The 57,298-nt window shown below is 72.5% G+C and carries 46 protein-coding genes and 3 pseudogenes; 15 read left to right on the top strand and 34 right to left on the bottom strand.

The genetic code is table 11. The features are described from left to right. Window positions 1-25 precede the first annotated feature (25 nt). From hypE to GA0115233_RS21420, 10 genes and pseudogenes are all read right to left on the bottom strand, one after another. Entirely contained in the window at window positions 26-1,096 is a 1,071-nt protein-coding gene (gene hypE, locus GA0115233_RS21465; protein ID WP_093721894.1) for a hydrogenase expression/formation protein HypE, read from the bottom strand. After that, window positions 1,089-2,231: a hydrogenase formation protein HypD gene (hypD, locus tag GA0115233_RS21460; protein ID WP_093721893.1), complete on the bottom strand. Its 1,143-nt coding sequence runs from the start codon at window positions 2,229-2,231 to the stop codon at window positions 1,089-1,091. Before hypD ends, hypE begins: the two co-directional genes overlap by 8 nt. Beyond that, the gene (locus GA0115233_RS21455; RefSeq protein WP_093721892.1) at window positions 2,228-2,545 is read right to left on the bottom strand and encodes a HypC/HybG/HupF family hydrogenase formation chaperone; all 318 of its coding nucleotides are present in this window, start codon (window positions 2,543-2,545) and stop codon (window positions 2,228-2,230) included. The genes hypD and GA0115233_RS21455 overlap by 4 nt, the downstream gene beginning before the upstream one ends. 3 nt (window positions 2,546-2,548) lie before the next feature. After that, window positions 2,549-4,873: pseudogene (gene hypF / locus GA0115233_RS21450) on the bottom strand (carbamoyltransferase HypF). After that, a complete protein-coding gene (gene hypB, locus GA0115233_RS21445; protein WP_093721891.1) occupies window positions 4,870-5,601 on the bottom strand; it encodes a hydrogenase nickel incorporation protein HypB in 732 nt (243 codons plus the stop codon). The pseudogene hypF and the gene hypB overlap by 4 nt, the downstream one beginning before the upstream one ends. Window positions 5,602-5,656: 55 nt before the next feature. Next, on the bottom strand, window positions 5,657-6,241 hold the full coding sequence (locus GA0115233_RS21440; protein ID WP_093721890.1) for a hydrogenase maturation protease: 585 nt from the start codon (window positions 6,239-6,241) through the stop codon (window positions 5,657-5,659). Further along, entirely contained in the window at window positions 6,238-7,950 is a 1,713-nt protein-coding gene (locus GA0115233_RS21435; RefSeq protein ID WP_093721889.1) for a hydrogenase maturation protein, read from the bottom strand. The genes GA0115233_RS21440 and GA0115233_RS21435 overlap by 4 nt, the downstream gene beginning before the upstream one ends. 209 nt (window positions 7,951-8,159) lie before the next feature. After that, window positions 8,160-9,440: a PucR family transcriptional regulator gene (locus tag GA0115233_RS21430; RefSeq protein ID WP_093721888.1), complete on the bottom strand. Its 1,281-nt coding sequence runs from the start codon at window positions 9,438-9,440 to the stop codon at window positions 8,160-8,162. A gap of 225 nt (window positions 9,441-9,665) precedes the next feature. Next, window positions 9,666-11,105: pseudogene (locus GA0115233_RS21425) on the bottom strand (LuxR C-terminal-related transcriptional regulator); the annotation flags it as partial. A 129-nt stretch (window positions 11,106-11,234) separates the two neighbouring features. Beyond that, a complete protein-coding gene (locus tag GA0115233_RS21420) occupies window positions 11,235-12,137 on the bottom strand; it encodes a bis(hydroxyethyl) terephthalate hydrolase (protein ID WP_176711887.1) in 903 nt (300 codons plus the stop codon). Between the two features lie 232 nt (window positions 12,138-12,369). Here GA0115233_RS21420 and GA0115233_RS21415 point away from each other — a divergent pair, with 232 nt between their 5' ends. Then, a complete protein-coding gene (locus GA0115233_RS21415) occupies window positions 12,370-13,251 on the top strand; it encodes a Gfo/Idh/MocA family protein (RefSeq protein ID WP_093721885.1) in 882 nt (293 codons plus the stop codon). 1 nt (window position 13,252) lies between these two features. On the opposite strand, the gene GA0115233_RS21410 is transcribed toward GA0115233_RS21415, so the two are convergent. Both GA0115233_RS21410 and GA0115233_RS21405 read right to left on the bottom strand, forming a co-directional pair. Next, window positions 13,253-13,576, bottom strand: a complete 324-nt coding sequence (locus GA0115233_RS21410; protein WP_093721884.1) for a hypothetical protein — start codon at window positions 13,574-13,576, stop codon at window positions 13,253-13,255. Window positions 13,577-13,643: 67 nt separating this feature from the next. Beyond that, entirely contained in the window at window positions 13,644-14,543 is a 900-nt protein-coding gene (locus GA0115233_RS21405; RefSeq protein WP_093721883.1) for a GNAT family N-acetyltransferase, read from the bottom strand. A 234-nt stretch (window positions 14,544-14,777) separates the two neighbouring features. Here GA0115233_RS21405 and GA0115233_RS21400 point away from each other — a divergent pair, with 234 nt between their 5' ends. Continuing rightward, window positions 14,778-15,203 (top strand): OsmC family protein, encoded by a 426-nt coding sequence (locus GA0115233_RS21400; protein WP_093721882.1) that lies wholly within the window; start codon window positions 14,778-14,780, stop codon window positions 15,201-15,203. A gap of 47 nt (window positions 15,204-15,250) precedes the next feature. After that, window positions 15,251-16,177, top strand: coding sequence for a GNAT family N-acetyltransferase (locus tag GA0115233_RS21395; RefSeq protein ID WP_093721881.1), 927 nt, complete (start codon window positions 15,251-15,253; stop codon window positions 16,175-16,177). A 3-nt stretch (window positions 16,178-16,180) separates the two neighbouring features. Here GA0115233_RS21395 and GA0115233_RS21390 read toward each other — a convergent pair whose 3' ends face one another. Next, window positions 16,181-16,942, bottom strand: coding sequence for a hypothetical protein (locus GA0115233_RS21390; protein WP_093721880.1), 762 nt, complete (start codon window positions 16,940-16,942; stop codon window positions 16,181-16,183). A gap of 254 nt (window positions 16,943-17,196) precedes the next feature. Here GA0115233_RS21390 and GA0115233_RS21385 point away from each other — a divergent pair, with 254 nt between their 5' ends. After that, on the top strand, window positions 17,197-18,390 hold the full coding sequence (locus GA0115233_RS21385) for a glycoside hydrolase family 64 protein (protein WP_093721879.1): 1,194 nt from the start codon (window positions 17,197-17,199) through the stop codon (window positions 18,388-18,390). Here the strand turns inward: GA0115233_RS21385 and GA0115233_RS21380 are convergent. Then, the gene (locus GA0115233_RS21380; RefSeq protein ID WP_093721878.1) at window positions 18,371-20,641 is read right to left on the bottom strand and encodes an MMPL family transporter; all 2,271 of its coding nucleotides are present in this window, start codon (window positions 20,639-20,641) and stop codon (window positions 18,371-18,373) included. The two genes, GA0115233_RS21385 and GA0115233_RS21380, sit on opposite strands and share 20 nt — an antisense overlap. Window positions 20,642-20,826: 185 nt before the next feature. Between GA0115233_RS21380 and GA0115233_RS21375 the strand changes: the two genes are divergently transcribed. Then, complete coding sequence (locus tag GA0115233_RS21375; protein WP_093721905.1) at window positions 20,827-21,030, top strand: hypothetical protein; 204 nt, start codon at window positions 20,827-20,829, stop codon at window positions 21,028-21,030. Window positions 21,031-21,046: 16 nt separating this feature from the next. Here the strand turns inward: GA0115233_RS21375 and GA0115233_RS21370 are convergent, their stop codons facing one another. Continuing rightward, window positions 21,047-22,177 (bottom strand): sulfite oxidase, encoded by a 1,131-nt coding sequence (locus tag GA0115233_RS21370; protein ID WP_093721877.1) that lies wholly within the window; start codon window positions 22,175-22,177, stop codon window positions 21,047-21,049. A 135-nt stretch (window positions 22,178-22,312) separates the two neighbouring features. Between GA0115233_RS21370 and sthA the strand changes: the two genes are divergently transcribed. Beyond that, window positions 22,313-23,716, top strand: coding sequence for a Si-specific NAD(P)(+) transhydrogenase (sthA, locus tag GA0115233_RS21365; RefSeq protein WP_093721876.1), 1,404 nt, complete (start codon window positions 22,313-22,315; stop codon window positions 23,714-23,716). A 118-nt stretch (window positions 23,717-23,834) separates the two neighbouring features. On the opposite strand, the pseudogene GA0115233_RS21360 reads toward sthA, so the two are convergent. The 4 genes and pseudogenes from GA0115233_RS21360 to GA0115233_RS21345 form a co-directional block, all read right to left on the bottom strand. Next, window positions 23,835-24,089, bottom strand: a pseudogene (locus GA0115233_RS21360) (hypothetical protein); the annotation flags it as partial. Window positions 24,090-24,186: 97 nt separating this feature from the next. Beyond that, complete coding sequence (gene prcB / locus GA0115233_RS21355; protein ID WP_093721875.1) at window positions 24,187-25,041, bottom strand: proteasome subunit beta; 855 nt, start codon at window positions 25,039-25,041, stop codon at window positions 24,187-24,189. 151 nt (window positions 25,042-25,192) lie between these two features. After that, entirely contained in the window at window positions 25,193-26,152 is a 960-nt protein-coding gene (locus GA0115233_RS21350; RefSeq protein ID WP_093721874.1) for a lysylphosphatidylglycerol synthase domain-containing protein, read from the bottom strand. Further along, entirely contained in the window at window positions 26,149-27,636 is a 1,488-nt protein-coding gene (locus GA0115233_RS21345) for a hypothetical protein (protein ID WP_093721873.1), read from the bottom strand. The genes GA0115233_RS21350 and GA0115233_RS21345 overlap by 4 nt, the downstream gene beginning before the upstream one ends. A gap of 186 nt (window positions 27,637-27,822) precedes the next feature. Between GA0115233_RS21345 and GA0115233_RS21340 the strand changes: the two genes are divergently transcribed. The 3 genes from GA0115233_RS21340 to GA0115233_RS21330 all read left to right on the top strand — a co-directional run bounded on the left by GA0115233_RS21340 (window position 27,823) and on the right by GA0115233_RS21330 (window position 29,326). Next, on the top strand, window positions 27,823-28,476 hold the full coding sequence (locus tag GA0115233_RS21340) for a nucleoside/nucleotide kinase family protein (RefSeq protein ID WP_093721872.1): 654 nt from the start codon (window positions 27,823-27,825) through the stop codon (window positions 28,474-28,476). A gap of 95 nt (window positions 28,477-28,571) precedes the next feature. Next, entirely contained in the window at window positions 28,572-29,015 is a 444-nt protein-coding gene (locus tag GA0115233_RS21335; protein WP_176711886.1) for a DUF6325 family protein, read from the top strand. A gap of 17 nt (window positions 29,016-29,032) precedes the next feature. Continuing rightward, window positions 29,033-29,326: an SHOCT domain-containing protein gene (locus GA0115233_RS21330; protein WP_093721871.1), complete on the top strand. Its 294-nt coding sequence runs from the start codon at window positions 29,033-29,035 to the stop codon at window positions 29,324-29,326. On the opposite strand, the gene GA0115233_RS21325 is transcribed toward GA0115233_RS21330, so the two are convergent. The 5 genes from GA0115233_RS21325 to GA0115233_RS21305 all read right to left on the bottom strand — a co-directional run bounded on the left by GA0115233_RS21325 (window position 29,277) and on the right by GA0115233_RS21305 (window position 35,797). Then, complete coding sequence (locus GA0115233_RS21325; protein WP_093721870.1) at window positions 29,277-31,145, bottom strand: hypothetical protein; 1,869 nt, start codon at window positions 31,143-31,145, stop codon at window positions 29,277-29,279. The two genes, GA0115233_RS21330 and GA0115233_RS21325, sit on opposite strands and share 50 nt — an antisense overlap. Window positions 31,146-31,152: 7 nt before the next feature. Beyond that, a complete protein-coding gene (locus GA0115233_RS21320) occupies window positions 31,153-32,031 on the bottom strand; it encodes a carbohydrate ABC transporter permease (protein WP_093721869.1) in 879 nt (292 codons plus the stop codon). Between the two features lie 24 nt (window positions 32,032-32,055). Next, the gene (locus GA0115233_RS21315; protein ID WP_093721868.1) at window positions 32,056-33,039 is read right to left on the bottom strand and encodes a carbohydrate ABC transporter permease; all 984 of its coding nucleotides are present in this window, start codon (window positions 33,037-33,039) and stop codon (window positions 32,056-32,058) included. Window positions 33,040-33,083: 44 nt separating this feature from the next. After that, window positions 33,084-34,415: an ABC transporter substrate-binding protein gene (locus GA0115233_RS21310; protein ID WP_093721867.1), complete on the bottom strand. Its 1,332-nt coding sequence runs from the start codon at window positions 34,413-34,415 to the stop codon at window positions 33,084-33,086. A 266-nt stretch (window positions 34,416-34,681) separates the two neighbouring features. Further along, a complete protein-coding gene (locus GA0115233_RS21305; RefSeq protein WP_093721866.1) occupies window positions 34,682-35,797 on the bottom strand; it encodes an ROK family protein in 1,116 nt (371 codons plus the stop codon). Window positions 35,798-36,019: 222 nt separating this feature from the next. Here GA0115233_RS21305 and GA0115233_RS21300 point away from each other — a divergent pair, with 222 nt between their 5' ends. From GA0115233_RS21300 to GA0115233_RS21280, 5 genes are all read left to right on the top strand, one after another. Continuing rightward, on the top strand, window positions 36,020-36,928 hold the full coding sequence (locus GA0115233_RS21300; RefSeq protein WP_093721865.1) for an N-acetylglucosamine kinase: 909 nt from the start codon (window positions 36,020-36,022) through the stop codon (window positions 36,926-36,928). 69 nt (window positions 36,929-36,997) lie between these two features. Next, window positions 36,998-38,929 (top strand): phosphatase PAP2 family protein, encoded by a 1,932-nt coding sequence (locus GA0115233_RS21295; protein WP_093721864.1) that lies wholly within the window; start codon window positions 36,998-37,000, stop codon window positions 38,927-38,929. Window positions 38,930-39,024: 95 nt separating this feature from the next. Continuing rightward, window positions 39,025-40,698: a phospholipid carrier-dependent glycosyltransferase gene (locus GA0115233_RS21290; protein ID WP_093721902.1), complete on the top strand. Its 1,674-nt coding sequence runs from the start codon at window positions 39,025-39,027 to the stop codon at window positions 40,696-40,698. Window positions 40,699-40,827: 129 nt separating this feature from the next. Then, window positions 40,828-41,751: a MurR/RpiR family transcriptional regulator gene (locus tag GA0115233_RS21285; RefSeq protein WP_093721863.1), complete on the top strand. Its 924-nt coding sequence runs from the start codon at window positions 40,828-40,830 to the stop codon at window positions 41,749-41,751. 435 nt (window positions 41,752-42,186) lie between these two features. Then, entirely contained in the window at window positions 42,187-42,555 is a 369-nt protein-coding gene (locus tag GA0115233_RS21280; RefSeq protein ID WP_093721862.1) for a hypothetical protein, read from the top strand. 301 nt (window positions 42,556-42,856) lie between these two features. Here GA0115233_RS21280 and GA0115233_RS21275 read toward each other — a convergent pair whose 3' ends face one another. Further along, window positions 42,857-43,504, bottom strand: coding sequence for a peptidoglycan-binding protein (locus GA0115233_RS21275; protein WP_093721861.1), 648 nt, complete (start codon window positions 43,502-43,504; stop codon window positions 42,857-42,859). Between the two features lie 165 nt (window positions 43,505-43,669). Here GA0115233_RS21275 and GA0115233_RS21270 point away from each other — a divergent pair, with 165 nt between their 5' ends. Next, on the top strand, window positions 43,670-46,105 hold the full coding sequence (locus tag GA0115233_RS21270; protein WP_093721860.1) for a polysaccharide lyase 8 family protein: 2,436 nt from the start codon (window positions 43,670-43,672) through the stop codon (window positions 46,103-46,105). Here the strand turns inward: GA0115233_RS21270 and GA0115233_RS21265 are convergent. The 9 genes from GA0115233_RS21265 to GA0115233_RS21225 all read right to left on the bottom strand — a co-directional run bounded on the left by GA0115233_RS21265 (window position 46,092) and on the right by GA0115233_RS21225 (window position 57,248). Then, the gene (locus GA0115233_RS21265; protein ID WP_093721859.1) at window positions 46,092-46,922 is read right to left on the bottom strand and encodes a hypothetical protein; all 831 of its coding nucleotides are present in this window, start codon (window positions 46,920-46,922) and stop codon (window positions 46,092-46,094) included. The two genes, GA0115233_RS21270 and GA0115233_RS21265, sit on opposite strands and share 14 nt — an antisense overlap. Window positions 46,923-46,996: 74 nt before the next feature. Next, the gene (locus GA0115233_RS21260; RefSeq protein ID WP_093721858.1) at window positions 46,997-48,466 is read right to left on the bottom strand and encodes an HAD-IA family hydrolase; all 1,470 of its coding nucleotides are present in this window, start codon (window positions 48,464-48,466) and stop codon (window positions 46,997-46,999) included. A gap of 25 nt (window positions 48,467-48,491) precedes the next feature. Next, the gene (locus GA0115233_RS21255; RefSeq protein WP_093721857.1) at window positions 48,492-49,529 is read right to left on the bottom strand and encodes a hydroxyacid dehydrogenase; all 1,038 of its coding nucleotides are present in this window, start codon (window positions 49,527-49,529) and stop codon (window positions 48,492-48,494) included. Between the two features lie 2 nt (window positions 49,530-49,531). Next, the gene (locus tag GA0115233_RS21250; protein ID WP_093721856.1) at window positions 49,532-50,455 is read right to left on the bottom strand and encodes a carbohydrate ABC transporter permease; all 924 of its coding nucleotides are present in this window, start codon (window positions 50,453-50,455) and stop codon (window positions 49,532-49,534) included. Beyond that, window positions 50,452-51,420, bottom strand: a complete 969-nt coding sequence (locus GA0115233_RS21245; protein WP_255310291.1) for a carbohydrate ABC transporter permease — start codon at window positions 51,418-51,420, stop codon at window positions 50,452-50,454. Before GA0115233_RS21245 ends, GA0115233_RS21250 begins: the two co-directional genes overlap by 4 nt. A gap of 147 nt (window positions 51,421-51,567) precedes the next feature. Then, on the bottom strand, window positions 51,568-52,878 hold the full coding sequence (locus tag GA0115233_RS21240; RefSeq protein WP_093721855.1) for an ABC transporter substrate-binding protein: 1,311 nt from the start codon (window positions 52,876-52,878) through the stop codon (window positions 51,568-51,570). 125 nt (window positions 52,879-53,003) lie between these two features. Continuing rightward, complete coding sequence (locus GA0115233_RS21235) at window positions 53,004-54,095, bottom strand: substrate-binding domain-containing protein (protein ID WP_093721854.1); 1,092 nt, start codon at window positions 54,093-54,095, stop codon at window positions 53,004-53,006. 193 nt (window positions 54,096-54,288) lie between these two features. Continuing rightward, complete coding sequence (locus GA0115233_RS21230) at window positions 54,289-54,771, bottom strand: hypothetical protein (RefSeq protein WP_093721853.1); 483 nt, start codon at window positions 54,769-54,771, stop codon at window positions 54,289-54,291. Continuing rightward, complete coding sequence (locus tag GA0115233_RS21225; RefSeq protein WP_093721852.1) at window positions 54,768-57,248, bottom strand: molybdopterin oxidoreductase family protein; 2,481 nt, start codon at window positions 57,246-57,248, stop codon at window positions 54,768-54,770. The genes GA0115233_RS21230 and GA0115233_RS21225 overlap by 4 nt, the downstream gene beginning before the upstream one ends. Window positions 57,249-57,298: the final 50 nt, after the last annotated feature.

Here is a 57,298-nt window from a genome sequence, read left to right as displayed (position 1 = left end):
TGCGGGGACCGCTGTCACATGCGGGTCAGCAGATGCGCGGCAACTGCTCCCCCAGCGGCAGGTCCACCACCCGGGTCCCGCCGAGGCCGGTCGCGACCACGACCATGCCGGGGTGCTCGGCGACGCACTCCCCGATCACCGCGGCACCGGAGCCCTGCGGGTGGGCGCGCATCGCCGCGAGGACCTCCTCGGCCGCCGACGGGGGCACGAAGGCGACCAGCCGCCCCTCGTTCGCCACGTACAGCGGGTCCAGTCCGAGGAAGCCGCAGGCGTTGGCGACCGCGTCGGGCACCGGGATCGACCGCTCCGACAGTCTCACGCCCGTGCCCGAGGCGCGGGCGATCTCGTTCAGGGAGGCCCCCAGACCGCCCCGGGTGGGGTCGCGCAGAACGTGGATGTCGGGGGTGACCGCCAGCATCGCCGCCACCAGGTCCGCCAGCGGCGCGGTGTCGCTGGCGATCTCGACGCCGAACTCCAGCCCCTCCCGCACACTCATCACGGCCACGCCGTGCAGGCCGATCGGTCCGCTGACGATGACCACATCACCGGGCCGGGCGCGCTGGGGCCGGATGTCCACCCCGGCGGGAACCAGCCCCACACCGGAGGTGGTGACGTAGACGCCGTCCCCGTGCCCGGACTCGACCACCTTGGTGTCGCCTGTGGCGACGACGACCCCCGCCGCCTCGGCCGCCGCCCCCATGGCGCGCGCGACCTTCTCGACAACGGCCAGCTCCACGCCCTCCTCCAGGACAAAGGCGGCGGACAGGTACGCGGGCCTGGCGCCGCTCATCGCCAGGTCGTTGACGGTGCCGTTGACCGCGAGGTCCCCCAGGCCGCCGCCGGGGAAGAACAGCGGCCGTACGACGTAGGAGTCGGTGGAGAAGGCGAGCCGGGCCCCGCCGAGGTCGAGGACGGCGGAGTCGGTGAGCGCGGCGAGGGTGGCGTTGCCGTAGGCGGGGGCGAAGACCTGCTCGATCAGCTCGGCGGACAGGGCGCCGCCCCCGCCGTGGCCCATGACCACGACGGGCTGGTCGCGCAGGGGGGCGGGGCAGGTCCAGTCGGCGGGGTCGACCGTCGGTTCGGCGAGTTCAGACAACGGGGTTCATCTCCTCGGGGACGGCCCCGCCGGCCTGTACCGCCGGGGCGTTCATCCGGCGGTACAGGTAGTAGGCGGCGCAGGCGCCCTCGCTGGAGACCATGGTGGCGCCGAGCGGGGTGCGCGGGGTGCAGGTGGTGCCGAAGGCGGGGCACTCGGTGGGCTTGATGAGGCCTTGCAGCACCTCGCCGCTGCGGCACTCGGCGGGCTCCTCGGTGCGGATGCCGGTGACGTCGAAGCGGTGCTCGGCGTCGTAGTCCCGGAATGCCTCGGTCAGCCGCCAGCCGCTGCGCGGGATCGGGCCGATGCCGCGCCAGTTGCGGTCGGTGACCTCGAAGACCTCCTCGATCATCCGGACGGCGGCCGGGTTGCCCTCCTCGCGCACGGCACGCGGGTAGGCGTTCTCCACCCGGTGCTCCCCCAGCTCCAGTTGGCGCACCGCCCGCCGGATCCCCTCCAGGATGTCCAGCGGTTCGAAGCCGGTGGCCACGATCGGCACCCCGAACCGTTCGGCCAGCTCCGGGTACTCGGCCGTGCCCATCACGCTGCACACATGACCGGCGGCCAGGAAGCCCTGCACCCGGCAGGCGGGGGCGGTCATGATGGCCTCGATCGCGGGTGGGACGCGGACGTGGGAGACCAGCAGGCTGAAGTTGGTCAGGCCCAGTCGGCGGGCCTGGTGGACGGCCATGGCGTTGGCGGGGGCGGTGGTCTCGAAGCCGATGGCGAAGAAGACCACCTCCCGGTCCGGGTTGCGGCGGGCCAGCTCCAGCGCGTCCAGCGGCGAGTAGACGACGCGTACGTCACCGCCCTCGCCCTTGACGCGGAACAGGTCGCGGTCGGTGCCGGGGACGCGGAGCATGTCACCGAAGGAGCAGAAGATCACGCCGGGGCGGGCGGCGATCTCCAGAGCCTTGTCGATGACGTCGAGCGGGGTGACACAGACCGGGCAGCCGGGTCCGTGGATCAACTCGATTTCTTCGGGCAGCAGTTGGTCGATGCCGTGCCGGATGATGGAGTGGGTCTGCCCGCCGCACACCTCCATCAGGGCCCAGGGGCGGGTGGTGACGGCGCGGATCTCGTCCAGCAGGACGCGTGCCAGGTCGGGGTCGTTGAACTCGTCGATGTACTTCACCGGACCTCGCCCCCTCGGGTTTCCTCGGTGACCGCGGCGACACCCGCGTCGCGGGCGGCCTGTTCCCAGGCGTCGCCGAACTCCTCCTCCAGCAGCCCCAGTTCCTCGAAGAGCTTCAGCGAGGCCAGCGCCGACTCCTCGTCCAGGCGCTGGAGCGCGAAACCGACGTGCACGATGACGTACTCACCGACCTTGACGTCGCGGACGTAGTCCAGACACGCCTGCTTCTGGACGCCGCCGAAGTCGATCATTCCGGTGAGCGGATCGGCTGTGCTGTCAATGGCCACGACCTTGCCGGGCACGGCAAGACACATGGGTCACTCCTTTCCTCGTGGGTGTGCCGCGACCGCCAGCTGGCCGAGGGCCAACCCGCCGTCGTTGGGCGGGACTTCGCCGTGCCGGAGCACCGTGAAGCCGTCACCGGCCAGCAGCGCCGCGCACTCCGCCTCCAGGAGCGCGTTGGCGAAGACGCCGCCGGTCAGGGCGACGGTCGTGAGGCCGGTGGCGCCGCGGGCGCTGCGGCAGGCGTCCTGGACGGCGCGTGCGACCCCGCGGTGGAAGCGGGCGGCGATCAGCGGCGCCGGGGTGCCGGCACGCAGGTCGTCGACGACCGAGCCGAGCAGCGGGGCCGGGTCCAGCCCTCGGGGGCCGATGGCGAAGGCGTACGCCGCGCTCTCCGCTCCCCAGGCGGAGGCGGCGGCGGCCTCCAGCTCCAGGGCGGCCTGGGCCTCGTACCCCGCACGGTGGCAGACGCCCGCCAGGGAGGCGACGGCGTCGAAGAGGCGGCCCATGCTGGAGGTCGGTACGCAGGCCACCTCACGCTCCAACTGTCTTTCCAGCAGTGCCAGTTCCTGCGGGGTGCAGGCTGCGACGCTGGGCAGGTCCGGGTCCGGGGGCAGGCCCGCGGCCCACAGCCGGGCCAGTGCCAGGCGGCAGGGGTTGGCCACGCCGGCGTCGCCGCCGGGGAGGGGGCCGGGAGCAGGTGGGTGAAGCGCCGGAAGCCGGTGTAGTCGGCGAGCAGGACCTCGCCGCCCCAGACGGTGCCGTCGTCGCCGTAGCCGGTGCCGTCGAAGGCGACGCCGATCACGGGGGTGGTGCCGTCCAGGCCGTGCTCGGCCATGGCGGAGGCGATGTGGGCGTGGTGGTGCTGGACCAGCACCGGCGTGCGGTCCGGCAGTTCGGCGGCTCGGCGGTGGGCCCAGCGGGCCGAGTGGTAGCCGGGGTGCCGGTCGGCGGCGACCCGCTCGGGGTGCACGCCGGTCAGGCGCCGCAGGTGGGACTCGGCGCGCCGCGCGGCATCCAGGGTGGTCAGCTCCCCCATGTCGCCGATGTGCGGGCCGAACCAGGCCAGATCGCCCTCGCCGAGGCAGAGCGCGTTCTTCAGGTCGCCGCCCACGGCGAGCGTGGGGCGCACGGTGAAGGGGAGACGCAGGGGCCGGGGTACGTAGCCGCGGGAGCGGCGCAGGACCTGCTCGGTGCCGTCCGCGCGGACCCGCAGCAGGGAGTCGTCGCAGGGCGAGGCGATGGGGCGGTCGTGGACGAGCCAGGCGTCGGCCAGTCCGGCCAGCCGGGTCAGGGCCTCGGCGTCGTCGGTGACGATGGGTTCCCCGGAGCGGTTGCCGCTGGTCATGACCAGGGCGCGCGGGCCGGGCGGATCGCCGGGCAGCCCGAACAGCAGGGTGTGCACGGGGGTGTAGGGCAGCAGCACGCCGAGGTGCGGGCTGCCCGGGCAGACGCCGGGGGCCAGGCGGGAGGGCGGGGCGGAGCAGGACGATCGGGCGCCGGGGGCCGGTGAGTGCGGCGCGCTCGGCGTCGGAGACCTCGGCGAGCCGCTCCACGTCGGCGAGTTCGGCGCACATCACCGCGAAGGGCTTGCCGCCCCGCTCCTTGCGGGCGCGCAGGGTGCCGACGGCGCGCGCGTTCTCCGCGTCGCAGGCCAGGTGGTAGCCGCCGAGCCCTTTGACCGCGAGGATCCGCCCGTCGGCCAGCGCGACTCGGGCCGCCGCGAGGGCGTCGGCGTCTTGGGCGGGCTCGATGCCAGTGCCGGGGGCGGGGACCAGGCTCAGCCGGGGCCCGCAGTCGGGGCAGGCGACGGGCTGGGCGTGGAAGCGGCGGTCACTGGGGTCGCCGTACTCACGGGCACAGCGGGGGCACATGGGGAAGCCGGACATCGTCGTGGCCGCGCGGTCGTACGGCATGCCGGTGGCGATGGTGAAACGCGGCCCGCAGTGGGTGCAGGTGACGAAGGGGTGGCGGTGTCGGGGGTCGGCCGGGTCGGCCAGTTCGCGCAGGCAGTCGGCGCAGGTGGCGGTGTCGGGCGGGAGTTGGGTGCGGCCCGTGGAGCGCTCGGTGGTGCGGATCGTGAAGGCGCCGTCGGAGCCCTTGACGGGGACGTCCTCCACACCGAGGGCGGTGACGACGGCCAGCGGCGGCGGCTCGGCGGTCAGGAGGTCGCAGAAGCGGCTCACGCCGTCCGGGGTTCCCTCCACCTCGATGAGCACGCCGTAGTCGGTGTTGCTCACGAAGCCGGACAGCGTCAGGTCGGTGGCCAGGCGGTGCACGTAGGGGCGGAAGCCGACGCCCTGCACGGTGCCCCGTACGACGACGCGGCGGCGTACCGCCCCGGTGGTGGTCGCCGTCACGAGACGTGGTCGGCGGTGAGGCCCGGGTGCGGGTGGGGTGCGAGGGGCGGCCGGTGGACCGGGGCTCCGTCGCGTACGGCGAGCACGCGCTCCAGGACGGTGTCGACGCCTTCGCCGGTGCGCGCGCACGACCGTACGATCTCCACGCCCGGGTTGACCCGCTGGACGTGGGACTCGAAGGCCGCCGCGTCGAAGTCGGCGGGTTCGGCCAGGTCGGTCTTGGTGAGCACGACCAGATGGGCGGAGCCGAAGGCGGTGGGGTACTTCAGCGGCTTGTCGGCGCCCTCGGTCACGGCCATGAGGGCGATCCGCAGGCTCTCGCCGAGGTCGTAGGAGGCCGGGCAGACGAGGTTGCCGACGTTCTCGACGAAGAGCACAGAGGTGTCCGCGGGCAGCCAGTCCTCCACGTGGCCGCGCAGTTGTCGCGCCTCCAGGTGGCACAGGCCGTCGGTGAGCAGCTGTTTCACCGGGGCGCCGGAGCGGGCCAGCCGGGTGGCGTCGTTCTCGGTGGCGAGGTCGGCGGTGAGGGCGGCCACCGGGATGCCCCGTTCCACCGCGCGGGCCAGGACCCGGCCGAGCAGTTCGGTCTTGCCGCTGCCCGGGCTGGACAGCAGGTTGACCACGCTCACCCCGCGCAGGGCGAGGTCCCCGCGGAGGCGCGCGGCCAGGCCGTCGTTCTTCGCCAGGATCGCCTGGGTGGCGTGGGTGACGTCCTCGGACTCGCACATGGGCGGGGGCTCCTCACGATGGACACACGGATGAACCGGGACAAAGGCGTCCCGGTCACCGATCCTCGACGCCTCCGCTCGGCGAAGCGGCGAGCCCGGCCGCTGAGTCGTGGGTGGATTCCTCCGGGCGGCTCAACCGGGGGGTGGCCGCCGGGTCGGCGAGCAGGGCCGGGACCACGGTGTGCAGGGCGTCCACGGCCCGATCGACCGCGTCGGCCACCGGTGCGCTGATGCCGGGGAGGATGTCCTCGTCGCCGCGCGGGCGTTCCTGGGGTTCGCAGGCGAGGACCAGGACGCGCGGCAGCGGTCCGTGACCGAGGTGGGCGGCCAGGGCCAGCACCTTCGCCGGGTCCATGCCGTGGGCCTCGGGCGGGGCGGCGGGGCCGGGGCCGTCCGGGAGGTCCGGTTCGATGACGGAGAGGGTGCCGGGCGGATGGCCCCGTTCGGCCGCGTCGACCAGGACGGCGACGTCGTAGCCCTCCAGGAGTTCGTAGGCCAGGTCAAGGCCGCGGATGCCGAAGTCCCGGGCCCGCACACCGGGCGGCAGGGGACGGCGCTCCAGGGCGCGCAGGACCTCGGGGCCGAAGGCGTCGTCGCCGAGGAAGATGTTGCCGACCCCCGCCACCAGCAGCCGGGTCACAGCGCGCCGCCGCTCAGGGGCCGGGCCGAGCCGCCGGGCTGCTTGCGTACGAACGCGGACCGCAGGGCGTGGTACGGCGCCGTCGGGTCGAAGAACACGGCGCGCATCCGGGCGAGTTCGGCGCGCGGGTAGTCGGCGAGCGGGCGGCGTTCCTCGTCCGCCTTCCGTGCCGCGGCCTTCGCGGCGATGCGCCGGGCGAGGTCCGGGTGCCCGGCGAGGGCGGTGGCCCGGCGCTCGGTCTCGGCGGTGAACTCGTGCGGCGCGACGGGTACGAGCCGGTCCACCAGGCCGATACCGGCCGCGGTGGCGGCGCTCACGGGGAGCGCCTCGCCGGTCAGCCGCCGTGCCGTCTCCGCTCCGACGCGGCGCGGCAGCGAGTACGTCCAGAACTCCGAGCCGTACAGGCCCATCCGGCGGTAGTGCGGGTTGAGGACGGCGCCCCTGCGGCACCACACCTCGTCGGCGGCGAGCGCGAGCATCAGGCCGCCCGCCGCCGCGTTGCCGCCGAGGGCGGCCACCACCAGCCGGTCGGTGGTGCGCAGGACCGCCTCCACCAGGTCGTCCATGGCGTGGAGGTTGGCCCAGGACTCGCCGGCCGGGTCGGAGGCGGCCTCGATGACGTTCAGGTGGATGCCGTTGGAGAAGAAGTCCCGCGCACCGCCGAGGACGAGGACGGAGGTGGGGCGGCCGAGCGCGTACCGGTAGGCGGCGAGGAGTCTGCGGCACTGCTCGGTGCTCATCGCCCCGGACGGGAAGGAGAAGCTCAGGAAGCCGGTGTCGCCGAGTTGCCGGTAGCGGATGTCGGTCCAGGTGCGGCGGTCGGGCGGCAGTTCGAGCGGGGCGGGGTCGTCGGGCAGGCGGTCGCGCGCCGGGGTGCCGGCGGTGAAGGCGGCGAGCACGTCGGCCGCCGGGCGGCGGAAGGGCGCGGGGTCACCGGAGTTCTTGCGGGGGCGCAGCTCCGGGATCCACACCGCGCCGTCGCGGGTGGCCCGGCAGACGGCGCCCGCGCGGGTGGCGAGCAGGTCGCCGGGGCGGCCGCGCAGCCGGTCCTCGGGGTGGCCGCCGTGCAGGAACACCTCGCGGCCGAGGAGTCCGTCCAGGACACCGGGCTGCGAGTCGCCGCCGCGCAGCTTGCGCAGCACCACGTCGGTGTTGTCCCTCTCCCAGTCGATCCGCCGCCGCTCCTGACGGAAGGCGTCCCGCCACACCACGGGGATCCCGGGATCGCTCTGCGGACGCGGCTTGAACGACCCCTCGGCGTAACGCCGTACGGCGGTCCGGACGGCCGCCAGGGCCGCGTCGGCGACCTCGCCCCGGTACAGGTCGCTCTTGCCGACCGGCGGCACCGGGAAGGTCTCGCTCGCCCAGACCGGGCCCGCGTCCATCGCGGCCTCGGCCTGGAGGACGGTCACTCCCCACTGCGGGGCCTGCTCGGCGATCGCCCAGTCCAGGGCGGACGGTCCCCGGTCGCCGGGCGGCCCCGGGTGCACGACGAGGCAGGTGTACTCCCGCCATACGTCCTCCGGGAGCGCGCTCTTCAGCATCGGGGCGAGGATCAGCTCCGGGCACAGCTCGCGGGCCGCGGCGCGCACCGCGTCGGGGCCGTGGGAGGCGAGGACGACGTCCACTCGGTGCCCCAGGTCGGACAGTTCGGCGTGCACCCGCTGGGACAGGCTGTTGAACGCGCTGGCGACAAGCAAGATGTCCATGAGGCGCGATGCTCGCCGCTTTCCCGGGGGCAGGGAAGAATCCTTACGGCGTTTCGCCGGGGTCTGACCGGTCCTTGCTCCATCCGGATCGTTTTTGGGTCACATGTGCCTGAATCCTTCTCCTCTCATCGGCGCCCGAATCCTTCTCCCCTCATCGAAGCCTGAATCGTTCCCGCCTCATCGAAGCCTGACCTCATCGGTACGTACCGCTAACCGCGCAGCAGCCGCCGTGCCGTCAGGGCCAGGCTGATCTCCACCACGTCCAGCGGGCGGGCCAGCGAGCGGCCGGTGAGCTGCTCGCAGCGCCTGAGGCGGTTGAGGACCGTGTTGCGGTGGCAGTACAGGCGCTCGCCCGCGCGCTGGGCGGAGCCGTCGCAGGACAGCCAGGCGGACAGGGTGTCCAGCAGGACGTCCCGGTCGGCCGGTTCCAGCCGCAGAAGCGGCCCGAGCACCTGGTCGGCGAGTGCCGCGCCGAGTTCGGGGCAGGAGACGACGAGGGCCTCGGGCAGATGCTCGGTCAGCCGGACCGTGCCGCCGGCCGGGGGGCACATGCTCAGCGCGAGGTCGGCCATGCGGCGGGCGTCGCCGACGGCGGCCAGGCCCGTCACCACGTTGCCGATGCCGGCCTTGACGCCCGGGACGGTCGGCTGCAGGCCCGCCAGCGGGTCGCCGTCGCCCTCCGGGTCGTCGTCGCCGACCAGGACGATGCCGTGGTCCACTTCCCCTCCTGACCCTCCTGAGTGCCAGTGCACACGGGTGCCGGGCGGTACGGCGACGGCGCGGGCGCCCGCGGGCCGTCCGCCGGTGACCGCGACGACCACGTACCGGCCGTGTTCCGGCAGGCCGAGACCCTCGGCGGTCTCGGGCAGGTCGGCGATACGGCTGGTGCCGTCGAGGAGCGCGGCGGCCAGCAGCCGTACCCGGTTCTCCCGCCGCCAGGCCAGTTGCCGCTCGGTCTGCCGGTAGGCGTCGGCCACGAGGGTGCAGTGCTCGTCGACGAAGTTCCACATGTCGGTGGCCACATGGACCAGGAGCCGTACGTCCTCGGGCGCCGTGCGGGAGGTCTCCTCCACCAGCCGCTGCCAGACCAGGGAGCCGCCCAGCCGGAAGGCGTGCAGCAGGGCGTCCAGCGGCAGCCCCTGCTCGGCGCGGCGCACCCCGATCTGCCACGAGCAGCGCCGGGCCGCGTCCCGGGTGCCGCGCGGGTCGATCAGCGACCGCACGCTGTGCCGCAGGGAGCGGTGGACCTCCTGCCAGGTACCGGCGTAGTCGGTCTCCAGGGCGGTGCGGTAGGCGGCCTCCTGGTCCCGGACGAGGGCCACCAGCCGGTCGGTGAGATCCGGCAGGCCGTCGAGCAGGGTCCGGGCGGCCCGGTGCAGCACCCGCAGGGCGTCGGCGTCGATCAGCGACCGCCTGAGCCCGGTCCGCGGCTGCGGAACGGGCACCGGTCCGGTGCGGATCGTCGCGTGGGTCCGTACGGCAGGATGCATCGCGGTCCTCCCACAACCTCGGCCTCCCGGCGCTGCGCCCGTGCCGGGAGACACAGTGGTGTCCGGTCGCCCGCGTCGCCCGTACGGCGGCGGCGGCCGCCCGACTCGTCCTGCCCCGCAGGATGACATACCGTCCGGTCGGTCCCTAGGGTTCTGCACCGCTCTTTTTCCTCCGGGCCCGCTCAGACGATCCCCTCCGCCCCGCCCGGCGGCGCATGCCGCGGCTCACCGGCCGCCCTGCCGCTGCACCATCCGGGCCAGCTCCATCCGGGACCGCACGCCCAGCGCGGCGAAGACATTGCGCAGGTGGTAGTCGACGGTGCGGGTACTCACCGCCAGGCGCAGCGCGACCTCCCGGTTGGTGGCGCCCTCGGCGACATGGCGGGCGATCCGCAGCTGCTGCGGAGTGAGCCGCGCCAGTTCCCCGGCGCCGTCCTCCCGCCCTGCGGTCCCGTGCGCCCGCAGTTCCCCGCGCGCCTGGTCCGCCCACGCGTGTGCCCCGCACCGCTCGAACCCGACCAGCGCCGCCCCGAGCCTGGTCCGGGCCTCCCGCAGCCGCCGTCGGCGCCGCAGCCATCTGCCGTGCAGCAGTTCGGTGCGGGCCCGCTCGAAGTCGCCTCCTTCGGCGTCGTGCCGGTCCAACGCCTGCCGGTACAGCTCGTCGGCGCGGTCACCGGGGGCGAGCAGCGCGTGGCAGCGGGCGAGCTGGGCGGGCGCGTGCGGGTCGGCGCCGAAGGCCGCCCAGCGGGCGAAGTCCGGTACGACGGCCCGCGCGTCCTCGGGCCGCCCGGCGAGCACGGCGGCCTCCACGAAGCAGGGCACGGCCAGCATCCACACGGCGAAGTGACCGCGCCGCACTCCGGGCAGGACCAGTGGGCCGAGCCGGTCGGCGGCGTCCAGGGGGCGTCCGCAGGCCAGGTCGGTGCGGGCCAGGGCCCACTGCGCGAGCGTGGCCGCCTGGGCGAGGCCGTGCCGGCGGGCCGTGGCGAGCGCGGCCGTCGCATGGGCCTCGACGGTGGCCCGCTCGCCGGTGACGGACGCGGCGAGGGCCAGCATCGCGGTGTGGTGGGCGACGGTGTTGCGGCGTCCGGCCCGGTGCGCGGCGCGTACTCCGTCCTCGGCGTGGGTGCGGGCCTGGGCGTGGCGTCCCGCGCGCAGTTCGGCGTAGGCGAGGTACTCCAGGGCCCGCGACCTCAGCGCGGCGGAGTCCAGATCGCGGGCGGCGGCCAGGGCGCGGGCCCCTGCCCGGCGGGCGACCGCGACATCGCCGAGCAGGAGGGCCGCCGCGGCGGACCGCAGCAGGTGCTCGGGCCGGTCGCCGGGGTGGGCGAGGACCCGGCGCAGGGGTTCCACCGCGTGTTCGGGGCGCTGTTCCAGCAGGGCGCGCATGCCGCGGCGGTAGTCCCCGGTGGCACCGGGGCGGTCCGCGTCCGGTCCGGTGCCACCGGGACGGTCCGCGTCCGGTCCGCCGAGCGCCGCGAGACATCCGGTCAGGTCTCCCGCGGCCCAGGCGGCGTCGGCGGCGGCGAGCCGGGCGGCCTCGGCCTGCTCCGGCTCCTCGGCGGCCAGCAGGGCGGCCGCCCACAGCAGGGTCTCCCGGGCGTCGTCGACCGGGCCGTCACCCAACTGTTCGCGCCCACGCGCCAGTTCGGCCCGTCCTCGGTCCGCCCGTGTGCTCGTGTCACCGGTCATTCCCGCGAGACTACTGACCCGTCAGTAAAGCCGCCCGGCCGGCGCGGGACGGCTGTGCCGCCGCCCAGGGTTTCCGGGCGGCGGCCGTGCGGGGTCACAACGTCAGCCGGTGTGCGGGCAGTTGCCCCGGTACTCCTCGATGGTGGCGCTCGGCCGGGGCAGCGGGCAGAGGAACTGCTCGTAGCGGGTGTCGTTGTCGATGAACCGCTTGAGCCAGGAGATGCTGTACTTCGCGATCGTCGTGTTCGACGAGTTGGGCGTGAAGTGGGTGGCGCCGTTGAGCTCCAGATAGGCCCGGTCCAGTCCGGACGGCAGGCTGCTGTAGAAGGGCTCGGAGTGCGTGGCGACCGGGGCGATGGTGTCGCCGTCGGCGCCGATGACCAGGGTGGGGGTGCGCAGTTCGGGCCAGGTCTTGTCCGTGTTCCACGGGGTCAGCGGGATCGCCGCCTGGAGCGCGGGCCGGGACTTCGCGGCCTCCAGGCTGCCGCCCCCGCCCATGGAGTGGCCCATGACGCCGAGCCGACTGCTGTCGACCCGTCCGCGCACCGAGCTGCGCTGGGTCAAGTAGTCGAGCGCGGCGAGCAGTTGACGGCCCCGGGAGTCGGGCTGGTCGAGGGTGGTGAGGGTGTCGATGGTGAACACCACGAAGCCCTGGGAGGCCAGGCGCGGGCCCAGCCAGGAGATCGAGGACTCGTAGGCGGTGAAGCCGGGTGAGATCGCCACCGCGCCGAAGGTGCCGTCGCCGGTGGTGGTCGGGTAGTAGATGGTGCCCCCGCCGAAGCCGGTGACCAGGAGTGAGGAGACCGAGGTCTGGGAGACGGCGTAGGGGCCGCGGGCCGCCTCGATGCTGCTGGTGGTGGGTGCGGGGCCGCGCTCGTAGGGGTTGTCCGCCGCGTGGGCGCCGGGACCGGTCAGGCCGGCGAGGCCGAGGAGGGCGGCGAGGGCCGCGGCGGCTCCCGCGAGCCGGCCGGCCCTTCGGGACCGCGTGTGGGGGTGGACCTGCACGACGAGTCGTCCTCTCTGTCGTGGCGCACGGGCGGCGCGGGGACACCGCGCCGCCGGGCACCTCCGGTGGTTGGCGGTGCCACTGTGGGGGCGTGGTCCGGGCCCGGGGACCGGCAAAGTCACCGGTCTCGTGGAGCGGTCGCGGGCGCGCCGGGGCCCGGGTTGCCCGGGCCCGGGGTCGGTGTGAAACGCTCGATCGACAACCGTGACGGCAGCGTGGAGAGGCGACGGTATGCGCATCGGACTGCTCGGCACCGGCCCGTGGGCGCAGATGGCCCACGCCCCGGCCCTCGAACAGCATCCCGAGGTGGACTTCGTCGGCGTGTGGGGCCGCCGCGCGGACGCGGCGAAGGAACTCGCCGGACGGCACGGCGCCCGGGCCTACGACGACATCGACGCCCTGCTCGCCGAGGTGGACGCGGTCGCCGTGGCGCTGCCGCCGTCGGTGCAGGCGGAGCTTGCGGTACGGGCCGCGCGCGCCGGTTGCCATCTGCTGCTGGACAAGCCGCTGGCGACGACGGTGGAGCAGGGGCGGGCGGTGGCCGGGGCCGCCGCGGACGCCGGGGTGGCGTCGGTGGTGTTCTTCACCACCCGGTTCCTGCCGGAGACCGAGGAGTGGATCACCGAACAGGCCGCGGCGGGAGGCTGGTTCACGGCCCACGCGCAGTGGCTGGGCTCGGTGTTCAGCGGCGGCGACAGCCCGTTCGCGAACTCGCCGTGGCGGCGGGAGAAGGGCGCGCTGTGGGACGTGGGCCCGCACGCCCTGTCGGTGCTGCTGCCGGTGCTCGGTGAGGTGCGGCGGGTGGCCGCCGCCGCGCCCGGCCCCCGGGACACCGCGCATCTGGTCCTGGAGCACACCGACGGCGCGTCCAGCACGCTGACGCTGAGCCTGACCGCCCCGGCCGAGGCCGCCGGGACCGCCGTGGAACTGCGCGGCGAGCACGGCGTGACCCGGTTGCCGACCGCCGCGCCGGGTGTCGTACCGGCGTTCCAGCGGGCGGCGGACGCCCTGATCACCGCCGTGCGCACGGGGCGTCCGCATCCGTGCGACGCGGCGTTCGCACTGCGGGTCACCGAGATCCTCGCCGAGGCAGAAGGTCTGCTGGAGGGCTGAATCAGTCCTCGAAGGGTTCGTCGCTCCACCGGAACCAGGCCCGGTCGCCGTCGATGTGCAGCAGGAACTCGGCGACCGGCCCGTCCGGTGAGGAGAGGGAGACCCGGCGCTCGATCTCCGCGTACACCGCCTCCCACTCCTCCACGTGCGCGTCGATCCCGTCCAGCAGGGCGAGTTCGCGTGCGAACAACTCACGTACGGAGGCATAGCCGGGCCCGGGGGTGAAGTGCCCGTGCAGCCAGGGGAAGTCGGCCTCCTCGATGCGGATCTCCCCCACCGGCCCGTCCGCGCCGCGGACCTGCCACACCTCTCCCTGGAACCCCACCGTGCCTCCGTACGCCGTCACCGCCAGTGCCCGGTCAGCATCGCACCCGGCACTGACAGTGGCCGCCCTACGCGGTCACGCCCGGGATGTGGAAGTCGATCCGCTCGCGGACCACGGGGTGATTGGCCTTGGCGAAGTTCGCGGCCATCGGGAAGTTGCCCTGGTCGGTGGCGCCGCCGATGAACTCCTCGCCCCGCTCGGCGAGGAAGCGGGTGCACTCCACGAGCAGGTCGTAGGCGTAGCCGCGGCCGCGGTGCTCCGGCACGACGCCGATGAAGCCGATGACGGCCGAGCTCTGGTTGCGGGCCGGGATGTGGATGCCCACCAGGTCGCCCTCGGGCGTGCGCGCGAGCTGCCACCACTCGCGCGGGGAGGGGCACCAGTGGAAGAAGTCCAGCTCCTCCTGGGCGGCCTGGTCGAGCCCGCCCTGCTCGATCGCCTTGAGGGCGTGGGCGTCGAGGGTGACGGAGTGGATGCGGCGCAGCGCGTCGAAGAAGACCGCGTCGTCGGGCTCCCCCTCGAAGACGAGGCGTCCGGGGCGTTCGGGGAGCCCGCAGTCGGGGGTCCAGCGGTAGATGTAGCGCTCCACCAGGGTTTCGTAGCCCGCGGCGCGGGCGGCGGCGAAGCAGGCCTCGGCGGCGGCGCGGACGTCGGGCTTCTCGCGCCAGCCGGCGGGCAGGTTGAACTCCAGCTCGACCTGCCAGGGGGCGGAGCGCAGGAGTTCGGCGCCCGCTTCCTCCTCCCCCTCGGCGACGTCGAACCAGTTGACGAGCATCGGCTCGGTGGCGTCGGGGCCGCCCCACCAGGCGCCGCGCGCGACGACCTCGCCGCCGCGCAGGGCCACGCGCTTCCAGTCGGGGCGGTGCACAGTGGTGCGGTGTGCTTCGGCGGCGCCCAGCGGGTCGGGCAGGGCGTCGAAGAGATGGGCGTCGCTCTCGTCGAGCGTACGGATGACCAGATCGGTCATGGGTGGATTCCTCCGGGATCGAGCTGCGTGGAGCGCTCCCGGTCGGATCACACGAAGCACGCCGGGACAGCGGTGAGGGGAGCGCTGGAAATGGTGAACTGCACGGCACTCGCCTCCTTCCGTCGTCTCAAGGCGTGATGATCACACCGTAGGGGATCTTCCGCGAACGCGTCCAGGGCTTTTCCACCAGGTGCGTTGACGGTGCCGCGGCCGGGCGGAGGCTAGGGTCGGCTCATGACCGACTCCACCTTGCGCTCCGTCTCCGTCGAGCGCACCGCCACCGGACACTTCACCGCGGTCAACGCGCGCGGTGACCGACTCGCATTCGGCACCGCGGGCGACGGGTTCACCCCGGTCGAGCTGCTGCTCGCGGCGATCGGCGGCTGCACCATGGCCGACGTCGACGTCGCCACCGGCCGGCACGCCGAACCGGACCGCTTCACCGTCACGGTGACCGGCCACAAGATCAGCGACGAGGACGGCAACCGGATGACCGACCTGGAGGTCACCTTCTCCGTCGCCTTCCCGGAGGGCGCGGGCGGCGACCGGGCCCGGGCCATCCTGCCCCGTGCGATCAAGTCCTCGCACGACCGGCTCTGCACGGTCAGCCGCACGGTGGAGGCGGGTACGCCGGTGCGGACGGTCGTCGCCGACGCCTGAGCGATAACCATTTGCGAGGGGCGCCGGGGTCACCCGACCCTGACCCCATGTCCTACGTCATACGCCCCGCCCGGCTCTCCGACGCGCCCGCCGTCACCGAACTGCTGAACCAGGTCGACATCTTCGAGACCGGCCGCCCGGAGACCGATCCGACCTCCGTCGAGGCCGACCTCAAGCACCCCGAGGTCGACCTCGCGCGGGACTCCTGGCTGGCCTTCGACGGGGACCGGCTGGTGGCCTACGCGCTGGTGTGGGACGAGTCGGGCGGCGAGCGCCTGGACGCCGACCACTATGTGCTGCCCGACCACCAGGAGGCCGGGCAGCGACTGTTCACGGAACTGGAGGCGCGCGCCCTGGCCAAGGCGCGGGAGAACGGCGCGTCCCGGGCCGTGGTCCACCTCCATCTGCACACCGAGCCCACCCTGGACACCGGGCTGATCCGTGAGCGCGGCTGGTCCGTCGTACGCCGCTACCACGTGCTGGACCGCCCCGTGGACCCCGCCGTCGACCGTGCCCCGGAGCCTCCGGCCGGAGTACGGCTGCGGGCGTGTGCCGACGAGGCGGACCGCAGGCGCGTCCACACGCTGTACCAGGCCACGTTCGCCGACCACTTCGACTTCCAGCCGCGTCCCTACGAGCAGTGGCTGCACGACGTGGACGCCGAGACGCTGGACTGGTCCCTGGTGTGGATCGCGAGCACCGAGGAGCAGGGCGACGCGGGCTTCCTCATGTCCCGCAACGACCGTGAGTCCATGGGCTGGATCCGCAGCATCGGCGTCCTGCGGGAGGCCCGCGCCCGGGGACTCGGGGGCCTGCTGCTGCGGCACGCCTTCGCCGCGTACGCCGCTCTCGGCCGGGACACCGTGGGTCTCGGCGTGGACACCGGCAACACCACGGGCGCGCCCGGCCTGTACGCGCGCAACGGCATGACACTCCGGTACGCGGTGGACACCTGGGAGACGGTGCTGAGCTGAGGCTCAGTAGGCGCGGACGGGGTAGTGCGGGTCCTCCCAGCGGGCGGGGCCGCTGAGGCCGATCAGGCGGACGCGGTGCTGGAGTTCCGCGGAGGCTCCACAGGCGCGCAGGCGGGCCGGTGCGTACCGGGCGAGCCAGGTGGACAGCTCGGTGCGCAGGGTGTCCTCGTCGTCGTGCCAGGTACTGAAGGGCAGGGCGTCGCCGAGCAGTTCGTACTCCCAGACTTCGACGGTCAGCGCCAAGTGCCGGTCGGCGACGGGGTGCTGGTGCGTCTCCCAGACGTCCAGCCACGGGGTGAAGGTGCCGGCCGCCTCCGCGCAGAGGGCCAGCAGTTCGTGCGCCGGCACGGCGGGGTCCGGGTCCAGGAGGGTGCGGGACCACCAGGCGTGCAGGAACTCCCATACCGCGTCGCTCTGTTGCCTCGGCCACTGGGTCCACTCGCCGCGCATGAAGGAGGTGCCCACCATTTCGAAGCCGAACAGGGGCTCCACCCGTCCGGCGACCAGCTCCCGCCCGAACTGCGGCAGGATCCGCCGCAGCACGGCACCGTGGTCGTCCCAGTCGGGGGCGTCCCAGGTGCGCCGGAGCAGGTCGGGATCCAGCTCCACATCGGGGATCTTCAGCAGTGCCAGCTCCTCCTCGTCGCCCCAGTGACAGGTGCACTGGGTCTCGTCGCTCCGGGCGGTCATGCCGCGGAACGTGACCGTCAGCGCGTCCAGGGCGCGGTCGAGGCGGAGTTGGGCGGATATGGCGTCGGGGGTCATGGTGCGACCACCTCACGGGACTCCGGGCGGCTTCCGCCGGCCGAAGATCGCGACTCTACCTCCTTGGCGCACTGCTGTACACCTTCCTTAAGAGCCCCTTAGTTCGCCCTTAAATCATGGCCGGATGCGACCGAAGGCTCGATTTCCGTGGGGGACCCGATCATCCTGAGAGCGCTCTCAGATGCGGCCGGCCGTGGGCTTGCTCACCGGGCCCACGGTCGGCCGACCCCACACGCACTACTGGAGTCCCCCACATGGCACCTCGTCACCAGCGTCAACTCGGCCGCCGCAAACTGCTCTTCGCCCTCGGCGGCGCCGCCGTCGCCGCGCCCGCCGTGGCCGCTCTGGCTCCCCACGCGCTCGCGGACAGGAGCAAGGCGGCGGCCGGGAGTCTGCCGCTGACGATCGTCAACAACTCCGGCTCGTTCGGCAACGGCAGCGTCCACGTCTACGTCGTCGGCAACCAGGACGGCCGCCAGGTCCGGCTCACCCCCGACGGCACGCTCGCGCCGATCTCCCTGTCGGACAACGGCCCGGACGGCTTCACCGACTACGCCATCAGCCTCTCGGGCAGCGGCGAGACCCGGCTGTCGCTGCCGTTCATGTCCGGGCGGATCTACGTGGCGCTCGGCGAGAAGCTGAGGTTCAAGGCGGTCGCCGACGGCAACGGCAACCCCGCCCTGCAGTTCCCGGCGGGCTGGGTGACCTCGGACCCCAACTTCAAGGTGCTGCACGACTGCGCCGAGTTCACCTACAACTCCGCCGGCATGTTCTGCAACACCACCATGGTCGACATGTTCAGCGTGCCGCTGAGCATCCGGCTGACCGGCGAACGCGACCAGACCACGGGCACCCTGCGCAAGGGCGGCCGGGCGTCCGTCTTCGCGGCCGTACGGGAGCAGGAGGAGTTCGCGAAGCTGGTGGTGGACGACACCCGGGTGCTGGCGCCCGGGCACGGGCTGGACGCCGGGCTGTTCCCGAAGGAGTATCTGGCGCCGTACATCGACGAGGTGTGGAGCACCTACACCGGACGCGATCTGGTCGTGAAGACCAACGCGGGCGAGTTCACCGGCCGCGTACGCGGTGACCGGCTGAGCTTCTCCGGGCCCGCCGAGGTGTCCTTCGCCCGGCCCTCGACCCGGGACGTGCTGTTCTGCGACGGCACGCTCGCCGCGCCGAACGACGGCACCACCGGCCCGGTGGCCGCGATCCTCGGCGCCGGGTTCAACCGCTCCACGCTGATCTCGCACCCGTCCCAGCCGACCACCGAACCGGACGAGTTCTACAAGAACGCCCTCACCAACCACTACTCCGCCGCCGTGCACGCGGCGACCGAGGACGGCCGGGCGTACGGCTTCGCCTTCGACGACGTCGCCGACTTCGCCTCCTTCATCCAGGACACCGCGCCGACCGGGATACGGCTGACGCTCACGCCTTTCGAGGACTGACGGCCGTCGCCGGCTGCTCGTGCTCCCCCTCCGCGTCGATGTGCGGAAGGATCCTGTCCAGCCATCGGGGTGTCCACCACGCGTGCGGACCCAGCAGGGTCATGACCGCGGGGACCATGAGCAGCCGGACCACGGTCGCGTCGATCAACACGCTCACCGCGAGGCCCAGTCCGAGCATCTTGACCACGATGTTGTCGCTGATGATGAAGGCGGCGAAGACGCTCACCATGATCAGCGCGGCACATGTGATCACCCGGGCGGTGATCTCCAGCGCGTGCGCCACCGACGCCTTCGCGTCCTTGGTGCGCAGCCACGCCTCGTGGACGCGGGAGAGGAGGAAGATCTCGTAGTCCATGCTCAGCCCGAAGATGATCGCGAACATCATCATCGGCACATAGCTCTCGATCGGCACCTTGCCGTTGACGCCCAGCGCGGGCCCTCCCCAGCCCCACTGGAAGACGGCGACGACGACGCCGTAGGAGGCGGCGATCGACAGGACGTTGAGGACGGCCGCCTTCACCGCGACGAGCAGGCCGCGGAAGACGGCCAGGATGATCAGGAAGGCCAGCGCGACGACCACCGCGATGATCAGCGGCAGCCGTTCGGCCACCAGGTCGCGGAAGTCGACCTGGGCCGCGGTGGTGCCGGTGACATAGCCCTTGGCGTCGGTGCCGGAGACCGCGTCGGGCAGGGTGTCGTCGACCAGCCGGTTGGTCAGGTCGGTGGTGCTGGCGTCCTGCGGGGACGTCTTGGAGTAGACGGTGGAGATCAGGACGTCCCCGTCCTGAGTGGTCGTGAGCGGGGTGGCGAAGGCGGCCCCGGAGACGTCGCCGAGGCTCTTCTGCACCTTCGAGGAGAGGTCGGAGCGCTGGGACTGCGGTACCTCGGTCTGGTCCACGACAACGGTGAGCGGACCGTTGGAACCGGGGCCGAAGGCGTCGGTCATCAGGTCGTAGGCGCGCCGGTCGGTGAAGGAGGTGGGGTCGGCCCCGTCACCGATGTGACCGAGCTGCATGGAGAAGACCGGGATGGCGAGGACGGCGACGGTGACGAGACCGGCGCTGAGGTAGGTCAGCGGGCGCCGGGCGACGCGCTGGGCGTAGCGGTGCCAGGTGCCGTGCGGGGTGGCGCCCGGTTCGGCGTCGGTCTCGGCGACCGGTTTGCGCACCCGGTAGCGGTCGATGCGCTTGCCGATCAGCCCGAGCAGGGCGGGGACCAGGGTCAGGGCGCCCAGGACCGCGGAGACCACGGTCACCGCGGCGGCGAGGCCGAGTTTGCTGATGAAGGACACCCCGGACGCGGACAGGCCCGCCAGCGCGACGATCACCGTGCAGCCGGAGACCAGGACGGCCCGCCCGCTGGTGGCGGCAGCCTGTCCGGCAGCGGCGACCGGGTCGGCGCCGTCCATGAGGTTCTGCCGGTGACGGGTGATCAGGAACAGTGCGTAGTCGATACCGACGCCGATACCGATCATCGTGGCCAGGGTCGGGGAGACGGTGGCGAAGGTGAACGCGGCGGCGAGCAGGCCCAGGATGGCCAGGCCTCCGATCACACTGATCAGCGCGGTGACCAGGGGGAGCACGGCGGCGATCACACTGCCGAAACCGATCAGCAGGACCACGATCGCCACCCCGAAGCCGATCGCTTCGCTCACCCGGTCGTCCGGCGCGGGCCGGGCCAGTTCGCCGAGCGGGCCGCCGTACTCGACCTCGGCACCGGCCGAGCGCAGGGGCTGCACCGCGTCGTCGACGCCGTCGAGGTAGCTGTCCCCGAGGGTTGAGGGCTGCACATTGAAGCGGACGGTGATGTAGGCGGTCTTGCCGTCGGTGGACACAGGTCCGAAGTCGGGCTGGCCGCTCTTGGGCGGGGGCGCGCTGAGCGGGTTCTGGACCGACAGGACGTGCGGCAGCTTGCCCAGGTCACTGACGGTGGTGGACATCTGCGAGTCCAGCGACGTCAGGGATTTCTGCGCGTCGTGCACCACGATCTGGCTGCTGTAGCCCCCGGCCTGCGGATCGTGCTTCTTGAGCACGTCCTGGCCCTTCTGGGACTGCGACTGGGAGAGCGTGAAGTTGTCGGAGTACTCGCCGCCGTTGAGATGGTTCAGCGTCTGGAGGGCGGCGAGCGCCACCAGCCAGGCGACGATGACGATCACGAAGTGGCGTGCGCAGCCCTCCCCGAGCCTGCGCAACAGCCCCTTGCGAGGCGTCTTCCCGCCCTGTTCCCCCTGGTTGACGCTGGCCTCTGGCATGGCCCTGGTCTTTTCTGTCCGGCCCGAGACGTGACAGTTCCCATTAGACGACGCCGCGATCAACGCGGCACTTTCAGTTCGGGCCGCTCCGTGCGCCCGCCCGCGGAAGCCCCCTCCGGATGCACGCCGGGCCGAGGCGTTGAATGGTGATAGGAAGCGATCCGGATCCGACGAGGAGCAAGATGATGCCGACGTCACAGCCCGCGTCCGGGCCGTCCGAGGAGCGCGCCACTCCGGACGACCTGCTCCACACCCGCACCGGCACCGAGGTGTCGCCGGAGGACCTGGTCCTTGCCTCGGGCAAGGACATCACCCCGCGCAGTCTGGAATGGGCCAAGCGGAAGCTGGAGGCGGAGGGACCCGCGGCCCTCGACAAGATGCTCCCCTGAGCGGCCGGACCGCCGCTCACCCGTTGTCCGCCGGGTCCGGGCACACCACCCGGACCCGCTGGACCTGGTTGTTGGCGAATCCGCCGCGGTTCCAGCGCGCCGTGAGGGGCTGGGTGTGCCCTTCGGCGTCGGTGGCCCGCGCGCTCAGCACATGCTCACCCGGTGTCGCGGTCCACGGTGACCGCCAGCGCCGCCACGCCCACGGATGTCCGCCGTCGGGCGCCAGTTCCGCCTGCCGCCAGGTGCGCCCGTCGTCGGCGCTGACCTCGACCCGGGTCACCGGCGCGTGCCCCGACCAGGCGCGGCCCTCCAGGGTCAGCGGTCCCGGCGCGACCACGCGGGTGCGGGACATGAAGTCCGGGAAGCCGGGCGGCACGAGCAGCGCCCTGGGCAGGATCCGGGTGACGGGCTCCCCCGCCTCCTCGGGCTGCTGCCGGAGGCGGTAGGCGACGGTCTGCTGGAACCCGGTGAACGGCTCGTCGACGACCGTGATCTCCCGCAGCCACTTCACCTGGGCCATGCCGTACCAGCCGGGGACCACCAGGCGCAGCGGCCGGCCGTGCTGCGGGGCCAGCGGGGCGCCGTTCATCGCGTGGACGACGAGGACGTCCGGCTCGTCGCCGAGGGCCACGTCCAGGGGCAGGGCGCGCCGGTAGTCCTGTTCGACTCCCCGCTCCACGCCGTGGTCGGCGCCGGTGAAGACGACCTCGGCCGCGTCGCCCGCCACCCCGGCCCGCTCCAGCAGCAGCCGCAGGGGTACGCCGGTCCACTCGGCGGTGCCGACGGCCTCGACCAGCCAGGGCTGGCTGACCGGGCGGGGGCTGAGCAGGGCCCGGCCGTTGCCCGCGCACTCCAGCGTGACCCGCGTGGTGACCTGGGGGAACGCCCGCAGGTCGGCGAGGTCCAGGCGGAGCGGGCGGCGGACGCGGCCGTTCAGGGTGAGCTGCCAGGAGGAGGTGTCGGGGACGTACGGGATGTCGTAGTGGGTCAGGACGTAGTGCAGGCCGGGCGGGGTGAGGTCGTAGCGCAGGGCCTCCAGCGGCAGGCCGTGGTTCCGTGTGGCGAGCGCCAGTTCGTCCCGGCCGATGGCCTCGTCGGACACGGGTGGCCGGGCGGGTCCGCCGGCGTCACCCAGTCGTGCGCCCATAGCCGCATTGTCCCGCCGCGCGAGGCCGAACGCCCTGTCGAGGGCGGCTCTTGATCAACCGGCCGTCCGGCCGGGCGGGTTCGGATTGCGGTCCGCCCTTCCGGAAACGGTCTTGGAGCTGCCAGACTCCGGAGGATGCCCGACTTCGACATGCTCGTCCTCGGATCCGGACCGGGCGGCCAGAAGGCCGCCATCGCCGCGGCCAAACTGGGCCGCCGGGTCGCCGTCATCGACCGCCCCGACATGGTGGGCGGGGTCTCCATCCACACCGGCACCATCCCGTCCAAGACCCTGCGCGAGGCGGTGCTGTACCTCACCGGTCTCACCCAACGCGACCTGTACGGCCAGAGTTACCGCGTCAAGGAGGACATCACCGTCGCCGACCTGATCTCGCGCACCCAGCACGTGGTGGGCCGCGAGGTCGACGTCATCCGCAGCCAGCTCTCCCGCAACCAGGTCGCCCTGTACGCCGGGACCGGACGGTTCGTGGACGACCACACCGTCGCCGTGCGCGAGGTCACCGGACAGGAACGGCTGCTGACCGCCGAGCACATCGTGATCGCCACCGGCACCCGGCCCGCGCGGCCCTCCAGCGTGGAGTTCGACGGGCGGACGATCATGGACTCGGACAATGTGCTCACCCTGGAGCGGGTGCCGCGTTCGATGGTCATCGTCGGCGCGGGGGTCATCGGCATGGAGTACGCCTCCATGTTCGCCGCGCTCGGCAGCCGGGTCACGGTGGTGGAGAAGCGTGCCGGGATGCTCGACATGTGCGACGTCGAGATCGTGGAGTCCCTCAAGTACCACCTGCGGGACCTGGCGGTGACGTTCCGGTTCGGGGAGACCGTCGCGGCGGTCGAGCGGCATCCGCGGGGCACGGTGACCGTGCTGGAGAGCGGCAAGAAGATCCCGGCCGACGCGGTGATGTACTCGGCGGGGCGGCAGGGCCTGACCGACGAACTCGATCTGGACAAGGCCGGGTTGTCCGCCGACCCGCGCGGCCGGATCTCGGTCGACGAGCACTACCGCACCGAGGTGCCGCACATCTACGCGGTGGGCGATGTGATCGGCTTCCCGGCCCTGGCCGCGACCTCCATGGAGCAGGGCCGCACGGCGGCGTACCACGCCTTCGGGGAGCCGGTCGGCCGGATGCACCACCTCCAGCCGATCGGTATCTACACCATCCCGGAGATCAGCTTCGTCGGCCGTACCGAGGACCAGCTCACCGAGGAGCGGGTGCCGTTCGAGGTGGGCATCTCCCGCTACCGGGAGCTGGCCCGCGGGCAGATCATCGGTGACTCGCACGGCATGCTGAAGCTGCTGGTGTCGACCGAGGACCGCACCCTGCTCGGCGTGCACTGCTTCGGCTCGGGCGCGACCGAGCTGATCCACATCGGCCAGTCGGTGATGGGGTGCGGGGGAACGGTCGACTATCTCGTCGACGCGGTGTTCAACTACCCGACGCTCGCGGAGTCCTACAAGGTGGCCGCGCTGGACGCCACCAACCGGCTCCGCCAGGTGGACCGGATGACCGACTAGCGGGCCGTGCCCGGTGAAGGGGACCGCCTCGCCCCGGTCAGGCGGTTCCCTCGCCCACGATGTGGACGGCGGCCTCCTCGGCGGATCCGGTCTCGTCCTCCTCGACGGCGCCCGATCCCTCCGGGGCCTCCCGGGCGAGCCGTTCGTCCAGGCTCTCGCCCTGGTGCTGCTCGGCGGCGGTCGTGCCGTACTCGGTGACGCCGAGGGGATGCTCGGGCGGGGAGTAGCCCGCGTCGAGGACATCGTCGTAGGACGGTTCACCGACGGTGTTCTCGGGGTCGAGGGGCGTGGCGTCCTCCTGCTCCTCGTTGCCGCCGGTGGGTTGGTAGGTGTCGTCCGCCATCGGCTCGGGGGTGCTGGGGTCCGGGGCCATCACGGTCTCCCTCGTCTCCGGGCGCGGCCGGTCCGCCGCCTCACGCACCGCGTTTCCCGTTCCGCGCCGGTCAACCACCCGACCGGGTACGCCCAGGTCAAGGGGTGGCGACGGGGCCGTCCGGGCGGTCGCGGCGGGCCTCGACCAGCTCCCGGCTCAGCTGCTCGGTCTCGGCCTCGGAGAGCCGCTCGAAGCCGTCCTCGGTGATGACGGAGACGATCGGGAAGATCCGGCGGCCGAGGTCCGGGCCGCCGGTGGCGGAGTCGTCGTCGGCGGCGTCGTAGAGCGCCTGGAGCGCGGCGAGGGCCGCCTCGCGGCGGGACATGCCCCGGTGGAACAGCTTCTTCAACGCGCCGCGGGCATACGGGGACCCGGACCCCTCGGCGTAGAAGTCCGTCTTCTCGTACAGGCCTCCGCCGATGTCGAAGGCGAAGATGCGGCCCCGTTCGCCCTCGGGCCGGGCCGGGTCGTAGCCGGTGAGCAGCGGGACGACCGCCAGGCCCTGCATGGCCTGGCCGAGGTTCTCGCGGATCATGCTCGCCAGGCGGCGGGCCTTGGCGCCGAGGGTCATCGGGACGCCCTCGATCTTCTCGAAGTGGGTCAGCTCCACCTGGTACAGCTTCACCATGTCCACGGCGAGGCCGACGGTTCCGGCGAAGGCGACGGCGGTGTAGTCATCGGCCGGGTGCACCTTCTCCAGGTCGCGCTGGGCGATGAGGTTTCCCATGGTGGCCCGGCGGTCCCCGGCGATGAGCACGCCGTCCCGGAAGGTGAGGGCGAGCACGGTGGTGCCGTGCGGCACCCGGTCCGGGTCGGCGAGCATGCCGGCCGGCAGGACGCGGCGCGTGCTGAGCAGGTCCGGCCGGTGGGCCGCGAGGAACTCCGTGAATGAGGAGGACCCCGGTGTGAAGAACTCCTCGCCCAGTCGCCCACCGTACTCGTCCTGCGTCATGGCCCTCCCCCTCGTCCGCCGTCCGACACCCGAAGTCCTACCAGACGCGGGGACACGGGAAACTCCGTTCGGATCACAGAGCCGCGCGCCGGACCGGCCGTCCCCGGCAGCGTCACAGCGCCTTGCGCCGGACCGGCCGTCCCCGGCAGCGTCACAGCGCCTTGCGCCGGATCAGCACTCCCAGCACCAGCAACCCGGGCACCAGAGGCAGCCACACCGTCAGCAGCCGGTATCCGAGCACCGCCGAGGCCGCCGACGCGGCGGGCGCCCCCGACGCGGCCAGGGCCAGGGCGAGGGCCGCGTCCAGGGAGCCCAGGCCGCCCGGGGTGGGCAGCAGGGCGGCGGCACTGCTGGCGGCCAGGTAGAGCAGGGCGACCTTCAGCGGGGGCAGGGGCAGGGCGACGGCCTGGGTGACGGCGACGAGGACCAGGCAGTGCAGTGCGACGAAGGCGAGCGAACCGCCCCACAGGGCCGCCGCCCGCAGCGGCCGGGTGTGCACGGCGCGCAGGTCGGCGAGGGCGGTGCGGCAGACCCCGCGGCACCGCTGCCGCAGCGGCCCGGCGAGCAGCGCGGTCACCGTCGCCACGGCGAGTGCGGTGAGCAGCACGGCGGTCGGTCCGGGTGCGTGGCGCGGGAGGTCGAGGACGCCGGGGCAGGCGACGGCGAGGCAGGCGATGAGGACCGCGCGGACCAGGACTCCGGCGGTGCCCTTGGCCGCGACCGCGGTGGCCGCGCGGGCCGCCGGAAGGCCGCAGCGCATCAGGAACCGCAGGTTCACCACGCCCGCGCCGAGTCCGACGGGCAGGACGTGGTTGGCGGCGGAGGCGGCGAACTGGGCGGCGACGAGCCGCCCTCGGGGCAGCCGTTCGGGCACCGCGCCCTGCTGGGCGAGCGACGCGCACAGCCAGGTGCCGATCGCCGCCGTGCCCGCCAGCAGCAGCCGGCCCTGGTCGGCGACGGCGAGCCGGACGGCGCCGGACTCCAGCACCGGCCAGTGCCGCCGGGCCAGCCACCCGGCGGCGACGAGGACGGCGACGGCGAGGGCGGTGTGCCAGTAGGCGCCCCGTCTTCGGGTGGGGGTGGGGGTGGCGACGAATTGCCCGGGCGTCATGCGGCCCCGCCGTCGCGCGGGGCGGGCGCGATACGGACGTCCATGTTGTCGAGGCGGTGCAGTGGCCAGTCGCGCGCGTAGGAGGGCGGCGCGGCGCCGGGCACGCTGAGTACGGCGACCGGTTCCCGGCGGGCGGTGCGCAGGATCTCCGCGCGTGTGGTGTTGGCGTTGTTGCCCCGGACGGCGCCCGAGGCGCAGCCCGCGTAGTAGGCGACCGGGATCGCCTCGTGACCGGTGAGCAGACAGGGCGGGCGGACGCCGAGGGAGCGCATCGTCGCGACGTTGCGGGCCCAGGAGCCGTGGTGGGCGACGGTGCGGTCGACCATGCGGTCCAGGACGGCGTACTGCACGGCGAGATGTCCGGCCAGCGCGACCGCGAGCACGCCGGTGGCGAGCGGCCGCCACCGTCCGGCCGGGGTCCTGACCAGGTGCCGCAGCCCGTCGGCGATCGGCACGGCGAGCAGCGCGTAGGCGGGGGTCAGGAAGCGGGGGGCCGCGTAGCCGATGAGGAACAGGTACGGGAAGGCGGCCGTGGCGGCGCAGGCCAGCGGGATCAGGGTGCGGGCGGTGCGCCGGGCGCGTACCGCGACGGCCAGCCCGAGCAGCGCCAGCAGCGGGAGCGTGAACCACCACACCATCAGCACCGGCTCGGGCATGGATCCGGTGCACGGCCGGCACAGGGTCCGCCCGGCCATGCTGCGCATCTGGTCGTCGACGGCGATGTTCCAGCCCAGCCCGCCCTGCACGCGCGACGCCTCGTTGAGCCTCTCGCGCAGCCCGCCGTAGGAGGTGTACGCCTCCACGACCCAGGGGAGGGCTCCGGCCAGCAGGCCCGCCGAGGTGACGAGGCCGAGCCGCCAGTGCCGTCCAGCGAGAGCGACGGCCAGCAGGGGCAGGGCGACGTACACGGCGTCCGTCGGGCGCATCAGCGCCATGAGGGCGGCGCCGAGGGCCGTGCCCCACAGGGCCCGCCGGTCCAGGCGGGCGCGCAGGAAGCAGCCGACCGTGAGCAGGGCGCCGAGGGCGACCCAGAGGTTGGGCATGGCCTGCGGGCCGTAGTAGAGGGTCACCCACAGGGTGGCGAACAGGGCTCCTCCCCCGGCCAGTACCAAGGTCGGGAACAGGCCCCGCCAGGCGCGCAGGGCGAGGAAGAGGGCGAGGCCGGAGAGGACGGCGAGGAAGACGCGCAGCAGGCCGGTGGAGGACGACCAGAGCGTCACCGGTGCCACGAGCAGGGAGATCCCGCGGGCGCGCGGCGCGCTGAAGAAGGCGGCCGGGGCCCGGTCGCTCACCTGGCTGACGTAGACCGTCTCGTCCCAGCCGAGCCCCATGTCCGGCCGTACGAGCAGCAGTTGCGCGGCGGTGAAGGCGCCCGCGACCAGGGCGAGCGGCGTGTTCCCGCGCATCAGGCCGGACCTTGCCGGGGCGGCCGCCGCATCGTGCCGCCCCGCGCCTACGAGCGTGGCGTTCGTGCCGTGGGACATCGTCCACCCCTGCCTGGAAGGTCCACCCGTGCCCGGAAACGGATAAAACAGGGACAAACTAACGTGGTTCGGAGAAGGGCGCAGTGTCGTGTTCGGCCACCTGCCTGACGGGCGGCGCACCGGTGCCCGCACGGCTTCCCCGCAGGCCCGGAACATGCGGGCGCGGCCGGATGAAAGACTCTGGCCGTGCCCCGGACATTCGACGACCTCCTGGCCCGTGCCCGCGCCCTCACCGCCTCGGGACAGCGCGCGCTCCTCGGCATCGCGGGCAGCCCGGGCGCGGGCAAGTCCACCCTCGCCGAGCAGCTGGTACGGGAGCTGAACGCGGACGGCTGGCCCTTCGCCGCCCACGTCCCCATGGACGGCTTCCACCTGGCCGACGCCGAGCTGGACCGGCTGGGCCGCCGCGACCGCAAGGGTGCCCCGGACACCTTCGACGCGGCCGGGTACGCGGCGCTGCTGCGCCGGCTGCGCGAGGAGCCGGACGGGGAGGTGGTCTACGCGCCGGGCTTCGAACGGGAGCTGGAGCAGCCCCTCGCGGGCGCGATCCCGGTGCCCCCGGCGGCCCGCCTGGTGGTGACCGAGGGCAACTATCTGCTGCTGGACACGGGCGCCTGGGCGCGGGTACGGGCCGCGCTGGACGAGGTGTGGTTCTGCGAGCTGCCGGAGGAGGAACGGATCCGTCGCCTGGTCGCCCGGCACGAGCAGTTCGGCAAGAGCCCCGAGGCGGCGCTGGCCTGGTCGCTCGGCACGGACCAGCGCAACGCCGATCTGGTGGCCGCCACCCGCGGGCGCGCCGATCTCGTCGTCCCGGCGACGGCCGTGCCGCGGCCCGTGTGACCTCCCCCGGCCGAAGTGCGTCGATCCCGGGCCGGTGCTGCAATTGAGTCGAGGGGGCGTCACGGGGGGCATACGTGAGCACCGGGAGTGGCACCGTGAGCGACGAACTCGAAGACGTGGGCCCGATCGACTACCTGGTCGTCGAGTTCCCCGGCAACCGGATGACGGGTGAGAACTTCCCGCTCCTGGTCGACCTGGTGGACCGCGGCATCATCCGGATCCTGGATCTGATGTTCGTCCGCAAGGAGGAGGACGGCACGGTCAGCGGTATGGAGATCGCCGACCTCACCGGGGACGGCGCGCTGGATCTGGCCGTCTTCGAGGGCGCCTCGTCCGGGCTTCTCGGCCAGGACGACCTGGAGGAGGCGGCGAGCGCGCTGCAGCCGGGCAGCAGCGCGGGCATCCTCGTCTACGAGAACCGGTGGGCCGCGCCCTTCGCCGCCGCCCTGCGCCGCAGCGGCGCCCAGCTCGTCGCCTCGGGACGGATCCCGGTGCCCGCCCTGGTCGCGGCCCTCGACGCGACCGAAGACGCCTCCTGAACCGAAAGGGATCAGTCATGCCAGGTCTTCTCCGCGGAATGGCGCGCACCGCCGTGGTGGCCGGAACGGCGACCGCGGTCTCCAACCGGGTCAGCCGCCGCCAGGCGGGACGCTGGGCGGCACAGGAAGCCCAGTACGCCGAACCGCCCGCTCCCCCGCCGGCCTCGTACGCCGCACCGGCCGCGCCCCCGGCGGCCCCCGACATGACCGACAAGATCGAGCAGCTCAAGCAGCTCGGCGACCTCAAGGCGCAGGGCGTGCTCAGCGAGGCGGAGTTCGAGGAGCAGAAGCGCCGGGTGCTGGAGGCGTGAGCGTCAGCTCCGGTTCCCCGGCGGCGTCGCCCGCCGGGTCGCCGAGCAGCGCCGTGAACTCCGGTGTGCGTACGGTCAGTCCGGCTTCCGTCCGCTCGAAGCGGACGGTGAGCGGGCCGGTTCCGCCGTAGCGCACCGCGAACACGTGCAGACCGGTGGGCGCGTCGGGCGCGGGTTCGGCCTCCAGGGCGCTGGAGGCGAGCAGATGGCTCCAGCCCTCGTCGGGGCTGCCGTAGCCGCGCGGGTCCGCAGCGAGGGCGAAGGCCGCCTGTTCCTGGGTGCGTTCGGCGCGGGTGTCGAAGTGGTCCGGAGTGTCGGACTCGGGGTGGGTCAGCCGGAGTCCGCCCGCCGCCGTCACCCGGTGGGCGGCGGTCCTGCGTACGCGGTCGCCGTCGTCGGCCGCGTACGGGAACCCGGCGAGCAGGTACGGCTCACCGGGCAGGCGTTCCACGGCCACGGTCAGCCACAGACAGGTGCCGTCCGTGACGTACAGCGAGCGCACCTGGCGCAGCACATGGTCGCGGCCGACGACCGGCTTGGTGACGAGCTTCGCCGCCAGGCCCGCGGTGCGGGCGTCGCGCACCCGGACCACGCCCATGGGGCGGCACAGCAGGAAGCCGTCGACGACCGGGCCGATACCGTGCTGGCGGCCGACCGCCGCGGGCAGGTAGTAGGTCCCGGCCGCCTCGATCAGTGACGGGGTCATCCGGCTGTCGAAGGCCACCGAGACGCCGTCCGCGCGCAGTTGGTGCCGGTGGGCCGCCCGGGAGGGGGCGCGGTGCCAGGGCGTGGTGTCCTGGATCTGCCACACCAGCATGAACGCGAAGTGCCCGTCGATCCCGCCGTCCGGCTTCACCGCGTACCGGCCCCAGCGGCTGTCCCCCCGGTAGCGCCCCAGGTCCGCGCCGACGCGCCTGCCGAAGTAGCGCAGGCCCAGGACCGCCTCGAAGCCGGAGTGCTGTTCGCTGTAGCGCGGGCCGCCGATGTCGAAGCCGCCCGCGGTCAGCCGGGCGTCGAGGTAGCGGGCGAGGGTATCGCCGTCCTCGGCGAAGACCGGCTCGCCGCTGACCCGGTGGGCCTGCGCGAGGAAGGACAGGGAGATCGGGCCGTAGTTGTTGTCGTACGCGCCGCCGTGCTCGGGGGGCAGCAGCGCGCCCCGGTCGCGGACCCGGTGGGCGCGGATCTCCTCCTCGTACAGGCGCAGCGCCCGGCCGCGCACCTCCGCGGCGCGCCCGCCGTCCAGGTGCCCGGCGAGCATGAGGCCGCCGACGACGGCGCCGATGGCCTGGTTGCCGGCCTCCTGCGGGTTGAAGAAGGTCGCCTCCGTCAGCCACCGCCAGTAGCCGTGGCCCAGCTCGACGAGTTCGGTGCGCAGGGCGTCGTCGAGCAGGTCCTCGGCGGTGTCGAGGACGTTGACGAGCTGGAGCAGCGCCCACACCGTGCTCGGCCAGTCGCCGATCGGGTGCGCGCCGGGCTCCAGGACGTAACGGGCGTACGGGAGGCCCGAGTCGCGCACCTTGAGGTTGGGGTAGCCGGGGTTGTCCTCGGTGTACACGCGCTCGCGCAGGTGGAAGCGGACGCCGCGCAGTACCGGCTCCGGCAGCCGGGGGTCCTTGGTGCGCCGGTGTGCGAGGGCCAGCAGGGAGGTGACGCCGAGCGAGGTGTCGCCGATGTCGTCGAGGGCGTCGGGGTGTTCGAGGCTGCCCTCGGGGGTGAGGCGGGCCAGGGCCTGCTCGGTGATGTCGCCGAGGACCTCGTCGTAGGCCTCGGGAGTGTCCGGCAGGTCGTGCAGCGGGCCGCGCTGGTGCGGAAGGAACATACGGTGCTCAGCCCTTCATGCCCGAGGTCGCCATGCCCTCGACCAGCCGCTTCTGGAAGATCAGGAAGCAGATGAGGGTGGGCAGCAGGGCGAGGGTCGACATCGCGAACATGGCGCCGTAGGAGGAGCCGCTGGTCTGGTCGAGGAACAGGGTGAGACCGAGGGGCACGGTGAACTTCTCGTTCTGCTGGAGGTAGACGAGCTGGTGCAGGAAGTCGTCGTAGGTCCAGATGAAGGTGAAGATCGTGGTGGTGATCAGGGCCGGCTTCATCAGCGGCAGGATGATCTTCCAGTAGATCTGCAGGGGGTTGGCGCCGTCCATCATCGCCGCCTGGTCCAGCTCGCGCGGGATGGAGCGGATGAACTGGACCATCAGGAAGATGAAGAAGGCGTCCACCGCGAGGAACTTCGGCACGATCAGCGGCAGATAGGTGTTGATCCAGGTCAGGTTGTAGAAGATCGTGTACTGCGGGATCAGCACCGCCTGGGTGGGCAGCATCAGCGTGCCGAGCATCAGGCCGAACCAGATCTTCTTGCCGCGGAACTCGAAGCGGGCGAAGGCGTAGGCGGCCAGCGAGCAGGAGATGACGTTTCCGATCACCGCGCCGATCGTGACGATCAGCGAGTTGGTGATGTAGAGGGAGAAGGAGTTGCCGGAGCCGCTCCAGCCCTCGGAGTAGTTCTCCGGGCGCAGTTCGTTGGGGATCAGGCCGGGGTGGGTGAAGATCTCGGTGTCGGGCTTGAGCGAACTGCTCAGCATCCACAGCAGCGGGTAGAGCATCACGACGGCCACCCCGATCAGCAGGGTGTGCGTGAAGATGCGGCGCGGGCCGGTCAGCGAACGCAGGCGGGCCAGCGGCGAGGCGTTGGGTGTGATGGCGGACATGGGGTTGCAGGCTCCTCGCTCGGCTCAGTCGTCGTAGTGGACCCAGTAGCGGCCGGCGATGAAGTTGACCGCCGTGAATCCCGCGATGACCAGGAACAGCACCCAGGCCAGCGCCGAGGCGTAGCCCATCTGGAGGTCGGTGAAGCCCTTCTTGTAGAGGTAGAGGGAGTACAGCATGGTCGAGTTGAGCGGTCCGCCCGAGCCGTTGCTGATCACGAACGCGGGGGTGAACGTCTTGAACGCGTCGATGATCTGGAGGACCACGTTGAAGAAGACGATCGGGGTGAGCAGCGGCAGGGTGATCCGGAAGAAGCGGGTGACCGGGCTCGCGCCGTCGATCGCGGCGGCCTCGTAGACGTCCTTGGGCAGTTGCTTCAGTCCGGCCAGGAAGATCACCATCGGGGTGCCGAACTGCCAGACGGCCAGCAGGACCAGGGTGTAGAGGGCGGTGTCGGGGCTGGAGATCCAGTCCTGGCCCTCGATGCCGAACCAGGCGAGGAAGTCGTTGAACAGCCCGTCACCGCCGAAGACCTGCCGCCACACGATGGCGATGGCGACGGCACCGCCGAGCAGGGACGGCAGATAGAAGGCGGCCCGGTACAGGCCGATGCCCTTCAGATCCCGGTTGAGCAGCATCGCCACGGCGAGCGCGAGCGCCAGCTTCAGCGGCACCGACACCACGACGTAGACCAGCGTGGCGTGCACCGAATCCCAGAAGACCGGGTCGTCGGTGAACATCCGCTCGTAGTTGTCGGTGCCGGTCCACTGAGCCGGGGTGAGCAGGTCGAAGTCGGTGAAGGACAGGTACAGCGAGTCCAGCATCGGGTAGATCGTCAGCCCGAACAGGCCGACGAACCAGGGGGCCAGGAAGAGGTACGGCCACCATCCCCCGCCCCGCCGTCTGGCGAGGCGGCGGCGCATGCGGTCGCGTTCCCGCCGGTCGGACGGGGTCGACGGAACCGACGGTTCCGATGCGACCGCATCGGTCTTCGCAGTGGTCGTACTCATGTCTCCCTGGCCCTCTCCGGGTGTCTGTGCTGCGCGGTGCGGGCTCAGCCGCCCAGAATGCCCGCCGCCTGGTCGAAGAACTCACCGAGCTGCGCCTTGATCGACTTCTTTCCGAAGGCGATCGCGAGGTTCGACTGGAACAGCAGGTCCCAGATCTGGTCGGCGCCCTGCGGCGGAGCCGGCGGGGTGGGCAGGGCGTCACTCGCCGCGGAGACCCGCTTGGAGATGTAGTCGGCCATCTCCATGTTGAGCTTGTCCGTCTCGCTCAGGCCCGAGGCGATCAGGTCGCGGGCCTTCTCGGTCGGCGGGATGCCGCGGAAGAGCTGCATCGCCTTGATGGCGGTCTCGTCCTGGGCGAAGAACGACATGATCTTCACCGAGTCGCCGACCCGCTTGCTGGACTTGGTGGCGCTCAGCAGCACTCCACCGTTGACGTAGTTGCCCTCGCGGGCACCGGACCAGTCGCCCTGCGGGCTGGGCAGGAAGTCCAGCTGCGCGTCGGTGACCGAGCCGCCGGCGCCGTAGACGCCGATGTCGAAGGTGAACAGGGCCTTGCCGATGACGACCGCGTTCTTGGTGAGGTCGTTGTGCGCGGCGGAGGTGATCGCCGGGGGCGGGCAGGCGTTCAGCTTGCGCATCTCGGCCCAGTACTCCCACCACCGCTGGAGGGTCTCGGGGCTGAAGCCGACGTTCTTGCCGTCCTCGGAGAAGAAGGTCTCGCCGTGCTCGCGGGCGTAGATCTCGAACGCCTGCAGGGAGCCGCCGCCGACGTCGTCGACGCCGTGGATCTTGCCACCGCTCTTCTTGTAGACGTCCTGGGAGATCTTCCTCAGGTCGGCCCAGGTCCACTCGCGGTCGGGGAGCTTCAGCCCGAGGTCCTCCAGGCCGGAGCGGTTGACGGTGAGCTGGTTGACGCCGATGCCGGAGGGCACGCCGTAGAGCTTGCCGTCGACGGTGCCCGCGGCGAGCAGCGTCTTGGAGAAGCCGGTGAGGTCGAGCGACTTGCCGACATAGGAGTCGAGCGGGGCGAGGACGCCCTTGCGGGCGTACTGCGCGACCAGCGCGGTGTCCATCTGCAGCAGGTCGGGGGCGCTGCCGCCGGCGATGTTGGTGTTGAACTTGTCGAAGTATCCGTCGTACCCGGAGTAGGTCTCCCGGATCTTGACCTTGGGGTTGTCCTTCTGGAAGGAGGCCAGCGCCTTCTTGTAGGCGGCGTGCCGGTCGTCGCTGCCCCACCACGTCATGGTGAGCTCGCTGCTGGTGCTGCCGGCTCCGGTGCCGCCGCCGCAGGCGCTCAGGGCGCCGCCGAGGCCGCCGACGACGGCGAGGCCGCTCGCGGTGCGGAAAAGGGTTCTGCGCGAGATCTGGTGACCCACCGGGTCCTCCCTGGATGTGCGTGACGGATCGCCCGCCGGTACAGGCGGCTCGGGATCCTCGTGGATGGCGCGTTCCGGTGCCGCGACCTCGCCCGGTCGCGCGGCCCTGACGGGCGGGGTGCACGGCGTTCGTCCCTGCCGTGTCCGGACGAGCACGCCCTCGTCCGGAGCGCCGTACGCGGTACGGCGCGGTGCCCCGCCCTGAACCGGGTCCCGCCGGTTCAGAAAGCGCTTGTCCGGACATTGGCAGAAGCGGCCGGAGTCCGTCAATGCCTGCCCGTGCCGACGCCGGTCACGGTTTGGATTCCGCGGGCCACCGCGAGCCGGGTCGCCCCGACGACGGTGCCGCTGTCCCCGAGGGCGCTGCTGACGACCTCGGTGGGCCAGCTCAGCTCGGCGAGCGCGGTCCGGACACCGGGCAGGAGCTGCGGGTTCGCGCCGACGGCGCCGCCCAGCACGATCAGGCCCGGGTCCAGGACGGCGGAGACCGCGGCGGCCAGCCGTCCGATGTCGGCGGCGTGCCGCCCGACCATGGCGAGGGCGGTGGCGTGCCCCTCGCCGGCCAGCGCGAACAGCCGCTCGGCGGTGCGCGGGCAGGGCCCGTCGCCGTCCCGCCACGCCTCGGCCGTACGCCGCAGCAGCGACCGCACGCCGATGTGCTCCTCCAGCGCCTCGCGGCGCGGCTCGCGGGACTCGTCCCACGGGAAGGGCAGCCGCGCGACCTCACCGGCGGCGCCGTTCGCGCCGCGCAGCACCCGGCCGCCGATGACCACACCGAGACCGATGCCGACGCCGATGCGCAGGTAGCCGAAGGTGTCCCGGCCGCGGGCCGCGCCTTGGTGCAGTTCGGCGAGGGCGGCGCAGTTGACGTTGTTCTCCAGGTGCACGGGAACGCCCGGGGGCAGCGCCACGGCCACCTGGTCGTAGACCGGTCCGGCCTTGGCGGTGGCGGGCCGCATCCGGGTGCCGTCGCGGGTGGTGACATCGCCGACGGCGACCACGATGGTGCGCAGCGGGGCGTCGGCGGGCAGTTCGGACAGCACCGCGCGTACGGTCCCGGCGGCCTCGGCGCGGGTGCCGTCGCCCTCGGCGAGCAGGGTGCCGTCGAGGGCGCAGCCGCGCACCCGGGTGCGGTCCGGGCCGAGGTCCACGGCGAGGACGGCGCCGGCGGCGGGGCCGAGCCGGTAGACGGCGGCGGAGCGGCCGATCGCGCCGGCCGCGGTGCCGGAGTGGGCGGCGAGTCCGGCCGCCTCCAACTCGGCGACGGCGGAGGACACGGTCGGTTTCGACAGTCCCGCGTCCGCCGCGAGCCGGGGGCGGGTGGCGGTGCTCGCCCCGGCCAGCACGGCGAACACCGCACGCGCGCTCTCGCTCAGGTCCATGGTCTCCCCAGATCGTGCTGTGGCCGTCCGGTCTCGGTGCGGCGCTTGACGCACCCTACTTCGTTAGTTAACTTCCTAACGAACTCCGGCGGTACTCGCCTGCCGCACCCCTTCGAAGCCCGTCCCGGGGCTTCCCGACCGACTTCCCCTGTCCAGGCGCGGTTCGCCCGCCGTCGCAGACAACAGCACCCCTGCTACGACTGCAACGACGAAAGAGATCCCGTGCAGGACTCTTCTCTCCTGTCCCCGCTCGTGGTCGGTATCGACGTGGGCGGCACCAAGACGCATCTGCGCGCGGTCGCGGGCGCGGACCTTGTCGCCGACCGGGTCCGGGCGAGCACCGGCTGGCGGCCGCACGACCCGGTGGCCGCGGCCGACTGGCTCGCCACACTGATCGCCGACGCCCTGCCGACGGGCGCACGCCCGGGCGCCGTGGCGGTCGGCGGACACGCCTGCGAGACCCCACGCCAGTGCGCCTGGATCATGTATGCGCTCCAACTCCACCTCGACGCTCCCGTGTTGGTGGTCGGCGACGCCGAACTCCTCGTCCCGGCCGCCGGTCTGGAAAAGGGCGTCGGTCTGGTCGCGGGCACCGGCTCGGTCGCCGTCGGGCGGCTGCCCGACGGCAGCCCGCTCCAGGTCGGCGGCTGGGGCGCGGTCCTCGGCGACGAGGGCGGCGCGGCCGGGCTCGTCCGGGAGGCCGTACGGGCCGTCTGGGCGGCGCACGACCGCGGGGAGACCCCGGACGCGCTGGCCGAGGGGCTGACGACCGCGTTCGAGGTGGCCGAAGTGCCCGCGCTGGGTGCCGCGTTGGAGTCCGCCGAGGATGTCTCCGCCGACTGGGGCAGCCGCGCGCCGGTGGTGTTCGCGGCGGCCGAGGCCGGTTCCGCGCTCGCCCGTTCCGTGATCGCCGAGGGCGGCCGGTCGCTGGCCGGACTCGTACGGCGACTCGCCGTGCGCGGCGCCGCGGTGGACGACGTGGTGGTCGCGGGCGGCACGATCCTGTCCCAACCCGCGCTGTACGACGCCTTCGTGACCGCGCTCGCCGATTCCGTTCCCGGGGCACGGCCGACGCGGCTCACCGTTCCGCCGGTGCAGGGGGCGACAGCCCTTGCCCATTCGCTCCTTTGATCTCTGAGGCTCCGTCACTTCCGTTTCCTCTCCCGGCCCTTGGGCCGAGGACTCCAGAGAGGCAGTCGCATGCCGTCCACCGCCGGGCCCCGGCCCCTCGCACCGGTCCGTGAAGCCGCCCTGAACAGAAGGGGGTTCCTCAGGACGTCCCTGGGCGCCTCGGCCGGGGTGCTGGCCGCGCCCACCTTCGTGACCTGGCTCGCCGCCGCGGACGCCAAGGCCGCCGTCGCGCTCCCCGCGTTCGTCGACGACTACCGCAGCAACATCGCCGCGAACCTCACCCCCGAGACCAACGCCGTGGTCCGCATCCTGGGCGGCTTCGCCGAGGTGTGGAAGACCGGCGACGCCTGGAACACCGGCACCCCGCTGCTGCCCGAGGTGCTGCGCGCCAACGTCCGGCACTGTGTGCGCGTCACCACGGCGCGCACGGACGAGCAGGCGAAGGAGGCGTTCGTCGTCGACCGGCAGCACCAGAGCTACGCCATGATCGCGGGCCTGGGTCCGCTGGCCGAGCTGTACCGCACCGGCGCCAAGGCGGTCACCTCGATCACCAGTGCCCCCGACGGCACCCCGCCCGGCCGGATCAGCGACGCCCTCCCCGCCGACGCCCCGGCCGGGTCGGCGCTCGGCGCGGGTTCGCACAGCTCGGAGCTGGGCAAGGTGGCCGAGCTGGTGGACACCGTGCGCGGCCCGTTCGCGTCCGGCAACCCGGCCAAGTTCGCCCACCAGTACCCGCGTCCGTGGCGGCTCAACGCCGCCAGCGAGGTCGTCGACACCGGCCGCACGGACGAACTCGGCTATCCGGTCTACGAGTCCGAGGTCGTCGTCGCCCCGCAGTTGCTGCGCCAGCGCGGCACCGACCCGGCCGAGGACGGCGGTTTCCCCAGCGGGCACACCAACGCCCTGCACCTGGCCGGTCTGGCGTACGCCTACGCCGTACCGGAGCGGTTCCAGGAACTGGTCACCCACGCCTTCGCGCTGGCCGACACCCGGATCGTGGCCGGCATGCACTCCCCCGTCGACGTCGTCTCCGGACGCGTCATGGCCACCGCGCTCACGGCAGCCGCCCTCTGCGACCCGGCCAACGCCGAGCTCAAGGCCGCCGCCCGCGCCCAGGCGCTCGCGTACTTCCGGGAGCGGACCGGCACGGAGGACCTGTACGCCTACGCCCACTCGGCCGGCCCCGGCACCGACCCGTACGCCGACCGGGAGGCCAACGCCCGCTCCGTGCGCCCTCGGCTGACGTACATCCTCCCCCGGCGCGGCCGCGACGTGCCGCTGACCGTGCCCAAGGGCGCGGAGGTGCTGCTGGAGACGCGGCTGCCGTACCTGGACGCGGCGCAGCGGCGCGCGGTGCTGCGCAGCACGGCGCTGCCGGCCGGGTACGTCCTGCTGGACGGGTTCGAGCAGTGGGGACGGCTGAACCTGTTCGCGGCGGCGGACGGCTACGGCGCCTTCGACTCCGCGGTGACGGTCACCATGGACGCGGCGGCGGGCGGCTTCCACGCGGCCGACAGCTGGCGCAACGACATCGGCGGTCGGGGCTCGCTGACCAAGCGGGGCACCGGGACGCTCACCCTGACGGGGAGCAACCGCTACTCGGGCGGGACCGTGGTGGAGGGCGGTGTGCTGGTCGCGGGGTCCCGGGACGCGCTGGGCCGCGGTGATGTGCGGGTGGCGGGCCCGGGGACGCTGCGGGTGGCCTCGGCGGCGCGGGTCTCGGGCTCCTACGCGCAGGACTCCGGCACGCTGGAGGCGACGCTGAGCGCCGGGTGCGGGCCGGTGCTGCGGGTGGAGCGGCGGGCGCGGCTGGAGCGGGGCAGTGCGCTGGTGCTGCGGCTGGACGCCGAGCGGCCGCCCGCCGAGGGCAGTACGGTGCCGGTGCTGCGCGCGTCGGCGCTGCGCGGCCAGTTCGACCGGATCGAGCTGAACTCCGAGCGACTGCGGGCCGTACCCGTCTACACGGCGGACGGTCTGTCGGTACGACTCCGGAGGCGGTGACACCGCTTGGGGCGGGAGCTGGTGCACAGTAGGCGCATGACGCGCCGCGGCACCCCTCCCGCCTCCGCGCGGCCGGTGGCGACAAAGGGCGGATGATGGCAAGCGAACTGGACACCCGCCCCTCCGCCCCGGCCGGCGAGCGCGCGCGGGCAAGGCGGCTCCCGGCCTGGCTCGTGCCGCTGCTGGCCGTCCTGCTGCTCGCGCAGATGGCCGTGGCGATGGTGACGACCGCGGTCCGGCAGACGCCCACCATCGACGAACCCGTGTACGTGGGGACGGCCGCCGTCTACCTCCACGAGCACAGCCTGCGCCTCAACCCCGAGCATCCGCCGCTGGGCAAGCTGGTGGTGGCGGCCGGGGTGGCGCTCGCCGATCCGCGCTACGACGCCGCGTTCGAGGGCGATCAGGGCGAGGTGGGGCGGCATCTGCTCTACGAGTCGGGCAACGACCCCTGGCGGCTGATGCTGTTCGCACGGCTGCCGGTGATCGTGCTGACGCTGCTGTTCGGGCTGGTCGTCCTCGTCTTCGCCCGCGAACTGGCCGGTGCGGTGGCGGGGTTGACCGCGCTGGCACTGTACTGCTTCTCCCCCGATCTGATCGCGCACGGCTCGCTGGCCACGCTGGACGTGCCGGCGGCGGGCTTCGTGCTGACGGCGGTGTGGCTGCTGTGGCGGGCCCGGCTGCGGCCACGGCCGTATGTCGCGCTCGCCGGGGTGGCGCTCGGGGCGGCACTGGCCACGAAGATGAGCACGCTGCCCGCGGTGCCGGTGCTGATGGGGCTGGCGGCGGTGTCGGTGTGGCACGCCACCGGCGGTGCCGGCCGGCGGATCGCGGCGCGGCGGGCGCTGGCGGGTGCGGCCGTCGTGGCGGTGATCGCGGTCGCCGTCGTCTGGGTCACGTATCTGATGGTCGATCCGCGGCTGCGGTGGGACCCGGAGCAGCCGGTGCCGGTGGTGCGCGGACTGCGGGGGGCGGCCGTGCAGCTGATGCCGTTCCCGGAGGCGTACCGGGACGGGATGCGGATCCAGTTCGCCTTCGAGAACCACCCCTGGCAGGGCTTTCTGTTCGGGCGCCTGTACACCGGTTCGCTCTGGTACTACCTCCCGGCCGCGCTGCTGGTGAAGACCCCGCTCGGCATGCTGGCGCTGTGGGTCGCGGGTGCCGTGGCGGTCGTGGCGGTGCGGCGGCTGCGGCCCGCGGCGCCCTATCTCCTGGTGCCGGCGGGCCTGCTGCTGGCGGTGGCCATGCAGGGCTCGCGGGACTTCGGGACGCGGTACGCGGTGTTCGTGCCGATGTTCCTGGCGGTGGCCGCGGGGTGCGTGGCGGGCCTGCGCGGGGGTCGGCTGCGCGGGGGCCCGGTGTGGGTCGCGGCGGCGCTCGTGGGGTTCGTGGCCGTCAGTTCGCTACGGACGTTTCCCTACTATCTGCCGTACTCCAACGAAGCGTTCGGCGGTCCCGCGAAGACGCATCTGCGTCTCCACGACGCGGCCGTGGACTGGGGTCAGGACCTCGGCGCGCTCGCGGACCGGCTGGAGGAGGAGCGGTACCGGGGCGAGCGGGTGTGGCTCGTCTACAAGGGCAGCGGGGTGCCGTCGTACTACGGCATCGAGGCCGCCGACCCCCGGAAGGTGCCCGCCGGTGAGGTGCGCGGACTGCTGGTGGTGTCGGACAGTGCGGCGGCCAAGGCGACCGGCCGACTGGCCGAGTTGATCGACAGCAGTCGTCCGATCGATACAGTCGGACACTCGATCACGATCTACCGGCGCTGATCGGCGATCATCACCGGTGAGCGTTGTGATCCCTCACGCGCCGGCCGTCGATCTGCTCACAGTCAAGCCCTGGTCAACACGGTGTGTGGGCTATGTTGAAGCACTGTGGAAGACAAAGGAGGAGCCCCGGTGCCATCGCCGCAGCAGGCACGCGCACAGGCATCCGCGATCACCTCGGGCAAGACCGCTCCGGAAGCGGAGGCGTCCCCGACTTCCCAGCTCCGCGTGCTCTTCGACGACGGTCCCCATCTGTCCCCGGGGCAGCGCCGTATCGCCCAGTACCTGATCGAGAACATCACCGAGGCAGCCTTCCTGTCGATCACCGACCTCGCCGAGCGGGTGGGCGTCAGCCAGCCCTCGGTGACCCGGTTCGCCGCCGCGGTCGGCTTCACCGGCTACCCGGCGCTGCGGGAGAAGCTCCAGGCCATCGCGCTGGGCGCGCTCGCCGGGGGCCCGGGCACCGAGGAGAACAGCAGCAACGAACTCCAGGCCGCCGTGGACGCGGAGATCGAGAACCTGGAGAACCTGCGGCGCGACTTCGGCGACCCGGACCAGGTGATCGCGGTGGGCCGCGAACTGTCCCGGTCGACCCCGCTGACCATCCTGGGCCTGCGCATCTCGGCGTCGCTCGCCGAGTACTTCGCCTACGCCGCCCGCCGTATCCACCCCGACGTCCGTCTGGTGACCCGGGGCGGCAGCGTCGCCTACGACGCGCTGCTGCAGTCACGGGAGGCGGGCGGCACCTGGGTGCTGGCGTTCTCGATGCCGCGGCACGCCCAGGAGACGCTGACCGCGGTGCGGGTGGCGCGCAGCGCGGGGCTGCGGATCGCGCTCGTCACTGATCTGGCGCTCGGTCCGGTGGCCGACGCGGCCGACTACGTCTTCGCCACCGGCACGGGCTCCCGGCTCGTCTTCGACTCCTACGCGGCACCGGGCGTGATGGCCGCGGCACTCCTCCAGGCCATGACCGACGCGGACCCCGAGCGGACCCAGGCCCGGCTGGAGGAGTACGAGCAGATCTCCGACCAGCACCAGTTCTTCCTGCGGGACTGACCCGCACCCTCCGCGATTCCTACTCGCGGGTATTCACGGCACCCTACTCACGGGTATCCCACCCGTCCTGACCGGCACTTTTCTTGCGGGGACACCTCCCGCCCCCTCCGCCAAACCGGACCACAGGGGCAGCATCCGGCTTTTTTCGAGCATGAATGTTTTCATACGTCTTGCAAAGCGGACGGCATATATAAATACTTCTCCACGCCGCACCAGCCCGCGGCAACAGACGGTCCGCTCGCGCACGTCACCCCATCCGTCGTGCGCAATCCGTCAGCCCGTGGGCTCCGCGACGGGCACCCTCAGCCGCCGTCTCCTACCCGCGTCGGCGCCCAGGGTGCTCGGCCGGGCGGCCCCGGTCATCCCCTAGGCCGGGGCCGCCCCGACCTCGTCGGACCACCCATCACGACGCCGCAATCCCCGGAAGCGAGCACCATGACGACACTGACGACCACGCGCACCCCCGCCGACTGGCCCTGCCAGGTCAAGCTGCCCGGCAGCTACGACTGGGAGCGGTCGGCTGCGAAGTGGCTGCGCGAACTGGTGCCGGCCCGCTACGCCAGCTACCCCGCCCTGATCCGCCACCCCGTCCTGCTCGCCCGTCATGCCCAGCTCCAGGTCCAGCAGGAGATCCGCGTCGCCCGTACGGCGCTGCAGACCGCCCGTGCGGACCTGCCCGCGCTCGGCATGCCCGAGTCGGTCATCGAGCACACGATCAAGCTCTACGCGGCGGAGGTCATGCAGCTGCAGCACATCGCGCGCAGCGTGCGGGCGGTGTCGCAGGCACTGATCGAGCGCCGCTGACGCCTCCGGCGGCCGCCAAGGGGCCCACGGTCCCGCTCAACGGGCGGCTGCGGGCGGATCGAGCCACCGTGGCCCCTGGCCTCAGTCGTCGTGGCGGTGCAGCCAGTACCAGGTGACGCCCGCGGCCAGGGCCAGGAGGTAGACGGTGGGCAGGAGGAGGCCCACGGCGCGGGAGCCGTTCATGGGCGGCCCTTCGGGTAGGAGCGGGCCGGCCGCCGGGTTCGCGGCCGGGCGCCCATGGTGATACCCCGTCACACAGGGTGTGCGCCGCTTTCCGCACCTCTTGCCCTGTGTTCGAGGCTCAGCCGCCCGCCGGGGCCGTGCGGGACTCCAGCGCCGCGCGGGTGTCGTCCCCGTAGACGCCGGTCTCGTCGCCGCTGATGCCGTACCAGAGCTGGAAGCGCGCCACCGCCTCCCGGAGCGTGGCGTCGTAGAGACCGCTGGTGGAGCCGGCGGTGTAGACATCGGGGACGCTCGACAGGCGTCTCTGGAGCTCGGCGACCTCGGGTCCGCTGTCGCCCTCGCGCAGCGTGCCGGGGCCGTCGGGGTCGGGGGCGTCGGCGTCGGGAGCGCCGACGCCCCCGTCCGAGGACGGCGGGGCGGTCGCCGGTGGCGGTGTGGCCGCCGCGCCGTCCGGGCTTCGGTCGCCGCCCTGCGGTACGAGGAGCGCGGCGGCGCCGAAGCCGATCAGGGCCGCGGTGACGACGGCGCCCGCGACGGCGAACCGGGGCAGGGCGCCTCCGTCGCGGACCGGACCACGGGGATCCTCCGCCGGGACGGGGGGCAGTTCCTGGGTGTCGGCCTCCGAGCCGCTGGGCGGGACGGACGGCTCCACGGACTCGTAGCCGTCGGAGTCCCCCGCGGGCTCGCGGAACAGGTCGGCGAGGGCGTCGGTGCGGCGTGGACGCAGGACCCGGGCCGGTTCGAGGGGTGGGCCGTTTTTCTCCACGGTCGGTTTCCTTCCGTCCCGTACGCGAGGGCGACTTCACTCCGCCGAGTGATACGGCCCTGCCACCCCCGCTGTTCACCCACCCCTTGACCACTAAACGCTCAATACAATCATTTTGGTTGAAACCATTGAGCGTTTGATCGGTGGCTGCTAGAAACCGCCGACATGACGACTCGTTGGTCACGTCGCGGTTTTCTGACCGCGAGCACCGCGTCCGCACTCGCCCTGCCCCTCCCCGTCCCGGCAGGGGGCACCGCTGCCGCCGCCGCGGAGGCGGACGAGTTCGCGACCCTGCGCGCCAAGTGGCGCACCCTGGTCCTCGGCGAGGGGTTCAGCCCCACCGCCGAACCCTTCAAGAGCCGGCTCGCCGAACTGGGCAGCACCGCGAACGAGTTGCGCCACGCCATGGCGCCGGCCCCCGGATCCCTGTGGCCGGACCTGGTCTACGCCGACCCCGAACCCGACACCGACCAGGAGTCGTACGGCTACTCCGGCAACCTGCACGCCAGTTACGGCCGACTCCATACGCTCGCGCTGGCGTACAGCCGGCCCGGCACCGGTCTGACCGGCAGCAGCACGCTCCGAACGGCCATTCTGACCGGCCTCGATCACCTGTACACCGATGTGTACAACGAGAACCGCGCCCGCTACGGCAACTGGTACAGCTGGCAGATCGGCGCCCCGCAGGCCCTGCTCGACGTGTGCGTGCTGATGTACGACTCGCTGACCGCCACGCAGATCGCCCACTACTGTGCGGCGGTCGACCACTTCGTGCCCGATTCGGCGGTCGCCGCCTACACCGGCACCAGTACCGGCGCCAACCGCGTCGACCTGTGCCGGGTGCTGGCGCTGCGCGGCATCGTCGGCGGCAGCGCCGCGAAAGTGGCGCTCGCCCGGGACGCCCTCTCCCCTGTCTTCCCGTACGTCACCAGCGGGGACGGGCTCTACAGCGACGGCTCGTTCATCCAGCACACCACCGTGCCGTACACCGGTTCCTACGGCTCGGTGCTGCTCGGCGGTCTCGGGATGCTGTTCGCGCTGCTCAACGGGTCGACCTGGGCGGTCACGGACCCCCAGCGGCAGATCGTGTTCGACGCGGTGGAGAAGGCCTGGGCCCCCTTCCTCTACAACGGCCTGGTCATGGACTCCGTCTCCGGCCGTGCCGTCAGCCGGGGCCTGTCCGCCACGGACGCCAAGCAGATCCAGCAGGACGACCATCTGCGCGGCCATCCGGTCCTCGCCTCGATCGTCCTGCTCGGACAGGGGGCGAGCACAGCCGAGAACGCGCGCTGGCGCGGACTGGTGAAGGGCTGGCTCCAGCGCGACTACTACAGCCCGGCCATGAACGACCCGGCACTTCCGGTGCCGCAACTGTCCCGGCTGAAGTCGGTCCTGGACGACACGGCCGTCACCCCGGCCGCCGAGCCGAACGGCCACCGGCTCTTCCCCAACATGGCCCGCGCCACCCACCGCAAGCCGGGCTGGGCGGCCTCCCTGAGCATGGCCGACCGCAGGGTCACGCACTACGAGACCGGCAACGGCGAGAACCTGCGCGGCTGGCACACCGGTTCAGGGATGCTCTACTGGTGGGGCGACACCTTCGCCAACGGCCAGTACAGCGACGCCTTCTGGCCCACCGTCGACCCCTGCCGGCTGCCCGGTACCACCGCCTCCCGCAAGGTCCTCGCCGACGCGGCCGGCGGCGACTGGGGCGCCTCCCTGCCCGACGTGAACTGGGTCGGCGGCGCCACCGACGGACAGCGCGCGGCGATCGGCCAGTACCTGAAGGGGCTCCAGTCCACGCTGCTGGCGAAGAAGTCGTGGTTCTTCCTCGACGACACGGTGGTCTGCCTCGGCGCGGGCATCCGCTGCACCGACGGCACGAAGGTCGAGACGACCGTCGACAACCGCAATCTCGGCCCCGTCGGCAACGCCCCCTTCACCGCGGACGGCATCGTCAAGCCGCTCGCCCACCCCTGGTCGGAGACGCTCACCGGTGCCCGCTGGGCCCACATCGGCGGCCACGCCGGGTACGTCTTCCCCGGCGGCGCGACCGTCAAGGCTCTGCGCGAGGCCCGCGACGGCCGCTGGCGGGACATCAACCGGGGCGGCTCCACCACCGTCCTGAACCGCAAGTACCTGACGCTCTACGTCGACCACGGCACCGACCCGACCGCCGCGACCTACGCCTACCTCCTCATGCCGGGCGCGACGGCCGCCCAGACGCAGGCGCGGGCCGACGCCACGGACTGGCTGACGGTCCTCGCCAACACCAATGACCAGCAGGGCGTGGCCGTGCCCTCGCTCGGCTTCACCGGGGTCAACTTCTGGTTCGGCGGCACCGTGGGCGACCTGGTCGCGAGCGACCCGTGCTGTGTGATGGTGCAGGAGCGCGGCGACGGCACGGCCGTGGTCTGTGTCAGCGATCCGATGCGCATGCGGACGGGGCTGACGCTCACCTGGAACCGCGCGGTCACCTCGGTGACCTCCAAGCCGGCCACGGTGACCTCGGCGACGACCGGTGCCTCGCTGCGGCTCACCTTCGGTGACCTGCGCGGCACGGCGGGCGCCACCCAGCGTGTGACCGTCAGGCTCGGCTGAACATCCCGTGCAGGGATGCCTTCATCGCCTCGACGAAGGCATCCCTGCACGGGGTGTCGACGGCGTCCAGGGACAGGTACGGGTTGAGGTCCTCCAGCTCCACCAGCAGCAGCTCGCCGCCGGGGGCGCGGCAGGCGTCGACGCGCTGGATGCCGTGGCCGATGGCGTTCCAGTCGACGAACCGGCGGGCGAACTCCAGGTCCGCGCCAGTGGGTTCGTAGGGCTTCAGCTCCCAGCGGCGGTCCGGGTCCGGGGCGTACAGGGCGTACTGGAAGTGCTCGTCGACGAAGTAGAAGGAGACCTCGTAGGCGAAGTCCACGCACGGCTGGACGAGGACGCTGCCGTCGGCCAGCTCGCGGGCCCCCTCCCGGGTGACGATCTGCAGTCCTATCGAGTCGGCGCCGAGCTTGGGCTTGACGACGTACCGCTCCGTCTCCGGGAGCAGGCCGAGGTCCTCGGGCCGGTCCACGGTCGGGATGACCGGGAAGCCCTCGGCCGTCAGGTCGAGCAGATACTGCTTGCCCGCCATGTCACCCCGCCCGGTCAGCTCGTTGTAGACGAGCGCCCCCGTCCCGGTCGCGCGGGCGCGGAAGGCGTCGTAGTCCTCCTGGTACGCCAGGACCGGGCCGCTGTTGCGGACGACGACCGCGTCGAAGCCGGCCATGAGCGCGACCGCGTCCCGGGGGTGGCACAGGGCGAGGTCGAAGTCCTCGCGGAGGGCGGCGGTGAGCCGGATGTCCTCGTCGCAGTAGCGGCGCCCGCGGGCCGGATAGGCCAGGTCGGTGACGTAGAGCAGGCTGCGGCGGGCGGTCGGCATACGGGCTCCTCGGGGCGGGCGGGAGCCGATCGTACGCAGACCGCCCGACACCGAACAAATGTCGGGTTACGGCGTCACAGGCCGGCCGCCCACAGCTCCCGCCTGCTGATTCCCGCCAGGCCCCGGCGGACCGTGCGCCGGGGGCCGGGTTCGACGGTCGCGTAGGAGGGGACGGCGAGGACGCGGCAGCCCGCGGCCTCGGCGGCGGCGATGCCCGTCGGCGAGTCCTCCACGACGAGGCAGGCGGCGGGGTCGACGCCGAGGGACCGGGCGGCGGCCAGGTAGGGGTCGGAGGCGGGTTTGCCGCGCGGGGTCTCGCCCTCGGCCACCGTCGTACGGAACCGGTCGGCGCCGAGGGTCTTCAGGACCGCGTCCACGACCGGCCGGGAGGAGGCGGAGACCAGGGCGGCCGGGATGCCCCACTCGTCGAGGCGGTCGAGCAGGTCGAGGGCGCCGGGGAGCGGGGTGGCCTCGCGCTGGACGGCGGTGAGGAAGCGGGCTTCCAGGTCGGCGGCCAGGGTCCGCTCGTCCGCGCCGGTCAGGGTGTGCAGCCGGGACGCGGTGTCGGCGACGGAGCGGCCGAGCGCCTGGAACAGGTCGTCGGGTTCGATGCCGGGGGCGACCTCGCGGACGGTGCGCAGCCACAGCGACTCGGTGTCGACGAGGGTGCCGTCCATGTCGAACAGCACGGCGTGCGGGGCCGCCGCGAACGGGGTGCCGTCGAGGGTCCAGTGCCGGTCGGGGTGGCGGCCGAGCGCGGCGAACACCTGGGCGGCCACATCGACGTGCCTGAGCGGCCGGGGCGGGGCGCCGATGCCCGGTCCCGCCGCCGCCAGCCACGCCGTGCGCTCCTCCGCCGTGCGGCCGCCGTGGCCGCCCGCGTCGACGTGGCCGTGGTCGGTGACGACCAGCACGGTCCAGTCCTCGTCGGCGTACGAGGGCCGGGAGCGGACGGCGTCCAGCAGGCGGCCGAGGCGGGCGTCGGCGTTCAGGATCGCGGCCTCGTACGCCTCGCCGCAGCCGAGGACGTGCGCGGTCTCGTCGGCCGCGCCCAGGTAGACGAAGGAGGCGGCGGTGTGGTCGGCGGAGTCGGCGAGCAGGCGTAGGGCGGCCTCGGTGATCTGCTCGTCGCAGTGCTCCCAGGCGGCCGGGGTGTCCTCGGTGGGCGAGATGTACACCGAGCGGGAGGGCGCGGCGAACAGGGGTCCGCCGCCGCGGGCCTGCATCAGGGGCTCCCAGCCCGCGGCGACGAAGGTGCGGCGGCCGTCCTTGACGGCGAGCCTGGTCGCGAAGTCGGGGAAGGCGGACAGGCGGTGGCCGGTGAAGTTGTTGCTCCACACGCCGTGCCGGTCGGCCGTGACCCCGGTGACGATCGTCGCCCAGCACGGGCCCGACATGGTGGGCGTGCGGTCGTCGACCTCCACGGGAACCAGGAAGCCCTCGGTGGCCAGGGCGTCGAGGTGCGGAGTGGTGAGCCGGTCGAGGGTGTCCAGACGTACGCCGTCGATGCCGACGACGAGGACGCGGCGGGCCGGGTCGGGCATGAAGGTCCCTTCCTGTGGCGGGAGTTCAGGCGGAGCGGATCAGTTCGTCGGGGGCGATCCCGTGGGCGAGGGGCAGGCCCTGGGCGTAGCGGGCGACCTCGTCGACCGCCCAGTCGGTCATCCGGGCCAGCTCGTTGCCGAGGGAGCCCGCGATGTGCGGGGTGAGCAGCACGTTGGGGAGGGTGTAGAGGGGTGAGTCGGCCGGGGGGACCTCGGGGTCGGTGACGTCGAGGACGGCGTGCAGGCGGCCGGTGACCAGGTGGGCGACGAGGGCGTCGGTGTCCACGAGATCACCGCGGGAGGTGTTGATGAGCGTGGCGCCCTCCTTCATCAGTGCGAGTCTGCGACTGTCGAACATGTGGTGGGTCTCGGGGAGTTGGGGGGCGTGGATGGACACCACGTCGCTGCGGCTGGCCAGTTCGTCGAGGTCGACCGGTTCGACGCCGAGCGCGCCGGCCTGGTGTGCGTCCACATAAGGGTCGTACAGGAGGACGTGGAGGTCGAAGGGGCGCAGTAGTTCGATGACCCGGCGGCCGATCCGGGAGGCGCCGATGATGCCGATGGTTCGACGGTAGTTGCCGTGGCCGGTGTAGTACGGCAGGACGTCGGGGCTGGTGCGCAGGTCGGCGTAGTGGCGGGCGGCGTCCAGGACGCGTTTGCCGGAGAGGAGAACGGCGGCGAGGGTGAACTCGGCGACGGGCAGGGCGTTGGCGGCCGCGGCGGAGGAGACGGTGATGCCGCGGCGCCAGACGGCATCGGTGACATGGTGTTTCACGGAGCCAGCGGCGTGCACGACCGCGCGCAGCCGGGGCATCGTGCGCAGCGCCTCCTCGGTGAGCAGGGGGGCACCCCAGTGGGTGAACAGGACTTCGGCGGAGGCGAGTTCGCGCGGGTCCGCCCGGTCGAGATCGGAGACGGCCGTTGTCGTGTCGACGCGGGCGACGGTGTGCAGCCGGGTCAGGGCGTTCTCGGCGAGGAGCTGCCGGTGGATCTGCGGGCCCATGGCGAGGACGGTGCGCGGGCGGGGGGTGGTGTTCAGGGGGGTGCCTTCCGGTGCGGGCATCGTCACTTCACCGCGCCCGCGGTCAGCCCGGAGCGCCAGAAGCGCTGGAGGCAGACGAAGGCGGCGACGAGCGGGACGACGGCGACGAGGGAGCCGGTGATGACGAGCGAGTAGAACTCGGGCTGCTGCTGGGTGACGCTGTTCCACATGAACAGGCCGAGGTTGACCGGGTAGAGCTGTTCGTCGTTGAGCATGACCAGGGCGCCGAAGAAATTGTTCCAACTGGCGGTGAACGAGAACAGGAAGATGGTCATGAAGCCCGGCGCGAGCATGGGCAGGCCGATACGGGCGAAGGTGCGCAGTTCGCCGGCGCCGTCGACACGGGCCGCCTCCAGGACCTCGCCGGGGACATAGCCCTCGGAGAAGACCCGGGCGAGGTAGACACCGAAGGGGTTGACCAGGGCGGGCAGCAGCAGGGCCCAGTAGGTGTTGACGACGCCCGCCTTGGTGGCGAGCAGGTACATCGGGAGCTGGATGACGGTGGTGGGGACGAGGACGCCGCCCAGGACCAGGCCGAACAGCTTCTCCTTGGCGCGGAACTCGTACTTGTCGAAGGCGTACCCGGTGGCCACGCACAGCAGGGTGGAGGCGGCGGAGCCGATGACGGAGTACAGGATGCTGTTGCCGAACCAGCGCAGGTAGATGCCGTCGTGGTAGGTGAGGACGCGTTCGAGGTTGGCGAGCAGGTGGAAGTCGCCGAAGGCGAAGCCGGAGGTGGCGAACAGGTCGCGGTGGTTCTTGGTGGCGGCAATGAGCAGCCAGCTGATCGGCATCAGGGTGTAGAAGGCGGCGACGAGCAGGAGTCCGTTGACGACGCCTCTGGAGAGCAGGGTGCCGGCGGCGGTACGGCGGGGCTTGCCGGTGGGTCTGCGCGTGGCCGTGGGCCTAGCGGCGGGCGATTCGGTGTGCTGGGTGAGAGTGGTCATTGCGCGGCCTTCCACCGGTTGCCGAGCCGGGTGACGAGGTAGGAGAGGGCGATACCGAGGGCGGCGAGCATCAGGGACGCGGCGGCGGCCAGGCCGTAGTCGTGCTGCACGAAACCGGCCTTCCAGATGTACAGGGTCGGGGACCACTCGGTGTCGATGGAGGGGGCGCCGCGCTGGTTGAGGAGTTTGGGCTCGGTGAAGATCTGGATCGCGCCGACGCAGGTGAACAGGACGGTCATGACGACCGCGGAAGCGATCATCGGGACCTTGATGGTCAGGGCGGTGCGTACGGCGCCGGCGCCGTCCACGACCGCCGCTTCGAGCACTTCGCGCGGTACGGCCTGCAGGGCGGCGTAGAAGATGACCATGTTGTAGCCGGTCCACTGCCAGGCGGTCAGGTTGACCAGAGAGGTGAGCACGTGATCGTCGGAGTAGAAGTCCCAACTGCCGCCGAGCGCGCCGATCCAGTCGAGCACGGGGCTCAGGCCGGGGGTGTAGAGGTAGATCCAGATGATCGAGGCGATCAGTCCGGGGATCGCGTGCGGCAGGAACAGGGCGAGCTGGAAGAACCGTTTGGCGCGGGCGAGGGCGGAGTCCAGCAGCAGGGCGAGGGCGAGTGAGCCGCCGATCATCACGGGGATGTACAGGGCGCAGTACAACGCGATGTGCCCGAAGGAGGAGCGGAAGCCGGAGGCGGACAGGGCCTTGGCGTAGTTGCCGAATCCCGCGAACACCCGCTCGGTGCCGCCGAATCCTAGTCCGGAGGAACGCTCCTGGAACAGGCTCATCCACACCGCGTAGGCGATCGGGGCCGCCATGACGACGGCGAACAGCACGAAGAAGGGGACGATGAACAGGGCGGCGGCGCGGCGCTGTCCGCGCCGCAGCGGGGAGGCTCCCGGCGGGTGCGGTGCGGGCGCCCGCGCGGCGGCTGGGCGTACGGCCGGGGCGGAGGGGGCTGCCACGGGGGGCTCCTTGAGTTGGCGGAGGGGCGTGACGGGGAGACGGACGGGCCTGGCGGGTGGGCCGCCGGGTGGGGCCGCCGGGTGGGACCGGCGGAGTCGGCCGAGCCGGGAGGGCCGGGAAGGGCCGGAACTCCCGCCCCCGCGCCGCTACTTCGCCAGCTTCAGGCCGCGTTCCGAGATGCCGGACTCCGCCTTGCGCTGGCCCGCCCGCACACCGGAGGTGAAGTCGGACTTGGCGGTCCGGTCCTGTACGGCGGTGTAGACGTCCATCTGGTTGGGGCCCCAGGTCCAGCCGGGGACGATGGTCTCGGCCTGCTCGGAGGCGAGGGCGTAGAGGTCCTGGCCGTTGAGGTAGCCGGTGTCGAACTTCGCGGCGGCCACTTCGCGCATCTCGGGGTTGGCGGGCAGGGCGCTGCTGGGTGACTCCAGGTCGGCGAGCCGGGCCTCGACGCCGGCCTTGTTCGTGGTGAGCCAGGTGATGAACTCCGCGGCGGCCTTGGCGTTCTCGCTGCCCTTGAGGACTCCGTAGGAGGTGCCGCCGTAGTTGCCGCTGGCGGGGGTGCCCCAGTGCGGCATGGGCGCGGCGGCCCACTTGCCGGCGAGGTCGGGCATGGCGGTCCGCATCCCGCCCGCGGACCAGGAGGCGCCGAGGAAGGACAGGGTCCGGCCGCTGGTGCGGGCCTTGGTCTCCTCGGGGCTGTAGCCGGTGTAGGACTGCACGAGGCCGTCCTCGATCAGGCCGTCCCAGTAGGTGGTGACCTTGGTGGTCGCGGCGTCGTCGACGGCGGGCTTCCAGGCGTCGCCCTCGACGGAGAACCACTTGGCGCCTGCCTGCCAGGACAGGGCGGCCAGCAGTGCGGGGTCGTTCTTGGGCATGGAGGCGAGCCGGACGTTCTTGTCCTGCTTCTTGACCTTCTCCGCGGCGGTCTTGAACTCGTCCCAGGTGGTGGGGACTTCGATGCCGTACTTCTTGAACAGGTCGGTGCGGTAGTAGTAGAGCTGCGGGGCGGCGTCGTAGGGGACGGTCCAGGTCTTGCCGCCGAAGGTCACCAGGTCCTGGAGGGACTGCGGGAACTTCGTTCTGACGGTTTCCCCGGCGTATTCGCTCAGATCGATCAGATTCCCCTGGCTGGCGAACTCGGGGACCATTTGGTACTCGATCGTGGCCACGTCGGGCGCGTTGCCCGCCTTCACGGCGTTGGCGAGCTTGCTGTAGCCATCGGTGCCGCTCGGTATCTCGGTCAGCTCGACCTTGATGTCCTTGTGCGTCCGGTTGAACGCCTCGACCGTCGACTGGGCCCCGAGGGTCCAGGTCCAGTAGGTGAGGGTGACCGGCTTGCCGTCGGCGGCGGAGCCGGTCGAGTCGCCGTCGCCGCCGCACGCGGTGGCCAGCAGGCCGAGCGCGGCGACGGCGGCGAGAGTGGCGGTGGTGCGGAACGATCTTGAAGTGCGCGTCATGGCACGTCTCCTACGGGACCTCGTACGGGAAGAGGCGGTCGCAGGACATCCTTTGCGCCACAACGATCGACGTCAAGAGCGTTCGACCAATTCAATCAAAACGATCGCTAGAACGAGCGGAACGATCAGTCGGCGTTCGGTTCGCCGCCGCAGGACTTGCGGATGCGCAACGCGGGCAGCAGGTCCACGTGTTGACCGGGCCCGGGCCGCTGCCCGCCCCGCCGCTCGGCGAGCCGCTGGAGCAGCAGCTTCGCCGCCAGTTCGCCGACCGAGCGCTTGGGCGGGGCGACGGCGGTCAGCGGTACATCGGACAGGCCGGCCACCTCGTCGTCGTAGGCGATCAGCGCGAGATCGTCCGGCACCCGCACCCCGGCCGCCTGGAGCCGCGGCACCAGTACGATCGCGTCCTCGTCGCTGTGCACCAGCGCCGCGGTGACCCCGCGTTTGCGCACGGCGTCCACCAAGTGGTCGACGCTCGCCTCATAGTCGCCGTGCTCACGCACCGACGGGGCATCGATGTCAACGTCCAGACCGCGCGCCCGCACGGCCGCCCGGAACCCCGCCGAGATCTGGTCGGCGTGCGGTCCCTCCTGGAGCACCGCGGTGATCTTGCGGTGGCCGAGCGAGGCGAAGTGCCCGACGGCGACGGCGGCGCCGTGGGCGCGGTCGGTGCGGACCCGGTCCAGGTTGGCGGCGGGGTTCCCGGGCGGCGCCGAGCGCTCCACCAGCACGGCCGGGACGTCGCGCTCCAGCAGCCACTTCTCCTGTCCGTCCTCGGGCACTCCCCCGAACCAGCTCGGCGCGACCAGCAGCCCCTGCGCCCCACCCGCGATCAGATGCTCGGCCTGCACCGAGTCCTCGGCGTCCACGTAACCGGACACCCCGAGCACCAGCCGCCCGCCCTGGGCGGCGACGGTCTCGCGGGCGCCGCGGACGATGTCGGCGAAGATGTAGTTCGTGGTCGGCACGATCATGCCGATCACCGCGCCCGCGGCCCCGGCCTCCCGCTCACGCGGCTCAGGCGCCGCGTCCTCCGGCCAGACCACGGCTCCGTGCAGCCGCTGCACCCGCCCCTGGGCGGCCAGTGCCTCCACGTCCCGCCGCAGGGTGACCGCGGAGACACCCAGTTCGGCGGCGAGTTCGGCGACCCGGATGCTGCGCCGTTCGCGGACGAGTTCGAGCACTCGCTCATGGCGCTGGTCGACATGGAGTCGCATGGGTTCCCCCTGGGCGATGACGGGTTTCTCCGGGGCGGACGGCGTGACCCGGAGCGCCTACTCTACGCCCCCAATCGTATCGATCGTTTGCGATCAATACGATCGATCGCAGCTCAGGCCGGCCTCGGCTCGGATCGAACCCGGCTCGGATCGAACCCGGCTCGGATCGACTGCGGCTCGGTCGGTCGGCGAGTCAGCTGGTGAGGACCTGTGGTGAGGTCTCCTTCAGTTCCGTGTTGGCCCAGCGGAGCTGCCGCAGGGTGTCGGGGTGGCAGCGCCGGGCCAGTCCCAGGAGCCGTTCGTCGGTCATGGCCTGGGCCGCCTGCGCCACCAGTTCCCAGTCCAGGGAGACCGCCGAGGCCCGCCCGCAGATCTCCCGCAGGTCGTTCAGGAGGAGCATCCCGGGGTCGGGGGGCCGGCCGAAGAGCGCGCCGCCCTTCTCGCGGAGCCGGTCGGTGCGGCGGGGGCTGTCGCCGGGGTCGGGGTCGAGGCGGACGCCGTATCCGTCGGCGACGTCGGCCACCTCCCGCAGATGGCGGCGCGACCAGGTGGCGAGGTCGAGGGCGAGGTGGTGGATCTCGTGGGCGTCGCGATGGCGTTCGGCGGTGAGCAGCAGAGAGCGGATCAGCTCCCGCTCGTCGTCGTGCAGTTCACGCAGGACCGTGCCGATCTTCATGGGCTGACTCCGCTGTCTTCGCAGACTCCGCTGTCTTCGCTGTCTTCGCTGACTCCGCTGTTTCCGTTGCTTCTGTTGCTTCTGTTGACGTGGCCGGGGGACGTGGCGGTGGCCGGGGGTGCCGGGGCCGGGCCGCCGGCGGGGGCGACGCGGTGCAGGGCCGCGGCCGCGGTCTTGAAGAGGGGCTGTTTGGAGACCGGGTCCCAGTCGGTGAGGGTCAGCTCGTTCGCGGCCCGGCCGGGTCCCTCTCCGGGACCGGTCCCGTCGCCGGTGTCCCAGTAGCCGTAGTGGAAGGGCAGGAACAGCACACCGGGACGGATGCCGCCGACGCGGGCGCGGGCCCGTACCGTGCCGCGCGGGGTGGTGATGTCGACCCGGTCGCCCTCGCCGATGCCGAGCGGCTCGGCGTCGGCGCGGCAGATCTCCACCCACACCTCGGGGGCGGCGGCCCGTAGTTCAGGGGTGCGGCCGGTCTTGGTGCGGGTGTGGAAGTGGTAAAGGGTCCGCCCGGTGATCAGGGCGAACGGGTAGTCGTCGGAGGGCTGTTCATGAGGCGGGAGATAGCCCGCGTCCCTGATCACGGCCTTGCCGTCGGGGTTGAGGGCCCGGTACTCCACGGGCTCCGCGGGGGCGCCGGTGATCATGTCGCGGCCGTAGCTCTCGCAGACGTCGGGGGCGCTCCAGAACGCGCCGTCGGCGTAGAGGCGTTCGGTGCCGTCGGGGTGGTCGGCGGTGCACGGCCACTGAATGCCGCTGGGGGCGGTGCGCAGCAGGTCGTGGCTGAGGCCGGTGTAGTCGCAGGGCCGGCCGCGTGAGCACTCCTGCCAGGCCCTGAACCCCGATTCGGGGTCGTGCCACTTCACCAACGGGTCGCCGTCCTTGTCGCGCAGGTCGAGGCGGCGGGCGTAGTCGAGGAAGATGTCGAGGTCGGAACGGGCCAGGCCGGGGGGTTCGACGGCTTTGTCGGAGAGGTGGACGGTGCGGTCGGCGTTGGTGAAGGTGCCGGTCTTCTCGGCCCAGCCGGCGGCGGGCAGGACCACGTCGGCGAGGGCGGTGGTCTCCGTCGGGTAGAGGTCCTGGACGACGAGGAAGAGACCTTCCCGGGCGAGGACGGCGCGGATGCGGGCGAGTTCCGGCAGGGACACGGCGGGGTTGGTGCCGGAGATCCACAGCATCCGCAGGGAGCCCTGTTCGGCGTACCGGAAGATCTTCATGGCGTGGGTCGGCGGGCCGTAGTGCGGGAGCCGGTTCGGCTCGATGTTCCACAGGCGGGCGATCTCGGCGACGTGGTCGTCGTTGGCCCAGTTCCGGAAGCCGGGCAGGTCGCCGTCGGCGCCGCACTCGCGGGTGTTCTCGGCGGTGGGCTGGCCGTTCATCTGGAGCACACCGCAGCCGGGGCGGCCGAGCATGCCGCGTACCAGGTGGATGTTGTTGACCTGGACGGCGGCGGCGGTCGCCTGGTGGGACTGGTAGAAGCCCTGAAGCACGGTGGACAGCAGGCGTTCGCCCGTGCCGAGCAGGCGGGCGGCGTGCCGGATGACCTCGACGGGAACGTCGCAGATGACGGAGGCGCGTTCGGGCGGGTACTCCTTGACGCGCTCGCGCAGGTCGTCGTAGCCGACCGTGTGGCGTTCGAGGTAGTCGGGGTCGGTCCAGCCGTTGCCGACGATCTCGTGCAGCAGGCCGTTCATGAGGGCGAGGTTGGTGCCGGGGCGGGGCGCGAGATGGACGGTGGCGGCGCGGGCCACGGGGGTGTCGCGGGGATCGACGCAGATCAGCGCGGGCGGTTCGGGTCCGGCGAGCCGGTCCAGGACCCGGGACCACAGGACCGGCTGGGTGGCGGCCATGTTGTGGCCGTACAGGGCGATCGTGTCGGCGTGGTCGATGTCGGTGTACGAGCCGGGCTGGCCGTCGCAGCCGAAGGACTCCTTGAGCGCGGCGGCCGCGGTGGCCGTGCACAGGCGGGTGTTGCCGTCGAGGTGGTTGGTGCCGATGCCGCCGTGGGCGATGACGGCGAGGGTGTAGTACTCCTCCAGGAAGAGCTGGCCGGTGGTGTAGAAGCCGATCGCGCCGGGCCCCTGCTCGTCGAGGAGGTCCCGGGTGCGACGCACGACCCGGTCCATGGCGGTGTCCCAGTCCGTCTCGACGAGCTTCCCGTTCTCCCTGATCATGGGCGTGGTCAGCCGGTCCGGTGCGGCGACCGCCTGCCAGGCGTACAGGTCCTTGGGGTCGAGGCGGCCGTGGTTGACGCGGTCCTCGGCGCGTCCGCGCACCCCGACGATGCGGCCGTCGCGTACGGCGATGTCGAGGGCGTCGCCGTTGGAGTGCAGTACGGAGGCGGACCGCACCCAGCGGTCGACCTGGTCCGGCCGCACGCCGTCGGCCAGGTGGGTGTCCACCCGTACCGGCCACGGCTCGCCCCTGCCGTACGGCGTACGGCTTCCCCACGGCTCCGCGATGCGGTCGACCCTGCCCATGGCCCCTGCCTCGGGTTGTCCTGCGCTGTCCGCTCCGGGTGCCCCGTCGC

It is taken from the genome of Streptomyces sp. DI166 (genome assembly GCF_900091315.1).
Classification (GTDB): domain Bacteria; phylum Actinomycetota; class Actinomycetes; order Streptomycetales; family Streptomycetaceae; genus Streptomyces; species Streptomyces fuscus.
The sequence above is the reverse complement of the archived record's forward strand: the minus strand, read 5'-3'. Positions and strand labels throughout refer to the sequence as shown.

Coding starts and splice junctions, on each gene's coding strand:
- GA0115233_RS21370 (WP_093721877.1), bottom strand. CDS start 22,177: ATGGGCGCACGACTGGGTGACGCCGGCGGACCCGCCCGGCCACCCGTG.
- GA0115233_RS21350 (WP_093721874.1), bottom strand. CDS start 26,152: ATGACGCCCGGGCAATTCGTCGCCACCCCCACCCCCACCCGAAGACGG.
- GA0115233_RS21325 (WP_093721870.1), bottom strand. CDS start 31,145: ATGTTCCTTCCGCACCAGCGCGGCCCGCTGCACGACCTGCCGGACACT.
- GA0115233_RS21265 (WP_093721859.1), bottom strand. CDS start 46,922: ATGCCGACCGCCCGCCGCAGCCTGCTCTACGTCACCGACCTGGCCTAT.
- GA0115233_RS21255 (WP_093721857.1), bottom strand. CDS start 49,529: ATGCCCGCACCGGAAGGCACCCCCCTGAACACCACCCCCCGCCCGCGC.
- GA0115233_RS21260 (WP_093721858.1), bottom strand. CDS start 48,466: ATGCCCGACCCGGCCCGCCGCGTCCTCGTCGTCGGCATCGACGGCGTA.
- prcB (WP_093721875.1), bottom strand. CDS start 25,041: ATGACGCAGGACGAGTACGGTGGGCGACTGGGCGAGGAGTTCTTCACA.
- GA0115233_RS21225 (WP_093721852.1), bottom strand. CDS start 57,248: ATGGGCAGGGTCGACCGCATCGCGGAGCCGTGGGGAAGCCGTACGCCG.
- GA0115233_RS21385 (WP_093721879.1), top strand. CDS start 17,197: ATGGCACCTCGTCACCAGCGTCAACTCGGCCGCCGCAAACTGCTCTTC.
- GA0115233_RS21270 (WP_093721860.1), top strand. CDS start 43,670: ATGACGACTCGTTGGTCACGTCGCGGTTTTCTGACCGCGAGCACCGCG.
- GA0115233_RS21315 (WP_093721868.1), bottom strand. CDS start 33,039: ATGAGTACGACCACTGCGAAGACCGATGCGGTCGCATCGGAACCGTCG.
- GA0115233_RS21250 (WP_093721856.1), bottom strand. CDS start 50,455: ATGACCACTCTCACCCAGCACACCGAATCGCCCGCCGCTAGGCCCACG.
- GA0115233_RS21330 (WP_093721871.1), top strand. CDS start 29,033: ATGCCAGGTCTTCTCCGCGGAATGGCGCGCACCGCCGTGGTGGCCGGA.
- GA0115233_RS21290 (WP_093721902.1), top strand. CDS start 39,025: ATGGCAAGCGAACTGGACACCCGCCCCTCCGCCCCGGCCGGCGAGCGC.
- GA0115233_RS21345 (WP_093721873.1), bottom strand. CDS start 27,636: ATGTCCCACGGCACGAACGCCACGCTCGTAGGCGCGGGGCGGCACGAT.
- GA0115233_RS21240 (WP_093721855.1), bottom strand. CDS start 52,878: ATGACGCGCACTTCAAGATCGTTCCGCACCACCGCCACTCTCGCCGCC.
- GA0115233_RS21455 (WP_093721892.1), bottom strand. CDS start 2,545: ATGTGTCTTGCCGTGCCCGGCAAGGTCGTGGCCATTGACAGCACAGCC.
- GA0115233_RS21405 (WP_093721883.1), bottom strand. CDS start 14,543: ATGACCGATCTGGTCATCCGTACGCTCGACGAGAGCGACGCCCATCTC.
- GA0115233_RS21375 (WP_093721905.1), top strand. CDS start 20,827: ATGCCGACGTCACAGCCCGCGTCCGGGCCGTCCGAGGAGCGCGCCACT.
- sthA (WP_093721876.1), top strand. CDS start 22,313: ATGCCCGACTTCGACATGCTCGTCCTCGGATCCGGACCGGGCGGCCAG.
- GA0115233_RS21295 (WP_093721864.1), top strand. CDS start 36,998: ATGCCGTCCACCGCCGGGCCCCGGCCCCTCGCACCGGTCCGTGAAGCC.
- GA0115233_RS21320 (WP_093721869.1), bottom strand. CDS start 32,031: ATGTCCGCCATCACACCCAACGCCTCGCCGCTGGCCCGCCTGCGTTCG.
- GA0115233_RS21235 (WP_093721854.1), bottom strand. CDS start 54,095: ATGCGACTCCATGTCGACCAGCGCCATGAGCGAGTGCTCGAACTCGTC.
- GA0115233_RS21380 (WP_093721878.1), bottom strand. CDS start 20,641: ATGCCAGAGGCCAGCGTCAACCAGGGGGAACAGGGCGGGAAGACGCCT.
- GA0115233_RS21305 (WP_093721866.1), bottom strand. CDS start 35,797: ATGGACCTGAGCGAGAGCGCGCGTGCGGTGTTCGCCGTGCTGGCCGGG.
- GA0115233_RS21415 (WP_093721885.1), top strand. CDS start 12,370: ATGCGCATCGGACTGCTCGGCACCGGCCCGTGGGCGCAGATGGCCCAC.
- GA0115233_RS21395 (WP_093721881.1), top strand. CDS start 15,251: ATGTCCTACGTCATACGCCCCGCCCGGCTCTCCGACGCGCCCGCCGTC.
- GA0115233_RS21390 (WP_093721880.1), bottom strand. CDS start 16,942: ATGACCCCCGACGCCATATCCGCCCAACTCCGCCTCGACCGCGCCCTG.
- hypB (WP_093721891.1), bottom strand. CDS start 5,601: ATGTGCGAGTCCGAGGACGTCACCCACGCCACCCAGGCGATCCTGGCG.
- GA0115233_RS21280 (WP_093721862.1), top strand. CDS start 42,187: ATGACGACACTGACGACCACGCGCACCCCCGCCGACTGGCCCTGCCAG.
- GA0115233_RS21400 (WP_093721882.1), top strand. CDS start 14,778: ATGACCGACTCCACCTTGCGCTCCGTCTCCGTCGAGCGCACCGCCACC.
- GA0115233_RS21230 (WP_093721853.1), bottom strand. CDS start 54,771: ATGAAGATCGGCACGGTCCTGCGTGAACTGCACGACGACGAGCGGGAG.
- GA0115233_RS21430 (WP_093721888.1), bottom strand. CDS start 9,440: ATGCATCCTGCCGTACGGACCCACGCGACGATCCGCACCGGACCGGTG.
- GA0115233_RS21435 (WP_093721889.1), bottom strand. CDS start 7,950: ATGGACATCTTGCTTGTCGCCAGCGCGTTCAACAGCCTGTCCCAGCGG.